Origin of the sequence: Halobacillus sp. SY10, from assembly GCF_045401165.1 — a bacterium.
GTDB lineage: Bacteria > Bacillota > Bacilli > Bacillales > Halobacillaceae > Halobacillus > Halobacillus aidingensis.
This window is the reverse complement of sequence record NZ_CP174345.1, coordinates 670,687-728,357: the sequence shown is the minus strand read 5'-3', so window position 1 is coordinate 728,357 and position 57,671 is coordinate 670,687. Positions and strand designations below refer to the sequence as shown.

General features: G+C 45.6%; 49 protein-coding genes and 1 pseudogene (2 of these 50 only partly in view). 11 read left to right on the top strand and 39 right to left on the bottom strand.

Annotation, left to right across the window (positions count from 1 at the left end):
- Window positions 1-982: the 3' portion of a S9 family peptidase gene (locus ACJA3J_RS03700; protein ID WP_406945562.1), read on the top strand. The gene continues 803 nt to the left of window position 1, outside the view; the window shows 982 of its 1,785 coding nt (coding positions 804-1,785); its start codon lies beyond the left edge, outside the window; the stop codon is at window positions 980-982.
- A 40-nt stretch (window positions 983-1,022) separates the two neighbouring features.
- On the opposite strand, the gene mmuM is transcribed toward ACJA3J_RS03700, so the two are convergent.
- Both mmuM and ACJA3J_RS03690 read right to left on the bottom strand, forming a co-directional pair.
- Window positions 1,023-1,961 (bottom strand): homocysteine S-methyltransferase, encoded by a 939-nt coding sequence (gene mmuM, locus ACJA3J_RS03695; protein ID WP_406946266.1) that lies wholly within the window; start codon window positions 1,959-1,961, stop codon window positions 1,023-1,025.
- Between the two features lie 38 nt (window positions 1,962-1,999).
- On the bottom strand, window positions 2,000-2,563 hold the full coding sequence (locus ACJA3J_RS03690; RefSeq protein WP_406945561.1) for a hypothetical protein: 564 nt from the start codon (window positions 2,561-2,563) through the stop codon (window positions 2,000-2,002).
- A 406-nt stretch (window positions 2,564-2,969) separates the two neighbouring features.
- On the opposite strand from ACJA3J_RS03690, the gene ACJA3J_RS03685 reads away from it, so the two are divergent.
- Entirely contained in the window at window positions 2,970-3,866 is an 897-nt protein-coding gene (locus ACJA3J_RS03685) for a DUF4352 domain-containing protein (RefSeq protein WP_406945560.1), read from the top strand.
- A 100-nt stretch (window positions 3,867-3,966) separates the two neighbouring features.
- On the opposite strand, the gene ACJA3J_RS03680 is transcribed toward ACJA3J_RS03685, so the two are convergent.
- From ACJA3J_RS03680 to ACJA3J_RS03670, 3 genes are all read right to left on the bottom strand, one after another.
- The gene (locus ACJA3J_RS03680; protein WP_406945559.1) at window positions 3,967-4,347 is read right to left on the bottom strand and encodes a DUF4870 domain-containing protein; all 381 of its coding nucleotides are present in this window, start codon (window positions 4,345-4,347) and stop codon (window positions 3,967-3,969) included.
- A 229-nt stretch (window positions 4,348-4,576) separates the two neighbouring features.
- Complete coding sequence (locus ACJA3J_RS03675) at window positions 4,577-5,191, bottom strand: sortase (RefSeq protein ID WP_406945558.1); 615 nt, start codon at window positions 5,189-5,191, stop codon at window positions 4,577-4,579.
- A gap of 343 nt (window positions 5,192-5,534) precedes the next feature.
- Window positions 5,535-7,736 carry an ATP-dependent helicase gene (locus ACJA3J_RS03670; RefSeq protein ID WP_406945557.1) on the bottom strand — a complete coding sequence of 734 codons (2,202 nt, stop codon included), beginning with the start codon at window positions 7,734-7,736 and terminating at the stop codon, window positions 5,535-5,537.
- Window positions 7,737-7,932: 196 nt separating this feature from the next.
- On the opposite strand from ACJA3J_RS03670, the gene ACJA3J_RS03665 reads away from it, so the two are divergent.
- A complete protein-coding gene (locus ACJA3J_RS03665) occupies window positions 7,933-8,106 on the top strand; it encodes a hypothetical protein (RefSeq protein ID WP_167356014.1) in 174 nt (57 codons plus the stop codon).
- 173 nt (window positions 8,107-8,279) lie between these two features.
- On the opposite strand, the gene ACJA3J_RS03660 is transcribed toward ACJA3J_RS03665, so the two are convergent.
- Window positions 8,280-8,777, bottom strand: a complete 498-nt coding sequence (locus ACJA3J_RS03660) for a hypothetical protein (protein WP_406945556.1) — start codon at window positions 8,775-8,777, stop codon at window positions 8,280-8,282.
- 127 nt (window positions 8,778-8,904) lie between these two features.
- Between ACJA3J_RS03660 and ACJA3J_RS03655 the strand changes: the two genes are divergently transcribed.
- On the top strand, window positions 8,905-10,071 hold the full coding sequence (locus tag ACJA3J_RS03655; protein WP_089651470.1) for a DUF4317 domain-containing protein: 1,167 nt from the start codon (window positions 8,905-8,907) through the stop codon (window positions 10,069-10,071).
- Between the two features lie 211 nt (window positions 10,072-10,282).
- Here ACJA3J_RS03655 and ACJA3J_RS03650 read toward each other — a convergent pair whose 3' ends face one another.
- Window positions 10,283-10,882 (bottom strand): class I SAM-dependent methyltransferase, encoded by a 600-nt coding sequence (locus ACJA3J_RS03650; RefSeq protein ID WP_406945555.1) that lies wholly within the window; start codon window positions 10,880-10,882, stop codon window positions 10,283-10,285.
- Between the two features lie 164 nt (window positions 10,883-11,046).
- On the opposite strand from ACJA3J_RS03650, the gene ACJA3J_RS03645 reads away from it, so the two are divergent.
- Entirely contained in the window at window positions 11,047-12,231 is a 1,185-nt protein-coding gene (locus ACJA3J_RS03645; RefSeq protein WP_115893113.1) for a sodium:proton antiporter, read from the top strand.
- Between the two features lie 11 nt (window positions 12,232-12,242).
- Here ACJA3J_RS03645 and ACJA3J_RS03640 read toward each other — a convergent pair.
- From ACJA3J_RS03640 to ACJA3J_RS03610, 7 genes and pseudogenes are all read right to left on the bottom strand, one after another.
- Window positions 12,243-13,950 (bottom strand): annotated as a pseudogene (locus ACJA3J_RS03640) (IS1182 family transposase).
- A gap of 173 nt (window positions 13,951-14,123) precedes the next feature.
- On the bottom strand, window positions 14,124-14,450 hold the full coding sequence (locus tag ACJA3J_RS03635; protein WP_406945554.1) for a four-helix bundle copper-binding protein: 327 nt from the start codon (window positions 14,448-14,450) through the stop codon (window positions 14,124-14,126).
- Window positions 14,451-14,525: 75 nt separating this feature from the next.
- A complete protein-coding gene (locus tag ACJA3J_RS03630) occupies window positions 14,526-15,194 on the bottom strand; it encodes a response regulator transcription factor (RefSeq protein WP_406945553.1) in 669 nt (222 codons plus the stop codon).
- Window positions 15,169-16,566: an ATP-binding protein gene (locus ACJA3J_RS03625; protein ID WP_406945552.1), complete on the bottom strand. Its 1,398-nt coding sequence runs from the start codon at window positions 16,564-16,566 to the stop codon at window positions 15,169-15,171. The genes ACJA3J_RS03630 and ACJA3J_RS03625 overlap by 26 nt, the downstream gene beginning before the upstream one ends.
- Before the next feature lie 83 nt (window positions 16,567-16,649).
- Window positions 16,650-18,677 carry a heavy metal translocating P-type ATPase gene (locus ACJA3J_RS03620; protein WP_406945551.1) on the bottom strand — a complete coding sequence of 676 codons (2,028 nt, stop codon included), beginning with the start codon at window positions 18,675-18,677 and terminating at the stop codon, window positions 16,650-16,652.
- Between the two features lie 23 nt (window positions 18,678-18,700).
- On the bottom strand, window positions 18,701-20,185 hold the full coding sequence (locus ACJA3J_RS03615; protein WP_406946265.1) for a multicopper oxidase family protein: 1,485 nt from the start codon (window positions 20,183-20,185) through the stop codon (window positions 18,701-18,703).
- Window positions 20,186-20,211: 26 nt separating this feature from the next.
- Complete coding sequence (locus tag ACJA3J_RS03610; RefSeq protein WP_167356017.1) at window positions 20,212-20,472, bottom strand: SHOCT domain-containing protein; 261 nt, start codon at window positions 20,470-20,472, stop codon at window positions 20,212-20,214.
- Between the two features lie 265 nt (window positions 20,473-20,737).
- Here ACJA3J_RS03610 and ACJA3J_RS03605 point away from each other — a divergent pair, with 265 nt between their 5' ends.
- A complete protein-coding gene (locus ACJA3J_RS03605; protein WP_406945550.1) occupies window positions 20,738-21,373 on the top strand; it encodes a YdhK family protein in 636 nt (211 codons plus the stop codon).
- A 233-nt stretch (window positions 21,374-21,606) separates the two neighbouring features.
- Here the strand turns inward: ACJA3J_RS03605 and ACJA3J_RS03600 are convergent, their stop codons facing one another.
- A complete protein-coding gene (locus tag ACJA3J_RS03600) occupies window positions 21,607-22,977 on the bottom strand; it encodes a hypothetical protein (RefSeq protein WP_406945549.1) in 1,371 nt (456 codons plus the stop codon).
- A 322-nt stretch (window positions 22,978-23,299) separates the two neighbouring features.
- On the opposite strand from ACJA3J_RS03600, the gene katG reads away from it, so the two are divergent.
- The 3 genes from katG to ACJA3J_RS03585 all read left to right on the top strand — a co-directional run bounded on the left by katG (window position 23,300) and on the right by ACJA3J_RS03585 (window position 27,130).
- Window positions 23,300-25,534, top strand: coding sequence for a catalase/peroxidase HPI (gene katG, locus ACJA3J_RS03595; RefSeq protein ID WP_089651483.1), 2,235 nt, complete (start codon window positions 23,300-23,302; stop codon window positions 25,532-25,534).
- Window positions 25,535-25,678: 144 nt separating this feature from the next.
- The gene (locus tag ACJA3J_RS03590; protein ID WP_406945548.1) at window positions 25,679-25,978 is read left to right on the top strand and encodes a hypothetical protein; all 300 of its coding nucleotides are present in this window, start codon (window positions 25,679-25,681) and stop codon (window positions 25,976-25,978) included.
- A 198-nt stretch (window positions 25,979-26,176) separates the two neighbouring features.
- Window positions 26,177-27,130 (top strand): calcium/sodium antiporter, encoded by a 954-nt coding sequence (locus ACJA3J_RS03585; protein ID WP_406945547.1) that lies wholly within the window; start codon window positions 26,177-26,179, stop codon window positions 27,128-27,130.
- Between the two features lie 794 nt (window positions 27,131-27,924).
- On the opposite strand, the gene ACJA3J_RS03580 is transcribed toward ACJA3J_RS03585, so the two are convergent.
- The 18 genes from ACJA3J_RS03580 to ACJA3J_RS03495 all read right to left on the bottom strand — a co-directional run bounded on the left by ACJA3J_RS03580 (window position 27,925) and on the right by ACJA3J_RS03495 (window position 50,747).
- Window positions 27,925-28,212: a YkvS family protein gene (locus tag ACJA3J_RS03580; RefSeq protein WP_406945546.1), complete on the bottom strand. Its 288-nt coding sequence runs from the start codon at window positions 28,210-28,212 to the stop codon at window positions 27,925-27,927.
- A gap of 301 nt (window positions 28,213-28,513) precedes the next feature.
- Window positions 28,514-28,714, bottom strand: a complete 201-nt coding sequence (locus tag ACJA3J_RS03575; protein WP_406945545.1) for a hypothetical protein — start codon at window positions 28,712-28,714, stop codon at window positions 28,514-28,516.
- 72 nt (window positions 28,715-28,786) lie between these two features.
- A complete protein-coding gene (locus ACJA3J_RS03570) occupies window positions 28,787-29,410 on the bottom strand; it encodes an RQC-minor-1 family DNA-binding protein (RefSeq protein ID WP_406945544.1) in 624 nt (207 codons plus the stop codon).
- A gap of 32 nt (window positions 29,411-29,442) precedes the next feature.
- Window positions 29,443-30,819 (bottom strand): 23S rRNA (uracil(1939)-C(5))-methyltransferase RlmD, encoded by a 1,377-nt coding sequence (rlmD, locus tag ACJA3J_RS03565; protein ID WP_406945543.1) that lies wholly within the window; start codon window positions 30,817-30,819, stop codon window positions 29,443-29,445.
- Between the two features lie 272 nt (window positions 30,820-31,091).
- A complete protein-coding gene (locus tag ACJA3J_RS03560) occupies window positions 31,092-32,012 on the bottom strand; it encodes a diacylglycerol kinase (RefSeq protein WP_406945542.1) in 921 nt (306 codons plus the stop codon).
- Window positions 32,013-32,167: 155 nt separating this feature from the next.
- Entirely contained in the window at window positions 32,168-33,598 is a 1,431-nt protein-coding gene (gene gatB / locus ACJA3J_RS03555; RefSeq protein ID WP_160913942.1) for an Asp-tRNA(Asn)/Glu-tRNA(Gln) amidotransferase subunit GatB, read from the bottom strand.
- Window positions 33,598-35,067 carry an Asp-tRNA(Asn)/Glu-tRNA(Gln) amidotransferase subunit GatA gene (gatA, locus tag ACJA3J_RS03550; protein WP_089651493.1) on the bottom strand — a complete coding sequence of 490 codons (1,470 nt, stop codon included), beginning with the start codon at window positions 35,065-35,067 and terminating at the stop codon, window positions 33,598-33,600. Before gatA ends, gatB begins: the two co-directional genes overlap by 1 nt.
- 12 nt (window positions 35,068-35,079) lie before the next feature.
- Entirely contained in the window at window positions 35,080-35,370 is a 291-nt protein-coding gene (gene gatC, locus ACJA3J_RS03545; protein ID WP_089651494.1) for an Asp-tRNA(Asn)/Glu-tRNA(Gln) amidotransferase subunit GatC, read from the bottom strand.
- A 496-nt stretch (window positions 35,371-35,866) separates the two neighbouring features.
- Window positions 35,867-37,378, bottom strand: a complete 1,512-nt coding sequence (gene putP, locus ACJA3J_RS03540) for a sodium/proline symporter PutP (protein WP_406945541.1) — start codon at window positions 37,376-37,378, stop codon at window positions 35,867-35,869.
- Window positions 37,379-37,873: 495 nt separating this feature from the next.
- Window positions 37,874-39,424, bottom strand: coding sequence for an L-glutamate gamma-semialdehyde dehydrogenase (gene pruA, locus ACJA3J_RS03535; RefSeq protein ID WP_406945540.1), 1,551 nt, complete (start codon window positions 39,422-39,424; stop codon window positions 37,874-37,876).
- A 958-nt stretch (window positions 39,425-40,382) separates the two neighbouring features.
- Complete coding sequence (locus ACJA3J_RS03530) at window positions 40,383-41,528, bottom strand: CamS family sex pheromone protein (RefSeq protein WP_406945539.1); 1,146 nt, start codon at window positions 41,526-41,528, stop codon at window positions 40,383-40,385.
- An 89-nt stretch (window positions 41,529-41,617) separates the two neighbouring features.
- Entirely contained in the window at window positions 41,618-43,618 is a 2,001-nt protein-coding gene (ligA, locus tag ACJA3J_RS03525) for an NAD-dependent DNA ligase LigA (RefSeq protein WP_406945538.1), read from the bottom strand.
- 14 nt (window positions 43,619-43,632) lie between these two features.
- Window positions 43,633-45,870 carry a DNA helicase PcrA gene (pcrA, locus tag ACJA3J_RS03520; protein ID WP_089651499.1) on the bottom strand — a complete coding sequence of 746 codons (2,238 nt, stop codon included), beginning with the start codon at window positions 45,868-45,870 and terminating at the stop codon, window positions 43,633-43,635.
- Window positions 45,867-46,577 (bottom strand): heptaprenylglyceryl phosphate synthase, encoded by a 711-nt coding sequence (locus ACJA3J_RS03515; protein WP_089651500.1) that lies wholly within the window; start codon window positions 46,575-46,577, stop codon window positions 45,867-45,869. The genes pcrA and ACJA3J_RS03515 overlap by 4 nt, the downstream gene beginning before the upstream one ends.
- Before the next feature lie 296 nt (window positions 46,578-46,873).
- The gene (locus tag ACJA3J_RS03510) at window positions 46,874-47,461 is read right to left on the bottom strand and encodes a YitT family protein (RefSeq protein ID WP_406946264.1); all 588 of its coding nucleotides are present in this window, start codon (window positions 47,459-47,461) and stop codon (window positions 46,874-46,876) included.
- Between the two features lie 129 nt (window positions 47,462-47,590).
- Entirely contained in the window at window positions 47,591-47,893 is a 303-nt protein-coding gene (locus tag ACJA3J_RS03505; protein WP_089651501.1) for a YerC/YecD family TrpR-related protein, read from the bottom strand.
- Between the two features lie 16 nt (window positions 47,894-47,909).
- Entirely contained in the window at window positions 47,910-48,974 is a 1,065-nt protein-coding gene (locus tag ACJA3J_RS03500) for a DUF3048 domain-containing protein (RefSeq protein WP_406945537.1), read from the bottom strand.
- 27 nt (window positions 48,975-49,001) lie between these two features.
- Window positions 49,002-50,747 (bottom strand): adenine deaminase C-terminal domain-containing protein, encoded by a 1,746-nt coding sequence (locus ACJA3J_RS03495; protein ID WP_406945536.1) that lies wholly within the window; start codon window positions 50,745-50,747, stop codon window positions 49,002-49,004.
- Between the two features lie 73 nt (window positions 50,748-50,820).
- On the opposite strand from ACJA3J_RS03495, the gene ACJA3J_RS03490 reads away from it, so the two are divergent.
- Together ACJA3J_RS03490 and ACJA3J_RS03485 are read left to right on the top strand one after the other, a co-directional pair.
- Entirely contained in the window at window positions 50,821-51,075 is a 255-nt protein-coding gene (locus ACJA3J_RS03490) for a DUF2892 domain-containing protein (protein WP_089651504.1), read from the top strand.
- 208 nt (window positions 51,076-51,283) lie between these two features.
- Window positions 51,284-51,400: an EYxxD motif small membrane protein gene (locus ACJA3J_RS03485; RefSeq protein ID WP_406945535.1), complete on the top strand. Its 117-nt coding sequence runs from the start codon at window positions 51,284-51,286 to the stop codon at window positions 51,398-51,400.
- Here ACJA3J_RS03485 and purD read toward each other — a convergent pair.
- The 6 genes in view from purD to purL are tightly spaced (at most 18 nt apart) and all read right to left on the bottom strand, a layout consistent with a single transcriptional unit that may run on beyond the window.
- The gene (gene purD, locus ACJA3J_RS03480; protein ID WP_089651505.1) at window positions 51,362-52,642 is read right to left on the bottom strand and encodes a phosphoribosylamine--glycine ligase; all 1,281 of its coding nucleotides are present in this window, start codon (window positions 52,640-52,642) and stop codon (window positions 51,362-51,364) included. The two genes, ACJA3J_RS03485 and purD, sit on opposite strands and share 39 nt — an antisense overlap.
- 18 nt (window positions 52,643-52,660) lie before the next feature.
- Entirely contained in the window at window positions 52,661-54,193 is a 1,533-nt protein-coding gene (purH, locus tag ACJA3J_RS03475) for a bifunctional phosphoribosylaminoimidazolecarboxamide formyltransferase/IMP cyclohydrolase (RefSeq protein ID WP_406945534.1), read from the bottom strand.
- Window positions 54,190-54,768, bottom strand: coding sequence for a phosphoribosylglycinamide formyltransferase (gene purN / locus ACJA3J_RS03470; RefSeq protein WP_406945533.1), 579 nt, complete (start codon window positions 54,766-54,768; stop codon window positions 54,190-54,192). The genes purH and purN overlap by 4 nt, the downstream gene beginning before the upstream one ends.
- A complete protein-coding gene (gene purM, locus ACJA3J_RS03465) occupies window positions 54,765-55,769 on the bottom strand; it encodes a phosphoribosylformylglycinamidine cyclo-ligase (RefSeq protein ID WP_406945532.1) in 1,005 nt (334 codons plus the stop codon). The genes purN and purM overlap by 4 nt, the downstream gene beginning before the upstream one ends.
- Before the next feature lie 12 nt (window positions 55,770-55,781).
- Window positions 55,782-57,194, bottom strand: coding sequence for an amidophosphoribosyltransferase (purF, locus tag ACJA3J_RS03460; RefSeq protein ID WP_406945531.1), 1,413 nt, complete (start codon window positions 57,192-57,194; stop codon window positions 55,782-55,784).
- On the bottom strand, window positions 57,170-57,671 hold the 3' end of the coding sequence (gene purL, locus ACJA3J_RS03455) for a phosphoribosylformylglycinamidine synthase subunit PurL (RefSeq protein ID WP_406945530.1). It continues 1,724 nt past the right edge of the window; 502 of the gene's 2,226 nt are visible here — the last part of the coding sequence; its start codon lies off the right edge, out of view; its stop codon occupies window positions 57,170-57,172. The genes purF and purL overlap by 25 nt, the downstream gene beginning before the upstream one ends.

Genomic DNA, 57,671 nt, shown 5'->3' with positions numbered 1-57,671 from the left:
TGATCAGCTTTACCGTTATAAGCTGGGCGAGAAGCAACTCGAAAATCTGGAGTCTCCCGTCAGTGTCATCGATCAATTAGTCATTGCTGATTCTGGAACGGTGTACCTTCGCGGTGACTCTGCGACGGTACCTGCTAATCTGTACAAACAGAGAGGAGGAGGTTGGGAATCGTTAACGAAATACGGCGTCCCAGGCGTGAATAAGGAGTATTTGACATCACCTGATTATGTCACCTATGAATCTTTTGACGGCTTAGAAATAGAAGCTTTATTGTACCGTCCAAAGCCTGAAAAAGATAATGGCCATATGATTTTTTGGCCTCACGGAGGCCCACAAGCTGCGGAACGCGCTTCCTTCCGCTCTCTCTTCCTGTTTCTCGTCCATGAAGGATACAGTCTTTTCGCTCCGAACTTCCGGGGCTCGACAGGATATGGACAGGCATTTGAAAAAATGATTGAGGGCGACTGGGGACATGCTCCTAGGCTCGATAACGTCGCCGGTCTCGACTGGTTGATCGATGAAGGGTACGCAACGAAAGATAGCATACTATTGATGGGCGGCAGCTACGGAGGCTATATGTCTCTCCTGCTTCATGGCAGACATCCGGACTATTTCAAAGCGGTCGTCGATATCTTCGGCCCCTGCAACCTGTTCAGTTTCATCAACTCCGTACCTGAACACTGGAAGCCAGCCATGGCCCAGTTGGTCGGTGACCCTGAAAAAGATAAAGAAAAGCTCGACGAAGACTCTCCGATCAACTACCTTGATACGATGACGAAGCCGATGCTCGTCATTCAGGGCGCAAAGGACCCTCGCGTAGTCAAAGCGGAATCCGATCAAGTCGTTGAAGCTTTAAAAGAGAAAGGAAGAGACGTGGAATACATTGTCCTGGAGGATGAAGGACATGGTTTTTCCAAGAAAGAAAACGAAATTCTCGTGTACAGGAAAGTACTAGAATTCTTTAACCGCCATATTCAATAGAAACAAAAAGAAGGGCTCAAATAAGCCCTTCTTTTTGTTTCTATCTTTTCATTTTCCACTTTTCTGCCAACACGCGAATGTGTTGGGGAGTCGTCCGGCAGCACCCGCCGATGAGCGAAGCACCTCTTTCAACCCATTGTTGGGATGCATCATCAAAATAGACTGAAGAACCTTCCCCATACCACGTGTTCGAGTCTGGGTCATACGTTTCGCCGGAGTTCGGATACATAAGCAATGGCTTGTCTGTATATTTTTTCAGGACCGCCACCGCCTCTGCCGCTATTTCCATTGGTGCACAGTTCACCCCGACTGAAGCGACTTGGTTGCTATCATTCAGCTCTTCAGCACACGTTCGAAGAGCCGTACCGTCGCTGATTTCTTTTCCATTTTTTAATGTAAACGACATCCAGGCATACGTCTCCGGAAACTCTAATAATAATGTAGCCAATACTCTCGCCTCTTGAAAAGAAGGGATCGTTTCCATTGCTAGGAGATCTGCTCCCGCCTCCACCAACGCCTTCATTCTGGGACGATGAAAATCAACCAACTGTTGATCGGTCACCCCATAATTCCCCTTGTATTCTGATCCGTCTGCAAGATAAGCGCCATATGGACCGATCGAAGCGGCCACTAACGGTTTCACATTGTTCCCAGAAGAACCTTCTTCCCAATATTCATCTCTGGCGCTCCTGGCAAGCTCAACCGTTTTCTTCATCAACGATAACGATTGCTCTTCGGAAAAGCCCCGTTCCGCAAAGCCGGGAATCGTCGCCTGGTAACTGGCGGTAATGGCACAATCCGCTCCCGCTTTGAAATATTCTTTATGTACTTCCTTGATGGCCTTCGGATTTTCCAGCAGCACTTTCGCTGACCATAACGGATCGTCCAAGTCACAGCCATAAGCTTCAAGTTCTGTCGCTAAAGCACCATCCAGAACCATGACAGAATTTTGTTGAAGAAATTTCTCAATGGGATTCATGTTCAACTTTTGCATCTTTCATTCCCCTTTCTAAAGACCTACCTTGCATATCTTTCCATAATCTCATAGAATGGATCCCATTCATCAGGAAAACCATTATCTCCTGACTTTACGATACTCCTTCCATCCCTGAGCAATTCTAAACTCCAGTGCGTTCCATCCATAATTGGAAATTCACTAGAATAACGAGATTTCCAGTTCAGTAGATTCACCGCTTGGATTTCAGCGATGATACGATCGACGGAGGTTTTCCTCAATTGCTTAACATTAACCTTTTCTCCCCCCACATTCCGGTGCCCCCATTTCATATCTCTTGTTTCGAAGTTGACTTCAACGAAAAACTCCCCTTCAAAGAACCCTCCTATGGAAAAGTTGATTCCTTTTATACGGGCATAAGCTGCCTCTATGGCTTCACGTTTATTCCAACGATATCCGCAATCGTTACAAGAATATTCAGGTCCATCAAACAGAACACAGCAACCGCCCAGCACGACCTTTCCTTCTTCTGCTTGTTGGTAAGCTTCATAGGTTGGTTCCCCATATAAAATGGTGGCTACCTTTTTCGAATGACACCTGGGGCATTGTTTATAAGTAATCGCCATCCGTATGACCTCACTTCTCTGATTCTCTTAATACTTCTTCGATACTGATAAAAGTATGAAATAGCTGTCCTGGTTTGGAAATTTCAATGCTTTCATTGATTAACTAAAGCCATACATCTATCTATTCCATATTTCAACATTCTTTATATTTAATCCTTTTCATTAACGAAAATAAAGTTTATACACAGCTTTAATCACTACTACTTAGAATATTGGGTGTTCATTCATTATTTACCATCACTCTAACCGGTAAAATAAACTAAATATATAACAATACCTTTATGTTTGTAACAAAAATGTTACAATATGTATCAGAGTATAATCAGTATGTTTTTGTTATCAGGTCAAAGATACTAGCAATTATTCACACTTATACTTATATATTTATGAGGGGAGTAGTATTACAATGAAGAAACTATTATCTTTCATTTTCGTTTTGACTATTACTACATTGGCTGCTTGCGCTTCGGATGAAGAAGCAAAAACAGTCGATGAACCTAAAGAAAACGAAACCAAGGAAGAAAAAGACCAAACAACTAAAGAAGAAGGCACAGGTTTAGAAGTGTTGGAAGAAAAAGGCGCGGAAGGTATGACAGAAGAAGACTGGGAACAAGTAGACCTCTCGGAGGCCCAATTCAAAAAGCTACTGGTCACATTAACTGAACCAAATGAAGAAGGTGAAATTACACTCAGTGAGGCCAAGATGTCTGATGAACAAACAATCATTCTCACACTAAACAATTCAGACGGTGAAACAATGGAAAATGCCATGTTGGCACCAATTCTAGACGCTTATTTGAGAGAGATGTACAAACACTCTGACTTTTACAATGATGAAGAACCAACCATTATTGTCGAGGATTTATCCGGATTTAAAGTAATGAACAATGACGAACCCATTGATTTTGAAGAAGGGCAAACATCTAGCAGTCTGGGAACATTCGATATGGGTGAAAAAGTGGATGTAAACGGAACAGTGATTACACTTAAAGAAGCTTCTTATACAGATGAACGAAATGACATGACAGACAAACAACCAGAAGAAGTGCTACAAATTGATCTGAAAGTACAAAATTCAAACGATGAGTCCCTTTTCTTTAGTGGTGGAGATTTTGACGTCTATGACGAAGAAGGAACTCAAATGGAAACTTACCCTTTAGATACTCTAATGACTGAATTAAAGCCTGGAAAAAACACTTCCGGACAAGCCTTTTATGGAGTTAGCGGCAAAGGACCATATGAAGTGTACTACACAGATATGATGACTGATATCGAGGCTAAATGGATCATTGAAATAGAATAAATAAGAAAAGACCATCTCTATGTGTGGATACAACATAGGGATGGTCTTTTGTGTTAACAAAAAGAAAAAATGCGTTTTCCCAAAATTTAAACCCTTACAGTTACTTTGACATCTTCGCAAGTTGCTCTTCCGCCATTTTTCCCGTCACCGGTAAATGATACCTCTCCCCCTGATACGCTTTTACCATCAACAAAATCCATAACACCAAAGAAACTGGAGCCATCAATAAGCTGACAAAAAGTCCGATAATCGGAATGAAATTGACAACAAATCCAAAAACAAAAAAGAAACCAAATAAGATTACGGACTGCATGGCATGAAAACGAATGAACTCATTTTCCTTTTCAATGAGAAGGAAAACGATGCCGCTGATAAAGCCGAGCAAGTAGGCAAGCAGACCTCCGACATTTTCCTCTAACCCTGTAGAAGATTTTTTCTCTTCCTCACTGCCTGAAGTTTTCGTTTTTGATTCTTGATCCACCTTCCACCCTCATTTCAAAATAGTTTTTCAACCTAGTACATATGCCCCCTTCCTTTTTACTAATACATATCCGTTTGATTAAAGAGTATGACCAGGATGGCATTAAAACTTCGGTTGATTTCAAAGCATACTTTAATTTTAAGGAGAGGATTCACGCACCAATCTCTTTTTCCTCACACATAACAAACTAAAAAACCCCTCCTTTCTTCACAAAAGGAGAGGTCTGTCATTATTTTATCTCTTGCTGCTTCACTAAATCTGCTTGTACGATAAAACGCTCAGGTGCAGAACCGATAAAGTCGAACGGATAACAGGTGGTCAATGTCAACGTAGGAGATGATTTGGGGACAAGGACCGATGTATCTTCCGCGTCCGTGACCCAGATTTTATTGATTTGGTATTCATACTCGATGTTGTTTTCCGTCAAGTAGATAAAATCCCCTTCCACTAAACCATCAAGCCCTACGAAAGTCGTCTCCCTGTGACCGGCGAGTGCGGTGTGGCCACCTTCGGATGGAGATGTCGTAAACGACGTATCATACATTCCGATTCCTTTTTCTAACGTGTCTGGATCAGAACCGTAATACACAGGGTACTTTTTCCCAAGTTTCGGAATCGTCAACTCTTCCATCCCTTCACCGGTTTCATACGTTTCAGCAGAAACATGGTCCACGGTGTAGGAAGAGTCACCTGGATTTTTAGAAACCGAATAGCTTTGGCGCAGCTCCGTCTGTAATTCTGGGTCATAGGAAACGACCTGACTTTGCATCCACCATTGGTAACCGTTCCATAAAACCATCAAGAGTCCCAGTGTTATGAAGGTGATGCTAAGCTTTCGGATCATCAGACTTCATCTCCTTTGCGTTCAAGTGAAGGATTAGATTTTCTTCTTCTGAACAATAGAAACGCGCCATCCCGACTACGAACGTTCATGCAAAATACCGACCGGGTAAGAGGGACTAGTTTCCGCGAGTGGGGCACATTTTTCATCACTTCGGGAAAAGATTTAACTTCTATGATCTATGTTATAGTTTTTTTATTAAGTGAACGATAAGCAGAGGTGAAAGAGGTGTAAAAGAATGTTAATGTGACGGTTAAAGAAAGAAAGTTTCCAATTAAGTTCCTGATAAAATGTTAAAAAAAGATGCCTCGATCCTATGGACCTGGCACCTTCTGGGTGGGTTCTATTAACGTTTCATACCTTCTGTACTCTTACTCAACAATCCATTGTCTAAACAAACCTCTAACAACAGTTCTTTGTAACCTGCTTCTACAAATTGGATGCCGATCTGGTCGGTATCATATTCCTTGATGACACCGGGACCGAACTTCCGATGAATGATGGGTTTTCCAATCTCCACCTCATCCATTTGGAGCAGGTTTTCATCTGATAAATCAGGAGCTTGACGCTTCCGTTTTCTCAGCTTCTCTCCTTCCGGCTGAAGAATCCTCCTCACATTCATCAAAAAAATCGATTCTGTCACGCGTTCACTGCCTTTGTAGTTGTACGTCAACAACTCAAGGTTTGTCCTTGCGCGTGTCATTCCAACATAGAAAAGACGGACGGCTTCCTCCATTGGTCCAGCTTCCTTATTTCGATACGTTTCCATATCATCCTTCGACGGAATGACGCCATTAACGAGGTCGATCATGTACACTTTGTCATATTCAAGACCTTTAGCACTATGGAACGTTGTCAGCGTAAGAGCACTTTTGTTTTTATTGTACTTAGATGTTTGAAGAAGCTTCTCCAACTCCTTTAAACGATCTGCGAAACCTTTCAGTGAGCCTAATCCCTCGGCAATTTTTTCAAGGGTGTTTAAAATGTTCATCAGGTGTTCGGCATTGAAGCCGAATTTATCGGACATCTTTTGGAGCGCATGATCGTAACCAAGCTTTTCCCTGATCGTGCGGATCGCTTGGGCGGGCTCCATTTCGTTGATGTCTTTGAACAGCTTTTTTGCCTTTTTGATGTTCTTCGATTGATAGTCAGGCAGGTCCCTTTCCAAAAGCCGATCGAAAACGGACGCTTGGCTATTTTTCTTTTTCAAAAAGAAAATCTGTTTTTTCGAAATATAAGCATTGAACTTAGTATGAATCCGCTCGAGAATATCGACACGGCGATCATTGTAGGAGAACCGCATAAAGTTCAGGATATCCTCTACGACCCAGTGTTTGAAAAACTTCGGATCGATGTCTTTCATATAAAAATCAATGCCGGATTTATCGAGCTGATCAGCGATCGGTACAGCCGATGCGTTGTTGCGGTAGAGAACAGCCACTTCTTCTCCCGGTCCTCTATTTTTCAGTTGTTCCGTGAGATACTTCAACTGCTTTTCATAGTTGCTCAAGTTTTTGATCTCGATTGGAGTGTGCGCCTCATTTTCAGTGAACATTTCTTTTGCATACCGCTTTTTATTGCGTTTGATGAACTGGTTGGATACCTTCACAATGTCCTGTGATGAGCGGTAATTCTGGGACATCGTCAAAACGGTTCCGTTCGGATACGTTTCTTCAAAGTCCAAGAGTTTGTCGACATCCGAACCGCGCCACATGAAAATCGACTGATCATCATCCGCTACGACACAAAGGTTGTTCTGTGGTTTTGCCAACAATTCAACGATTTCATGCTGAACCAGCGAGTTATCCTGACTTTCATCTGTCAAAATGTATTCAAACTGCTGCTGATACTTGGATAGGATTGCTGCATCGTCCAATAAGATTTCATGGCAATACGTGAGCATATCATCAAAATCAAGCAACAATTTAAACGGATCCTTTTTCTTAAATGCTTCATACGATTGGTAGATGGACGATGCCTGTTTCACCTGACAAGGCACCCGGTCGAGCTCTTTCCCTTCAATCATACGGTTCTTCACAAAACTGATGTACCTCATCAGCTCGTCCATCTCATCATCCGTCATCTGCACACCATTCGCATCTTCATATAACTTTTTCAAAATAAACTTCTTATGAAGAGGAACCTCTGGCCCGTCCCAGCCTTTTTTCAATTCTTCATCACTTATATTTCCTTCAATCAGCTGGAAGTGTTGACCATTCTTCCGTAATGATTCACGGACCACTTTGTAGGCGAAACTGTGGATGGTGGAAAAGTGGACCTTTTCATTCGTCAGACCGGAAAAGAAACGATCGAAACGTTCTGACATATCCCGTGCTGACGCTTTACTGAACGTGACCGCCATGATTCGGTCAGGGTCAACGTTTTTCTCGAGGATCAAATAACCGATCTTCATATTCAGTGTCGTCGTTTTCCCTGAACCCGGTGACGCAAGCAAAAGCAACGGCCCGTCCGTGTGCACCACCGCCTGTTGCTGAACATCGTTCAAAAGGACACCCGTCTCTTGTTCCATCCGCTCAAAAAAATCCATACCTGTCCTCCTCCTTTCCGATCAACATACAACGAAAAAATAGATGGAAGAAGGCACACACGCTTCTTCCATCTATTTTTTCAACTTCACTTATTATACATTGGATTTCTTATCGTTTCTAGATGAATTTCACCACTTCCTTACATGAGAAATACAATTCCGTTTCATAATAAAAAGGAGACGGAGGTGAACAATCATGGCGAAAAGAACAAAGAAACACGATGCTGAGCAAAAGAACAAAAAGGGATTTGACCCGAAAAAAGCCGATACTGAATTTTCTCAGGAATTCGGCAGCGCAGCAGCTAACGAAGCTCACAAACAAGAAGCCCAAAAAGCGCGCAAATCCAAAAAAGCAAAACAAGATAACTAACACAAAAAGGGTTCCTTCATTAAGGAACCCTTCTCCTTTTCCGCTATTCCCTTAGCTCCCTTTTGTTGAAGACTCAGTTTCGAGACTTCTGTTGAGTGGATGGGGCTGCGGGGAATGACTCGCTTTCTGGGAGCTTTGTGAGCCTCCTTTAGTCATCAACGTTTTTAAGATCCTTAAAACAAGAAAAACAGACTAAAAAATAACACCAATGTCCAAAAGTAAGATAGGTGTACGGTTCGTTCTGGTGACTGCTCGAACCGTTTTCTTTTGTGCTCAAAAGAAAAAATAAACAAAAAGATTAAGAATAGAAAATAGGACAGGAAAACATAGAAAAGAGAACGCACCTGTTCGATCCACCCTCCTATGGGGCCTATCGTTCCTCCCAGTAAAAACAAGACGATAGAAGTACCTCCGATGAACATGCATATGGAGGGCATATACGTCCAAATGGACTGTTGGAATTTATGTCCTTTTTTCGCTTCAAACAGAAATAGTATGTAAAAACAAGTGATGAAGAGGATGAGGACCAAAAACGTTATCAGCGGAGAATACACAGCTCCCTCTCCTCTCGTGATTTCCACTCCTATATGACCAAGAAGGGTAGACTCGAGGATCCACATAATTAAAGCCATTCCAATGAATACGAAAATTTGATAGATGGACCATTTCATAACTTCACCTCCTTTGCCTTTACGTAAAACACCGCTACTTTGTTTCAATTTCTGGGTTGTTTACATTTTCTCTATGTTAAAATAAGAGAACCAGAAAAGGAATGACCAATTTAGGAGTGAACGATGGATGGACAAAAAAGACATTGCCGGCATCCGCAGGCAGCTCAAAGTGGACAATGACCTATTGAAAATCAAAAATATTTTCAACGTCTATATCATGAAAGAAACGACAGAAATTTATCATCATCAGAGCCAGCCATTTGAAATGCTCGATAAAGATCAGCAAGAGCTTTATATGAACAATTTCAAAAAGCTTCTCACCGGGCAGCTCGATGAAAAACTGTTCGAACTGAAGTTTCAGCGTGAAGCCGAAGATAACAGCCAGCTGATTTTACATAAAGGTCTTCTAAGTAACCATGTGGACGACTGGAAGGAACAAATGCTTCAAATGACAGAAAAAATCATCCGCGATCATCCCTATGAAAAGGATGTTGTCATCTCCTTCATCCGCGCTGAATATATGAAGCCTACGAGACGCCGCAGCGAAGAATCAGAGGAAAGCAGTCGCGACGCCGTTTATTCGAACCCGTTCATCCTCTGCAGCATCAATAAAACAGAAGATCCGAAAAAAGAAATTCAGTTCGACTATATTGAGAAAGAATTCAAATATAAAATTGAAGTCGATCCTGTCATCGATTTGAAAAACCCGATGACAGGCTTTCTTTTCCCAGGAATTACAGACGGTGCTTCGGATGTAAACCACATCCTCTACTCTGCCGGAAAAGCGAACGAACCTGACTACCGTTTCATTGAAGACGTGTTAAACGGGGAAGAAATCATGACGGCTAAAGAGGATAAAGCCATTTTCGAAGAAGTCATCCGTGACGTCGTCGGGGACCAATTGAGCCCTTCCACCCTTGCCAACGTCTACGGGGAAATCAACCGTACCGTCGAAGAAAACGAAGACGATACTCCCCCGAAACTCGACTACAGAGATGTCGAACGCGTATTGAAATCGAGCGGCGAACAGGTCGATTCAGAGAAAGTGAAACACGCATTTGCTCAAATTACCGATAATGAAGGCTATGAGCTGAAAGCAAGCAGTATCGTACCAAAATACAATTCGAAGTCGATAAAAATCAATACGAAAATCGCCAATATATCGATCAGCCCCCAGGACCTTCAGTATGTCAGACAGGTCAATTACAAAGGGAAACGCTGCATTATGATTGAAGTGGAAGAAGATGCCGAGGTTGATGGATTTAAAATGCTGCCGGAGGCTTTTGGAGAATAAGCGGCAAGCGACGGCACCTAGAGTCAAAAAGAAATCCCTGCTCCCCTTTCAGAATGGGGAGCAGGGACTTTCACGAGTCTTGGTTGATATTTTTCATTTTTGATTGATATTTTTGAATTATTATTGATATATTCGATTTTCAATTGATATCTCACAACTTTAATTGATATCCGTAATCTACCCACTTTCAGTTGTGGCAGGGCTCGTTTCCTCATACTCGAATGAATGCCTGAATCACATGACCGACACCTGTATGCCGTTCTCCTTCAGTCCGGTCCGCTTCACCATAGTAAAAATGCAGGCATTTGTACTCACTGATCCAGTGCAGAACATTTTCAGGCGAATATAGCATACGTTTATCTTTCGGACCTCCGGTACCATAGGCAAGCTGGTCCTCAGAATAGACTTCAAAGAAGACAACCCCTCCAGGTTTTACCGACCGTATCATCTGCTCAATAAGAAACGATTGACTCTCTTTCGGCACATGACCGAAGACCATAACCGCTGCATCAAACTGGGCAGCTTCCATTTCTTTTTTCGTCAAATCCGCCTGAACAGTATCTATATGAACGCCCTCTTCTTCTGCCAACTGTTCAGCTTTGGTCAGCCCTTCATCCGATTGATCGAATACCGTTACCTGATGCCCCTGTTTCGCCAGGTGGACAGCATTTCTTCCTTCCCCCTCCGCGAAACAACCTACGTATCGGGCTTCTTTCAACTGTTCAGTCATTTCCACTACGAACGTATTCGCTTGTTTCCCGTACACATACGTTTCTTTTGAAAAGCTCTCATTCCAAAACTCTTTAGACACTCCATATACCCCCTTTTGTATATTGCTTTTATCATAAGCATAGCACGGGTTCACTTTCTTATGCGAAAAAAGCAGCTTGATATCATATAGATTATATAAAAGAAGTTTCATTATTTCTTCCAAAGGATAATGGCAAACCATACATAGAAAAAGGAGGTTCGACCATGTCCATCACACAAGGAATCCTACTATTGTTCATCGGTTTTTTCATCTTCACACTCGATAAAAAGCAGGAAAACCTTCCTGTACCAACGGTTCTCGTCTTTATTGGAATCGCATTATCTTTCATCCCTTATTTTTCTTCCATCGAAGTGACAGAGCATATGATTTATCATGTGTTTCTCCCTGCTCTATTATTTGTGTCCGCCTACCGTTTCCCGGCGGAACAGTTCAAAAAGCATATGGGCTTTATCCTTTTTCTAGCTACTGCCGGGCTTCTGTTGACGGTCGGAATTTTAGGAGCACTTGTTTATATTGTCAGTGGACCTTTTATCTCCCTCTCTCTCATCGGTGCTTTATTGCTCGCTTCCATCCTAACGCCAACGGATCCGGTTTCCGTTGTATCGATCTTAAAAAACTCTACAGGCGATGAAAAGATAGCAGATGTGGTAGAGGGGGAATCCCTTCTGAATGACGGGACGAGTATCGTGATGTTTTCTGTGCTTCTGGGCATTTATACGAGCAGTGAAGATTTCTCTCTCTTCTCATTTACGAGCGAGTTTTTAGTCGTTTCCTTAGGTGGGGCTTGCTTGGGTACCGTGTTCGGCTGGTTGATGAGTAAAGGGGTTCATTACACCCACAACAAAGAATATCAGGTGATGCTAAGTATCGTTGTGGCCTATGGAATATTCAACCTGGCGGAAGCCATTGGAGTATCAGGGGTTCTCGCAACAGTATCGGCTGGTCTTATGCTCTCCTTTGAATACGGTCGAACCATAAAGGAAGAACATTTCAAAGAGTCATTGGACGGTTTTTGGGGCATCGTAGAGATTTCGCTGCTTTCTCTATTATTCCTACTGATCGGTATTAAGGCCGCTCCCTATTTGAGCACACCTGTCTGGGGATTTGCTTTTCTCGTCTTCCTGCTATCGATGATCGTCCGGTTCCTCATCATTGCAGGCAGTACAACCCTTTTCCCCCATTGGCGGAAAGAAATTTCCTGGCGTGAATCAACGGTGATCTCATGGTCCGGCCTTAAAGGAACAATGTCCGTGTTTCTTATTTTAAGTTTTCAAGTTCAGCAGACGGGTGGACATGAATTGTTTCTATCATTAGCTTTTGCGACGGTATTGATTTCTCTCGTCATCCAAAGCCTCGGGGTCTATCCGCTTTCAAAGAAATTGCTATAGTCTCTCCTTCATTAAGGCACAAAAGCATTCTCTACAAAAATAAAAACGAGGCTGGGACATAACCAGTCGAAAACGTAAAAAAGGGTTCCGGTCATCGAATTTTGATGACCGGAACCCTTTTTTACTGAGTTTATCTTATCATTGGTTAGACGGTTTCCGTTTCTGGCCGTGTACTTTCTCAAGTTCACGGCCAGGAAGGCAAATCCTAATTCATTTTCCACACACTCTTTGCCCCTCACGGACATTCGAGTGAAACGCAAATTAGCCTTCAAAAATCCAAAAACTGGCTCTACGTCTACCTTACGTTTTCCGTAGATTTCACCCGTTTTCTCGTCTGAAAGCTTCTCCTTCACGCTATTCTTTTGTTGCTCCCACTTCTCGTTGTAATAGACCTTTCGATTATTCCCCTCTTTAGCCTTTGTGCACTGGGAACGGAGAGGACAACCTGTACAATCTTCGCATTCGTACACCTTGAACTCGCGTTGATAACCATTTCGATCGGTTTTCTGAGATCGATGACGGAACGAGACCCTTCTACCGTTTGGACAAATAAAGGCATCATCTTCTTCGTTATAGGTCCAATTGGCCGAGTGAAATTCATCTTTCTGAAATCTCTTCGTCTTCTCTTTGCGGTACGAATTATATGTAATAAGCGCTTCTCGTTTACGGTTCTCCAGGACATCTTCATAATTTTCTTCACTGCCATATCCACCATCGGCGACGATGTATGGGGGCAGTTCAAAGAAGTCTTCTTCGATACGATCAAGGAAGGGACGGAACGTGCGCATATCTGTAGGGTTTGGAAAAATATCATAGGCGAGAGCGTACTGACCTTCCGTCGCAATTTGGATATTATAGCCGGCTTTTAATTGCCCGTTTTTCATATAGTCATCTTTCATTCGCATAAACGTCGCATCATGATCGGTCTTGGAGTAACCATTCCGTTCACCGAAAATTTCCATATCCCGTTCATACTTCTGCTTGCGAGCCACAAAATCGCTGAACTGTTTGTGAGCCTGTTTTGGCTCTTTGCGTTCCGAACGCACTTGTTTTCGTTCGCTTACGTCTTCACTTTCTTCGATTGTCTGAGTCATTTCTTCTACTTTGTCTTCCAGCGTTTCCGCTATGTCGGAGAGCTCTTGAACCGTCAATTCCTCAGGGTTTTCCCGCTGAATTTCCGGTATGATTTCCTTTTCGACTAACGTACAGGCGGTTGGACTTCTCGATGAGGCTTGCACTGTAGTTTTCGACAGCCTTGCGCCACACAAAGGTAAATTTATTGGCGTTCGCTTCAATCTTGGTTCCATCAATAAAGATCGCTTCCTCATCAATGATATTCTCTTGAACGAGTCGGCAACGAAACTGGACGAAGCCTTGGCGAAGGATTTTTTTGACGGACGGGTGGACGCGGAAACGATTGATGGTGCGATAGCTGGGTTCATACCCTTGGGCTAACCACATCATGCGAACACTATCCTTAAGAAGAGCTTCAATTTTCCTACCAGAGAACACCGATTGCGTGTAGGCACATAAAACAATCTTCATCATCATACGAGGATGATAAGCGGGGCATCCCGTATCACGCATGAAACCTGAGAAATCCTCATCCGGAATACTTTCCACCAATTCATGGACCGAATAGGCGATGTCATTTTCCTGAAGTTTCATTTCAACGTCCATGGGCAAAACCACTTGATTCATGTTATAATTTTTAAACATAAGAGCACCTCCGAGGTTATTGTGTAGGAACTTTAATTTTATCAGAGTGTGCTCTTATTTTTAATTGAAATGAAAAAAGACAACATAAATTGAGGAGCCCTGCGAACCAAATTGGTTCGCAGGGCTCCTTTTTGTTTCAGAGGCTGAGTTTTGTCCCAGCCTCGTTTTTTAGGTTACGCAATCTTTCTACAAGCATCGGCACACTCTTGGCAAGCTTTCGCGCATGCTTGACAATGGTCATGATCATGCTTCGCGCATTCTTTACCGCAATCATCACAAATTTTCGCACATACAGATGCTAGTTCCGCCACATAAGGAGTACCTCTCGTGATCGCTGCTTCTAAGTATCCACAAATACCTGCACACTCACGATCCAAACGAATACACTCAGCCATCATTTTCACGTCTTCTTCTTTGAGACAAGCATCATAGCAATGGTTGCATGCCTCCATACATTCATGTAAAACCTTCAGCGTTTCCTGATACTGCTGGTGAGCCATAAATAATTCCTCCTTATCATTTTGATCTTACATTGTTATAATACCCAGTACCCGTATAAGTAAACGTGTTTTTTACTAATTTATCCATTTATATCCGACACCCCACACCGTTTTCAAGTGGTCATTAATTGGAAAACCTGAGCGCCGGATTTTCTCACGGATGTGACGGACATGGGAATCAATCGTTCTTCCGTCAGTATCTGATTGGATGCCCCACACGAGATCGAGCAGATCATTCCTATCATAGACATGGTTTGGACGTCTGAGCAGCAGTCCTAAGAGTTGGAACTCTTTCGGAGTCAACGGGATTTCCTCGCTCCCAAAGTGTAATTCATAGGTATCACTATTCCACTCCAAGCCATTTATTTCGATAGAGGATTGTGGATGTTCTCTCCGCAATAATGCTTCTATACGGGCGATCAGGATCTCTTCATCGAACGGCTTGGTTATGTAGTCATCCGCTCCTGTTTTCAAACCTTGAATGACGTCTTCCTTCTGATCTTTGGCTGTCAGCATAATGATTGGAACCTTACTGAATGTACGTATTCTCCGGCACGTTTCCATTCCATCCATATCCTTCATCATAATATCCAGAAGCACAAGGTCGTAAGAATAAGTCCGTAACTCTTCCAACCCTTCTGCCCCGCTCCTTACTTTGTGAACCTCATATCCGTGAGGTACCAAATACAGTTCTAATAAGTCCAACATTCGCTTTTCATCATCGACTAAGAGTATTCTTTTCATAGTTATCTTCCTTTGGCCAAGTGATCGAGATGGTCAATCCCTCATCATTGAAAGCTTTCACGACTCCCCCATGCATTTCAATGATTTCGCGCACAATGGAAAGGCCTAGTCCCGTTCCTCCGATTTCTCTGGATCTCGCCTTATCTACACGATATAACCGTTCGAATAAGGATGGTAGAGCGTCCTCGGGGACACCGGGCCCGTCATCAGATATCTTGATGGTCACGTGCTGTTTTTCGCTTTCCGCTGTAATCATTATCTTTGTTTCTGCTCCTCCATAACGAAGAGCATTATCCACGATGTTATGAATGACCTGTTTCAATCGCATAGGGTCCGCATAAATCATTGTTTTTGAAGGAACATCCACGAACAACTGGGCTTTCTTTTCCTCTAAGACGGGTCGCAGATGATCCTTTACTTCCATGAGAACCAAGGAGAGATCAACGAATTGAGGTTCAATAACAAACGAATTTTCATCCATTTTTGCTAGTTGAAAAAGTTGCTGAACCATGTCCGTCAAATGAGTGGCTTCCTCTTTAATGATGTTCAAATAGTGATCTTTATCTTCGGAGGGTGTCTTCTTTTTTGACGCAACATCTGCATAGCCTTTGACATAAGTTAGAGGTGTCCTCAGTTCATGAGCGATCGCAGATAAAAAGTCGTGACGCTCTTTTTTTATTCGTTCGAGATCTTCAGATAATCGGTTGATCGAAGAGGCAAGAACCCCCAGTTCATCATTCGGATGTTCATCCAGATACTCCTCCACTTTTCCGGTACTTAAGTTCTCTGTCACTTCTTTCATTCGAATAAGGGGACGGGTAATAAACTTGGATAGAGCGACAACAATCAGGATCGTAACCAAGATAAGGACGACCATAACGAGGAGAAACTGGCGTGTTAGATGACCAATGATGCTGCGAATCACTTCAGAAGGAGAAAACATGAACACATTTCCTATATGTTCATTCCCCACGATGATTGGGGAGACTGTGGCCACGTATGGCTCTGTTCTCCATTCATCCTCAATGACCCGCTCTTTCTCTTCTCCCTTTCCGTCAATCGCTTCATAAAACACATCCGGGTAAGGCTTCTCATTAAACGATTCCGATAAGATGTTTCCATCCCCATCTGTAATGATGACCTCCGTAACAGCTTCCGATTCCATCAAGGCTACGTGAGCGAGAGTAGATTCATCAAAATAAATTTCTAACACATCACGGTGACCTGCACCACGCGTCAACAGCCCCTCCATCACTTCATTGATTCGATGGGAAGAAACGGTTGTATATAATACCGCAAAAAGCAAAAGTTCGATTAAAATCATAGAAATTAAGAAAAGCAATCCTAATTTGATTGATATTTTATTCCTCATATAACCTCTCATTTTTAAAGGGGGAAACCTATTTATTTCAATACTACCCTCTATTTGTGCAGAATCTGTGCAGGAAACTGAAGTCAGGAAGCTTTAAGAAGTTTTGCGTTAATTGCCACAATCACTGTGCTCAGACTCATGAGAACAGCTCCCACAGCAGGACTTAACACGATGCCTACAGGAGCAAGTACACCAGCGGCCAGCGGAATGGAAAAGATGTTGTACCCTGCTGCCCACCATAAGTTCTGGACCATTTTCTTATACGTGTTTTTGGATAAGGCTACGATGGATACGATATCTCTTGGGTTGCTCTTCACTAGTACAATATCCGCCGTTTCCACCGCAACATCGGTTCCGCTTCCAATAGCAATTCCTACATCGGCAGTTGCGAGAGCCGGTGCATCATTGATTCCGTCCCCGGTCATCGCTACCCTCCTGCCTTCTGCCTGTACTTTTTTCACTTGATCCGCTTTGTGATCCGGCATGACTTCAGCATACACTTCATCAATGCCGATTTGTTCAGCCACCCAGTCAGCCACTCTTTGGTGATCCCCTGTGAGCATGATCGAGTGGATCCCTCTCTCTTTTAATTCAGAAACGGCTTGCTTCGCCGAATCCCGGACCATATCAGCTAATGCAACCATACCAATATAGTTGTCATCCACGAGGACAAACACGACCGTTTTCCCTTCTTCCGATAAGCGGCTGAACGTGTCCTGATCATAATCGTGGTCGTGCTCTTTCATATAACCCGGGCTCATGACTTTCACTTCTTTTCCATCCACGGTTGCCTTCAATCCCTTTCCGGTGACAGAATCAAAGTCTTCCACCTTCCCAAGGGAGATTCCCCGGTCTTCTGCTTCCGCTAGAATACCTTGAGCCAATGGGTGTTCAGAGTTCTGTTCCGCACTTGCTGCCCAGTAGAGAAGGTTCTTTTCATCGTCTTCTTCTGGAATAAGGTCAGTTACGCCGAACTCCCCTTTTGTCAGTGTCCCTGTTTTATCAAAAATAACGGCATCCACGTTACGTGCATTTTCGAACTGTGTCCGGTTCCTTATAAGGAGCCCCTGTTTTGCAGAGAGTGAAGTGGAAACTGCGACAACCAGAGGTGCTGCCAATCCTAAGGCGTGAGGACATGTGATGACCATGACAGTGACCATACGTTCTAAGGCTACATCCAATGAAAAACCTAAGGCGAGCCACACTACAAACGTTGTGATCCCCGCTCCCAGAGCCAGGTAGAACAACCATTTAGCCGCACGATTAGCGAAATCCTGTGCTTTGGATTTTGAGTTTTGTGCTTCTTCCACAAGTGTGATGACTTGCGATAAATAGGTGTCATCTCCTAACTTTTCTACCTCCAGCGTGAGACTTCCTTCTTTATTAATGGAACCGCCGATCACTTCTTCTCCCGCTTCTTTCTCTACCGGCACCGACTCACCAGTCAGCATGGATTCATCAATCGCTGACTTTCCATCTATAATTTTCCCATCGACCGGAATTTTCTCTCCCGGCTTCACGAGTACACGATCATTCTCTTTCAGTTCATGGACGGGCACATCTTCGACTTGGTCGTCCTCTGTCAGGCGGTGGGCCTCACTCGGCATCAGTTTTACCAATTCCTGTAGAGCATTAGAAGCCCCCATCACGGACTTCATCTCAATCCAGTGACCCAGGAGCATAATATCGATCAAAGTAGCCAATTCCCAAAAGAAATTTCTTCCCGACCATCCGAATACGACGAGGGAACTGTAGGCATAAGCCACGAATATGGCGAGTCCGATCAGAGTCATCATCCCGGGATTTTTATTTTTCAATTCATCGAGGGCCCCTGTTAAGAACGGCCACCCTCCGTAGAAGAAAACGAAGGTAGCTAAACCAAATAAAACATATTGATCAAACGGGAATGTGAAGCTGAATCCCAAAAGCTCTTGAATCATAGGTGAAAGGACCAGAATAGGTATTGAAATAATTAATGATATATAAAACCTTCGTTTGAAATCATCGATCATCGCTCCGTGATCATGACCTTCGTGAGAATGATCATGGCCCTCATGAGACTCTTCATGATGATGTTCTTTATGTTTTTCATGAGAATGTTCTTCACTCATCTTTTAAACCTCCGTTTCTATTATTAAGGCTGATTCGTCTGATTCAGCTCGAAGGGTGAAAAAACACTTGTATAATCCACAATGGTTACCATGCCACGATCTGCGTGATTATTATCATGACAATGGAACAACCATTCCCCTTTATTGTCCGCTTCGAAATAAATCGTATACGATTCTCCAGGTTTCACGTTAATCAGATCTTTCACGACCGCTCCTCCATCTTCTGCTTCTACTTGAAAACGATGGCCGTGCAAATGCATAGGGTGATTCAATCGTCCTTCATTGGTGATATCCACTCTCACAATATCTCCTTTTTCCACTTGTTCTGGCGGTGTATCAGGAAAAACACGGTCATTAATCTGCCACGTCATCCCTTCTCCCATATTCATCCCCATACTAAGGTCCATATTGTACGACACGTCCACATCCGGTACGGTCTCAAAAAGCAAATCCTTACTCGCATGAGAAGTACCTTTACTGGTCGCAGCGTCTTCTGCCTTTACTTGTAAATTCTCCCCATCTGAATCCGAAGAGAGAACAAGGATCTGCATATCTTGTGAGTTTTCAACCGAGGGCGTTTCCCCGATGATTTCACCTTCCTCCCCCTTCGTGTATAAGACATCGATTCGTTCACCAGGAGCGATTTCCAACACGTTTCTTTCCCCTGAATTTTGCACAGGCTCCGCATCGACAGCGAGCATTTCCATGGACCCTTCAGGAAAAACGAGTCGGTGAAGCTGGTATCCGGCATTGACGAAGCGAAGCCGTGCTGTTTCTCCTTCTTCCATTCTCAAAGGATCGATCGCATCTCCCGCTTTGCCGTTCACTGTAAATGTATCGTACATTTCTTTCGTATCTGCTTCACCATCTCCCTGCATCGAACCCATCATCATTCCACCCATATTCGTCCAGTTCTCACGGTCCTGGTTGACCGCCCATTCGTCTAAGATGAAAACCTCATCATGTTCCGGTTTCTCCCCTTTTCCCTCAACAACAAGCGGCCCATATAACCCCTTGTCTACTTGGAGAGAACTATGTTGATGTGAATGATACCAATACGTTCCTGCGTCTTCTGCTATGAATTCATAGGTAAAGGACTCCCCAGGCTCTACAGCATCCTGCGTCACACCCGGAACTCCATCCATCCGATTGGGAAGAATAACCCCATGCCAATGAATGGTAACAGGAACTTCCAATTCATTGTGCAGTTCCACTTGAACAAAATCGCCCTGTTGAACACGTAAAGCCTCACCAGGGACCGTTCCATTATAGGTCCAGGCATTGACGGATTCCCCCGTTTGTATTTCCCAATCTGTTTCTTTCGCCGTTAGCTCAAATTGTTTTGTAGGCCGGCTGCCGGCCTCAATCGGTTGAATGTCCAGAATACTTTGTCCTTGTTCACTACTGTTTATCTCCCCTGCGCTCTTCTCCTGCATAAATGGAGATTGAAAGAACACCCAGACTCCTACAGCAATGAGCGCTATAATCATGAATGATCCAAACCACATCCGTTTCACCACTTCTACCTCCCACATCACTCATCCAATTTCTTCTTCAAACGATCATATTCTTCTTCTGTGATCTCCCCACTTGCTAAGCGTTTCTTCAACACATCTTTTGAACTCGATTCTCCTCGCTCCTTATCATTAAAAGAACGTTCTTTTGCATTTGGTTTCATCATCCATCTGGCTATAAGAAAAATAGCGATGATAAGAATCAAAAAAATCAAACCAAAGCTAAAAAATCCTCCGAAAAAGCTGTTCCCCATTCCGTTACCATCCATCATTCCACCCATCATCATTCCTCCTTTTCTATAGTACCTATACCACGTAGTGTATATAAACAACACACGTAGGATATTCCTTAATCAAAGTAGCGTTTATTGTCTATCCCCACCAATTGTGCAGAATTTATGGATTTTTTATAGACTTTTTCTTCAACCTGTTCTTTTACCCTCTATCCTTGGAATCATTTTTCTCTGCCTCAAGTATTGATCTTTTTCTTAATGGGAAGAATTTGATATATTGTTGTTCACTACCAATGGAAAGGAAGGGATTCGCATGAAAAAACGTTACGGGATTTTTCTATTGTTAAGTTTGATTCTTCTCTTGAGCGCGTGTGGAAATGAAGAAAATCAGGGCAATGAAGAAAGTAATAAAGAAGCAGCCAATGAAGAGGAAATAAACCAAGATGATAGCAGCCAGGAAAACATGGACGATGATCATTCTATGGAAGAAGGGCACAGCCATGATATGTCCAGTGATGGTGAAATTCCAGATGGATTAGAAGAGGCCGATAACCCTGCATTCAATGAAGGCGACCAAGTGATCATCGAGGCCGAACATGCTGAAGGTGATGAGCCAATGATGAAAGGGGCGGAAGCTACGGTCACAGGAGCTTTCAATACGACTGCTTATGCCGTATCCTTCACCCCTACTTCAGGCGGAGAACCTGTGACAGATCACAAATGGGTCATACACGAAGAGCTTGAAGAACCTGGAGACGCTCCCCTTGAAGAAGGAACGGAAGTGACGCTTAACGCTGATCATATGGAAGGCATGGAAGGGGCAGCAGCGACCATTGATTCAGTGGAACAAACCACTGTTTACATGCTTGACTTTACAACCGTTAATGGCGATCAGGAAGTCACAGACCACAAATGGGTGACAGAATCCGAACTGCGTTCACCTGAATAATGATGAACCTTTTCCATACCTTATTTTCAATTATGCAAACAAGCGCTGATCAAGATAATCAGCGCTTTTATTTTTTGTGATTCCTTCCTGATTGTTGGTCGTAGGGCCTGTTTCTCGTTCGCTAAGGATCAAACCAGCTTCCCAAAGAGTAGAGTTGGCACATAAAAATCTGGACAAAAAAAGATTGATAGAATTTCTACATTCTATCAATCCTTATTATCTGATCTATGAATTTAATAAACCAACAGCGTGAGTAAGGAAATACCTATTCCTAAGAAACCGAGCAAAATACTGTACGGGAGGTTTCTAAGTACGATTTGATACGGATTCATCCGTAAAGCCACAGAAGTAATGGTTACAATCAATCCATAAGGGGCGGATGGTACTGTCGCAATCGCACAGGCAGACAGAAGGATCGTCAGCGTCACCTCCGGGAAAGTTCCAATCAACAGTTCACTAACCCCACCGAAGATTCCCATCGTTGCCAGCGGATGGACTCCTAACAGCGTCATCACAAGGAAAGCGGCCTGGATGAAGAGCATAATGAGAAGCGGACTTCCTTCAAGCGCGATAAGCGGATCCTGCAAATATTTCAAGTATGGCGAAGCGTTCAACGTTTCCGTCAAAAAAGAAAGGGCGAGCAGGAGAACGATAAAGTTGCTCAAGTGGTTCGTTTTCCATTTCCATGTCGGCCAGCCGATCTGCAGGAAACTTCTTTTCCGCTTCACGAGCACAGCCCATGTGAAAGCGAAAGGGAAGATCGATACGGTCACAGCAAAAAGGAAGTCCAGCTGAACGACGTTTCCTAAGAATACGACCACCGCTAAAAACAGGACGAGCGCGACAACGAACTGGACCAGTTTTTTTCGGCTTTTCCCGGTCCCTTTTTCTAATGAAGGTGCTTCGATCCGGTGTTTACGGAACATCATTTTACCAATGAATGAATCCATCGAAATCCCAAGAACCGCGATCAACAGCATCCATGGCAGAACCTCTAAATAGTTCGCCCCGGTAATGAAAATCGAGGTCGCAAGCAGGATCTCAAGCGGGCTCCATAATAAAGCAAGCGAATACCCCCGCAGTGTCGCCATTAAAATAAAACTGTTCTTCACTTTCGTTTTTACATCTTTCAACTGTTCCTTCAGCAAGTCCTGCGAGATGGTGGCAGAAGACAAGTTCAGGAAAGCGGCCAAGGATACCATGGTCACTTCGCTACGGACATACAAGGAACCAAGTCCATTAGCATTGCTTCCTAATAAGGATTGCAGGAGCTTGTTATACCTTCCCGCTTTCACGACACTATTCATCCATGGAAGCATGGATAATAGGAAGAGGAGTCCAATGTTTCCGGCAAAGAACGAAGGAATCTCCTGGAATGTCGTATCACTCGAGAAAAAGAAAAACGCTCCAGCAACTAAAAGCACCATCCCTAAGATCTTAAACACGCGATCCGCACGAGGGAAACTGATCGCCAGCATGACGATTCCTAGAATTCCTATGATGGTATATAAGGTAGAGTTGCTCCAAAACACGTGAACAACATTCAAGGCAAAGACGAACGAATAAAATATGTATAAGTAGTTGGATAAGTGACGCACAATCATTCCCCTATCTCATCGGCTGATTTTCTATGTTTGCTCGGGAGCATCGTTTACTAGAATCAATGATTTCATGCTATACACAATGGGAATATTTTTCAATGAATTTGTATTGATTTCTTCCCTCTCCCTTTCTACCAATAGCCCCCTCCTGCTTCATAGACATTATGAATCTACTAAAATATGATTCACTACATTCTGCTATTAATGAAATAAAATTTTTTCTAGTAAAACGGAGGGTTCTTCCTTTCAAACTTCACCCTTTTTTATTATAATTATAATCTAAGACCGATTATAATTTTTTCACAAATATAGGAGGGTATCATTCATGGACAAAAATGAAATGCATGACAGCCAAGCTGGTAAGTGTCCCGTATCCCACGAAAAAACAAAGGAAGAAAGTGCCGTAACAACAACGAAGGTCGGCACAACGAACAAAGACTGGTGGCCCAACCAGCTGAACCTGCACATTTTACGTCAGCATGATAAAAAATCGAACCCAATGGGGGAAGACTTCGATTATGAAGAGGAATTCAACAAGCTCGACTATTACGCCCTTAAGCAGGATCTTCATGAGCTGATGACAGACAGTCAGGACTGGTGGCCGGCAGACTACGGACATTATGGTCCCCTTTTCATCCGTATGTCGTGGCACGCAGCCGGTACGTATCGTACAGGAGATGGACGCGGTGGTGGAGCAACTGGTACCCAGCGTTTTGCACCATTGAACAGCTGGCCGGATAACGCAAACCTTGATAAAGCCCGTCGCCTACTATGGCCGATCAAACAAAAATATGGCAATAAAATTTCATGGGCAGACCTGCTCGTACTTACTGGAAACGTCGCGCTTGAGTCCATGGGCTTGAAGACCTTTGGCTTTGGCGCAGGACGTGAAGACGTATGGCATCCAGAAGAAGATGTCTATTGGGGAAATGAAAAAGAATGGCTCGGCGACAACCGTTACTCCGGTGACCGTGAACTCGAAAACCCGCTCGCTGCCGTACAAATGGGACTGATCTATGTAAACCCTGAAGGTCCTAATGGCGAACCGGATCCTCTTGCGAGTGCTCGTGACATCCGCGAAACTTTCGCCCGTATGGGAATGAATGACGAAGAGACGGTCGCGCTTGTCGCAGGTGGTCACACATTCGGTAAAGCTCACGGTGCCGGTGACCCTGATCAAGTCGGTGCTTCTCCGGAAGCGGCTGACATTGAAGATCAAGGCTTAGGCTGGATGAGCTCTCACGGTAGCGGAAAAGGCCGCGACACGATTACGAGTGGTGTTGATGGTGCATGGACAGCGAATCCGACCGTTTGGGACAACGGCTACTATGATCTTTTGTTCGGATACGAATGGGAGCTGACGAAAAGTGCAGCTGGTGCGAACCAGTGGGCTCCGGTCAATCCTAAAAAAGAAGACATGGCTCCAGATGCAGAAGATTCATCTGTAAAAGTTCCTACCTTTATGACAACAGCTGACATGGCTCTGCGTATGGACCCTGATTACGAAAAGATTTCCCGTCGTTTCCATCAAAATCCGGATGAATTTGCCGATACCTTTGCACGTGCATGGTTTAAGCTTCTTCACCGTGACATGGGACCAAAAGCAAGATACCTTGGACCAGAAGTGCCAGAGGAAGATTTGATCTGGCAGGATCCAATTCCTACGGTTAATTATGAGTTGACGGACGCTGAAGTGGAAGAGTTGAAAGAAAAAATCCTCGATTCCGGACTTTCAGTGAGCGAACTTGTGAAAACGGCATGGGCTGCAGCGAGCACATACCGTGGATCGGACATGCGTGGTGGCGCGAACGGTGCCCGCATCCGCCTTGCTCCGCAAAAAGACTGGGAAGTAAACGAACCACAGCAACTTTCCAAAGTGCTTGCCGTTTACGAAGGTATTCAGAAACAGTTCGATAAAGAAGTCAGCCTTGCGGATCTCATTGTCCTTGGCGGTAGCGCAGCTGTAGAAAAAGCGGCCAAAGATGCTGGTGTCGAAGTAACTGTTCCATTCGTCTCCGGACGCGGCGATGCCACGCAAGAACAAACGGACGAAGAAAGTTTCGAAGTCCTCGAGCCGATGGCTGATGGATTCCGTAACTATGAGAAGAAGAGATATACGTTGAGCCCAGAGGAACTGCTTGTCGACAAAGCACAACTTCTCGGACTCTCTGCTCCGGAAATGACTGTGCTCGTCGGTGGTATGCGCGTACTTGGTGCCAACTACAAAGACACAGACTACGGCGTATTCACAGACAATGTCGGTACACTGACCAACGACTTTTTCGTGAACCTTCTTGATATGGGCATCGAGTGGAAGCCGAGTGATTACAACGAATACGAAGGACGCGACCGCCAAACAGGCGAGCTTGTAAGAAAAGCGACACGCGTCGACCTCGTCTTCGGTTCCAACTCTGTCCTGCGTGCGCTTGGTGAAGTGTATGCACAGGAAGACAACAAAGAGAAATTTGTCCATGACTTTGTTGCGGCATGGGTGAAAGTGATGAACGCGGATCGTTTTGATTTGAAGAAGAAGAAAGATTTGGCTTATCATAACGCGTAAGTAAGAAACAGGAGGCACCTAGCCTCCTGTTTTTTTCGTCATGCGCATCTAAGAAAAATAAAATATCTGATATCATAGTAGGAAGAAACTGTTGCAAGTAGATAATAAAGAAACCGTCCCACGCTTACAAAGGAGGCATGCTAAGTGGATCGAAGCCGTGAAGAAGAAGTGATTCGTAATTATCAAAAAGGCGAAAAAATGATGATTTTGCTTTTTGCCCAGTGGTGCATCAACCACGACCTGGATCCTGTAGCCATTTATAAAGAGGCCTATCCCTATCAGGAGAAAAATAAAGAACTGGTCGATGCCCTGGAGCTGACCGTCCCAAAAAAGGAGTCGGATTACATTGATTCTGAGACTCTGCTTGAAGTGCTGTCTCTGTATGGAAATGATGACCTCGCTTTTGTTGTTTCTGATTTAACCAGCCGTAAAAATTTGAAGTAAGTGAGCGCGAAATGAAAAGGCTCAGCTTATCATAACGCAAAAAGCACCTTACCGTGATACCCCTTCCATTCGGTAAGGGCCTTTATTTCGCGTGTCTTATGTTTGTCGTACGATCCTGCTCCGTTAATGCTTTTTAACCGCAGCGAATCAGGGTACGGTAAAACTAGCAAAAAATACAAAGGAGTCTGAGAGGCTATTATGGCATACGTTTTATTGATTGTCGGTTTCGGTTTATTAATCAAAGGAGCCGATTTATTCGTTGATGGGTCTTCCAACATTGCCAGGCTACTCCGTGTACCTCCTATTTTAATAGGGTTAACGATTGTAGCTTTCGGCACAAGCTCTCCCGAGGCGACAGTCAGCATCATCGCAGCTTTACAAGGAAATGCTGAAATTTCACTGGGAAATGTTGTAGGCAGCAATATTTTTAATGTCACTTTAGTTGTAGGGATAGCCGCCTTCCTATATCCATTAATGGTAGAGAACGAAACAACGAAAAAAGAAATCCCATTTGTATTGCTAGCTAGTGGAGCATTACTCGTACTTATTAGTGATACGGAGCTACAAGGTCTAAGTAAAAACTTGCTTACACGTAGTGATGGCATCATCTTCTTATTGTTTTTGTCTATTTTTATGTACTATGTGATTGAAGTAGGAATGAAAAGTAGAAAAGAACCGACACATGAGACCATCCCTCCTAATATAAAGTGGGGGAAGAACAGTCTTTTGACGCTGGCAGGTTTAATAGCTATTATTTTTGGCGGAGACCTGGTGGTAGATAGCGGCACAGAAATCGCCTATAACCTTGGGATGAGTAAAACTTTAGTGGGATTAACCATCATTGCGATTGGTACATCGCTTCCTGAACTCGTAACCTCTATATCCGCAGCATTGAAGAAAGAAAGTGGAATTGCATTAGGGAATGTAGTGGGAAGCAACATCTTCAATATTTTATTTGTTCTGGGGGCTTCCGCTGTCATATCACCTTTATCCGTAAATGGAAAGATCTTTATCGATGTGATGATTATGATCATACTGAGCTTATTATTGCTTCTTTTCTCAAGGACCCATTATAAAATCGGAAAATCAGAGGGTTTCATCCTTGTGGCCATGTATATCATTTATCTAGTTTACATTATTTTGAGAAACTGAGATCTCCAGTGGTTATTAAAGGGAAAATCACTTTCGCCGCCGAAATTCTAAAATGAGAAAGCTCTGGCACTAAAGCAGTGCCAGAGCTTAAATAAACAACTTAGGTGACCCAACCATGTCAGAATCATCCTTGATCCTACACATTTTTAAATTCCAGACTTTCTCGTAAGGACAATTCCACGGAGAATTCGTTTCCTTATCCGGTTAAGTCCAATTTTCCTTCCCCTTCTTCTTCCTTAACTTCACAAGAAGAGAGAAAGCACCAGCTAAGGAAAAGCTTTTTTCTTCCCTTACTCCACCCTCGATCTAACTTCAATTGAAGTTCGTCTTACAAAGACTTTCCCGCCACCTACCATCTGTAGACAGCCGTATCACCTGCCCCTTTCAAGACTGTTTTTTCATCTTTATGAAACGGATGAACATTCTTTCATCGGCGGTAATTTTCGTTCGTTTGGAAACGAACTCGCGATGGTTGAGCCACCTAAGTTGTTTATTTATTTTTGTTATCTTCTTTACACTCTTATTATATCATCATTTCTTGATTTCAACGAAGTCAGTCGTGTCAACTCTGTAAACGTTTTCTTAAAAATAAAATTACCTGCTTTCCGATTTGCGATCATCGAAACTCCTAATCCCCCCTCACTTAAAAACACCGTAGCTTAATTAACCCAACAGCTCCTAAGTGATACTTTTCCAAACCATTCAACGTCTACTTCCCCCCGCTTAACCACGCTTAAAAAAGAGCACCACCCTCGATAAGGGTGATACTCTTATATATATTACTATTGTTGAACTTACACGTCGCGACGTTTTTTAATGCTGTAGTTTGTATGAGCAACAACGGTTTTTTCGAAATCTAAATTGCGCTCGTGGAAGTCATCCATAATAGTCATATCGCAAACAACGGAGTTTTGTAAATTAACAGAAGTTACAACAGCTTCAAACTGTTGGCCGTCATTTTGGAAAGTTATGATATCGCCTACAGTTGCTTTGTCCTCTTCTTTTACTTTCTGTTCTTCTTCTGAGTTTTTCTTTTCAAACGCAGCATCAACTAAATTTTTGCTTATATTTTCATCAGCCATGAGAAATTCCCCTTCCTAGTGAGTGAATGTAAGTAGTTTTTGTAGTTTCGATTTCGTTTGTCTCAAGATTCTGGCCAAGGGTTTCCTTATCTATACCCTTAATCAAGTGCCCTCATTCTCCTTAGAGTATTACTCTCTCACGATCCTTTTTTATAAGAATGAGACAACGCTTCCTATATAAAGTTACCCTGCACTTCAAAGAATATAACATGTAAAAAAACAGGCCGGTTGTTGTGTTTGTGTAGTTACCTCCCCAAACACAACAACCGGTCTCTTATAGGCTTATGAATTTACTTTTACTTCATTCATCCATCTCCACTACTCTCGCTACACTTTGGCCGCAGTTTTTGCATTTCCCTTCCAACATTATACCTACGGGATGATCGACAATTATGAAGTCTGTAATGGTGACCGCACCCTTACAATTAGTACAAAAAACGTTTCCAATGAGCTTCTTTCTGAAATCTTCTGGTATTGATAACCATTTTCTATTTGCTTCCATTGCTAACTCTCCTTTTAATATCACCGATCTACAGTGTTTAGAAGAAACACGCGAATCCTGATGGAAGCCCCTTTACCTGAAAATCTCGTACTCCGGATAGCCTTCTAATGCTTTTTGAATTCTTTCCTCTCTATCTCTTAACACCGAACCATCGAAAGATTCTTTTTCTTCCAGTACTCTAATCGTTTTCCGAATGGCGGCCCGGACTTTTTTGTAATCGACCTCCTCCCATAATTGCAGATAAGGAATAAAAGCTTTGTTTCCGGATTCTTTGATTTTCTCAAGCATAAGGAGTATCATCTGCCTCTCCCGATCTCTGAGATAAGTCATATCAGGTTTTTCTTTCCCTTTTTCAATCCACTCTTCCCATTCATGAACCAGTTTGTCCGCATATTGATACGATTGAATCAGCCACCCTCGATCTGTGAAAACGATCAAGGGAAGCTTCCCGAATTTTTGGAGCTCTAAGAAATCACGCTTAATCATCCAATTGATTTTCTTTGTGACGTCCTCAAGTTTCTCATTTTTATAAAACCCATAACCAGGGCTTTCATCTAAATTGAACTCCAACAACTTCTTTTCCTTTGACCCCTTCAGGATCTTGGTGAGTTGTGACCTACCTCCTCTACCAATAATCCAATCTGCTGTATCGAGGATGGTCTTGATTTCTTTATGAGTTAATGGAGTCGGCGCCATTGGATGTACACCTCCGAATCATTGAATACTTATTACTTCTTCTCCAACCACGTCACACACTCTACATGACTCGTCTGCGGGAACATATCAACAGGCTGAACTTCCTTCGTCTCATACTCGCCATCCTCTAGAATACGCAAGTCACGAGCAAGTGTCGAAGGATTACAGGATACATAAACAATCCGCTCCGGTTCCATATCCAGCATCGCCTTCAACAGCTCTTCGTCACAACCTTTACGTGGAGGATCGACGACAATCACATCCGGACGCAGCCCTTGGTTACGCCACCAAGGCATAAGCTCTTCCGCTTGTCCCACATAGAATTCTGCGTTGTCCATTTTGTTCAAACGCGCATTTTTCTTCGCATCTGTTACAGCTTCAGGAACAATTTCTACTCCGTACACTTTCTTCGCTTTTTGAGCGAGGAACAAGGAAATAGTTCCAATACCACAGTATGCATCAATGACGGTTTCCCCGCCTCTTAGGTCGGCATAGTTGAGCGCTTGGTCATAGAGTTTCTTCGTCTGGGTCGGGTTGACCTGGTAGAACGATTTCGGGGAGATCATGAATTGTATATCGCCGATGGTGTCATAAATGTACTCATCGCCCCAGATGATGTTCGTTTCTTTTCCAAGGATGACGTTCGTTTTCGCACTGTTCACGTTATGGACGATCGATTTCACGTTTGGAAAAGCATCACGGATCTCATCGATCATTTTGTCTTTGTGCGGAAGCTTTTTCGTTTTTGTGACGAGCACAATCATGATGTCTTTCGTATTCTGACCGGTACGGACCATGATGTGTCTCAGTACGCCGCGATGGGTCTGTTCATCGTAGGCATCGATTCCGTGTTTGGTTGCGATGCGGCGGACGGTTTCGACCATGCGATCGTTCATTTCGTCCTGGATCAGGCATGTGTCCATGTCGATGATGTTGTGGCTTCGTTTCTGATAGAAGCCTGTCATCAGTTCGCCGTCTTCTTTCTGCCCGACAGGAATCTGGACTTTGTTTCGGTAACGCCACGGGTCCTCCATACCGACTGTCGGGTGGACAGGGACATGCTCGAGATGTCCGATTTTCTTCATGTTGTCTTTCACTTGCTTCTGTTTCATATCGAGCTGCATTTGATAACTCATATGTTGAAGCTGACAGCCGCCGCACTGGTAGAAAACATCACATGGCGGCTCAACACGGTCTTCACTTGCTTCTGTCACTTTCACCAGCTTGCCAAAGCCGAAGTTCTTTTTCACTTTGACGACTTTGACTTCGGCCTTTTCACCAGGAAGGCCATGTGGTACGAAAAGTGGATAGCCATCGACTTTCCCTACCCCATTGCCTTCGTGGGTCAAATCTTCAAAGCTCAGTTCAATCGTCTCGTTCTTTTGTACCGGCGGTTTCGGTTTCGCCATTGTTCATCCGTCCTTTATCGCTTTCTATATCTATATACTCTACACGTAGTTTATCATATCATTTAGTGCTTAGTCGCCCTGGTAGCTGCGACAAGCATAAGAACAACGGAACTGAAAAGTGATCTCCCTTTTCAGAGCCGGTGTACTTATGACCTCGAGCAGCTGGGCGACGCAGCCGGATATCCATAAGTGTGAAGTCGCCCCGACGGGCTAGAGTACTGCCTACAAACAAAACAAAAGAACGCCACTGTCTCACACAGCAGCGCTCCCCATTATTCTTCTTCGTCAGCTTCTTCTTCTTTGAATATATCTTCTGGGACAAAAAAGTCCAGATGTCTGTATAAATTGACAAATTCCCCGGGCAATAATCCACCGAATTCCCCGTCAATATTCAACTGCATCTTTTCATCTGTCTTCACTTTCACACGGCTTGCGGTCGTGTGTATGAATTTCGGATGGTTTAAGTGGTTGCCCTGAATAGCGAGTGTCGCCAAGCGGACGAATTCTGCGATGTTCATTTTTTCAATGATCATCAGATCAAAAAGCCCGTCATCCATTCGGGCGGATGGAGCCAGTTTTTCAAGGCCGCCTACAGAGTTGGTGTTACTGACGAGGAAAAGCATGATCTCGCCTTCATACCATTTGCCGTCATACTCCATCTCGACGTAGGTCGGACGGATTGATGGCAGCATTTCGATGCCTTTTAAGTAGTAAGCGAGCTGACCAATCATCGTCTTCAGCTTACTTGGTACTTCATAAGAGATTTCTGTTATTTTACCGCCACCGGCGATATTCATGAAATATTGGTCGTTGACACGGCCGATATCGAGCGGATGGCTGTAGCCTTCCAGGATGATATCCACCGCTTTATGAATGTTTCTAGGCACGTGTAAGGCACGGGCAAAATCGTTCGTTGTCCCGACTGGAATGATGCCGACTTTCGGTTTGTGTGGTTTTTCGGCAAGTCCGTTGATCACTTCATTGATGGTTCCGTCTCCCCCTGCAGCGACAACAAGATCGAATTCACGATCGACGGCGTATTCCGCTGCTTTGACGGCGTCACCAGCACATGTTGTGGCATGAGTGGAGGTTTCGTAACCGGACTGTTCGAACCGTTGCAGAATGTCCGGGAGAACCTTGCGTATGACTTCTCTTCCAGAGGTCGGGTTATATATAATTCGGGCACGTTTCATCGTGTATGACCCCCTTTTCTATCCAAGCATGTTCCATTCTACATCATAGCGCTTTTTCCTGGATTTGCAAACCATTTCTATAGTATATGATGGCAAGCCCTAAACCATACGAAAGCACGCACCAGCAAGTGCGTGCTTCCTTATCATTCAAGCGCTTAGCGCTTTTCCATTTCTGCAAGGATGATCTTGTTGACCATCGGTGGGTTCGCTTGTCCTTTGGTTTCTTTCATCACCTGACCGACAAGGAATCCAAGGGCTTTGTCTTTTCCGTTCTTGAAGTCTTCGATGGACTGCGGGTTGTTGTCCATAATGCCGACGACGATTTCCGTCAGCTGTCCTTCGTCGGAAATCTGTACAAGTCCTTTGTCCTTAACGATCTTCTCAGGATCGCCGCCTTTTTCTACAAGCTCTGTGAAGACTTTCTTCGCGATCTTGGAACTGATCGTTCCGTCTTCGATCAACTGGATCATCTTCGCAAGAGAAGCCGGAGTAAGCTCAAGCTCATGAAGTTCTTTATAGTGCTTGTTCATGTAAGCAGAAACTTCACCCATCAACCAGTTGGATGCCTGCTTGATGTCCGCTCCTTCGGCAATTGTTTCTTCGAAGAAATCGGAAAGCTCTTTGTTGTTTGTCAGAACCATTGCATCATACTCCGGAAGTTTCAGTTCTTCGATGTAACGCTTCTTACGAGCATCTGGAAGCTCAGGAATTTCGGCACGGATGCGTTCTTTCCAAGCTTCATCGATGTGTAGTGGTACTAGATCCGGCTCTGGGAAGTAACGGTAGTCGTCAGAACCTTCTTTGACACGCATCAGAATCGTTTCTTTCGTCTGCTCATCGTAACGACGAGTCTCCTGAAGGATTTCTCCACCGGAAAGCAATTCTTTCTGCTGACGCTTCTCTTCAAATTCCAGTCCTTTTTGTACAAAGGAGAAGGAGTTCAAGTTCTTAAGCTCTGTCTTCGTACCGAACTCTTCCTGACCGATCGGGCGGATGGAAAGGTTGGCGTCACATCTTAGTGAACCTTCTTCCATTTTACAGTCGGAAACGCCTGTGTACTGGATAATGTTTTTCAATGCTTCCAAGTACGCATACGCTTCTTTCGGTGAACGGATGTCCGGCTCAGATACGATCTCAACAAGCGGCGTTCCTTGACGGTTATAGTCGACAAGGGAGTATCCGTCATCGCTGTGTGTCAGCTTACCAGCATCTTCTTCCATGTGAAGACGCGTAATGCCGATACGCTTCTTCTTGCCATCGACTTCGATATCGATGTAGCCATTCTCACCGATCGGTTTATCAAACTGGGAGATTTGATAAGCTTTCGGGTTGTCCGGATAGAAGTAGTTTTTACGGTCGAACTTCGTGTCTGTCGCGATGTCACAGTTCAATGCCATGGATGCTTTCATCGCAAAGTTGACGGCTTCTTCGTTCAACACCGGCAGAACTCCTGGGTACCCAAGATCGATCGGGTTTACGTTCGTATTTGGATCATCTCCGAACATGTTCGGAGACGGGCTGAAGATTTTCGAGTCTGTTTTCAATTCTACGTGGACTTCAAGTCCGATAATCGTTTCAAAGTTCATTAGCGCGCACCTCCAAGGGACGGGCGTTGTTTATGATAATCAGTCGCCTGTTCGAAGGCATGAGCGGCACGGTAAACGGTACCTTCATCGAAGTGTTTTCCGATGATCTGAAGGCCGATCGGAAGACCGTCTCCAGAGAAACCGCATGGGATAGAGATTCCTGGTACGCCTGCAAGGTTAACCGGAATCGTCAAAATATCGTTTGCGTACATCGTCATTGGATCATCGACTTTGTCCCCTACTTTGAAGGCAGGTGTCGGTGTTGTCGGCCCGATGATGACATCGTAGTCTTCGAACACTTTTTCAAAATCGTTCTTGATCAATGTACGAACTTGCTGGGCTTTCTTGTAGTACGCATCGTAGTACCCGGAGCTTAGTGCAAAGGTTCCAAGCATGATCCGGCGCTTCACTTCGTCACCGAAACCTTCGGCGCGGGAACGCATGAACATATCAAGCATGTTTTTCGCATCTTCCGCACGCTTACCGTAACGGACACCGTCGAAACGGGCCAGGTTCGCAGATGCTTCAGAGGACGAAATCAGGTAGTACGTGGATAGCGCGTACTTGGAGTGAGGAAGAGAAACTTCTTCCCAAGTCGCACCCATTTTTTCGTATTCTTTAAGAGCAGCTTTGACTGCTTCTTTTACTTCTTCAGAAACCCCTTCAGAAAGGTACTCTTTCGGCACACCGATCTTCATGCCTTTCACATCACCAGTCAGAGACTCGGTGTATTTCGGCACTTCGACGTTCGCAGAAGTAGAGTCCATCTTGTCATGACCAGCGATCGTTTCAAGCAAGAACGCGTTGTCCTCGACGCTGCGAGTGATCGGTCCGATCTGATCAAGAGAAGAGGCAAATGCGATCAATCCGAAACGGGAAACACGACCGTATGTCGGTTTCAATCCGACCACACCACAATAAGCAGCTGGCTGACGGATAGAACCACCTGTATCAGAACCGAGGGAGTAAGGAACTTCTCCTGCGGCTACAGCTGCTGCAGAACCACCACTGGATCCGCCTGGAACGTAATCGGTATTCCAAGGGTTACGAGCCGCTGCATAGCTTGAGTTTTCGTTGGAAGAACCCATCGCGAATTCATCCATGTTCAATTTTCCGATGGTGACGGACTTGGCGTCATTCAGTTTGTTGACAACCGTCGCGTCATACAAAGGATCATCGAGGTTAGACAGAATCTGGCTTCCTGCTGTCGTACGCAGTCCTTTTGTTACGATGTTGTCTTTCACACCAATTGGTAGACCAAAGAGCTTCGCATCGTCGTTGCCGCGCTCCTGATCAAGTTCTGCCGCCTGCTTTTTCGCTGCTTCTTTGTTCAAAGTAATGAACGCCTGAACTTCTTCGTCCACTTCTTCAATTCGATTATAAGATTCCTCCACTAAGTCCGTGACAGAAATCTCTTTGTTATGTAGCTTCTCTTGAAGCTCACGTAATGTGTAGTCAAATAAAGACATCGTCGAACCTCCTTATTCCAATACGGATGGCACTTTGAACTGTCCATCCTGCTTGTCTGGTGCATTTTTCAGTGCATCATCCTGAGAAATCCATTTCTTCGGCTCGTCCTTACGCATGACGTTCTTCAAATCAAGAACGTGGGTCGTAGGCTCGACGCCTGTTGTATCTAGTTCATTCAACTGTTCAGCATACGTGATGATGTCATCAAGCTGCTTTGTGAATGTCGTTGCTTCTTCTTCCGTGATCGCAAGGCGCGCGAGATTCGCGACGTGCTTCACTTCCTCTTTGCTAATTCTGGACATAATGCGACCTCCATTTCGATCTCACATAATATATGATCATACCAAATATCAGAATCCATTTTCAACGTACGGATACACCTTTCTTATCTTAACACATCAAAAGGACGCTGTCTTACCGTGAAAGCTCCCTTATTTGGAAGGGTTAGTTTCTAGACTTTAGTAAGTGGATTTGGTGGGTTGGGAAAGAGGGATTCCCGAAACTCGCTGTATGATTGGATAGCTTCCTGACTGGAAGAACTGTGAATGTAGCGTTTGCTGAAGTGTAATTCTTCGGATTCAATAAAACGCTGATTAGCCACATAACGATTTAGAAAAAGTCATCTAAAATAGATTGATTAAGAAGGAGCTAGGCGAAACCCGGCAGGAAAGCGAGCCTAGCTCCACAACACTGACCCTATAAACGACTATAACCATATTTCCACCATTGCCTTTTATCCCCTTATTAAAAGAAAAAATTCCCGGCCATAAGACCGGGAATTTTGTAGTGAAGAACTTTTTACAATTTCGTAACTTTATCAAATTCTTCAGCAATATCTTTCGGTGGTTGACCAGCAAGGCTGACAAGAATAGCAACAAGTCCACCAAGGATGAAACCAGGTACGATTTCATAAAGGTCGAAGATTCCGCCACTCAAGAAGTCTGCCCATACAACAACGGTAACCGCACCGACGATGATTCCGGCTAGCGCACCATTACGCGTGATACCTTTCCAGAATAGGGACAAGATGATAACGGGACCGAATGCGGCACCGAAACCTGCCCAAGCGTAAGATACAAGACCAAGAACGGTACTGTCCGGGTTACCTGCAAGAAGCACGGCGATCAAGGCGATACCGGCTACGGCAGCACGACCAACCCATACCAATTCTTTTTCACTAGCGTTCTGGCGGAACAGTGCTTTGTAGAAGTCCTCTGCTAGTGCAGAAGAAGATACAAGCAACTGAGAATCAATGGTACTCATGATGGCAGAAAGGATCGCTGCTAGTAAGATACCTGCAATGACTGGGTGGAACAGAATTTGGGAGAACGTGATGAAAATCTTCTCTGAGTCGACAAGCATCTGGATGCCGCCTTCTGTCATCACTTCTGCGTTAAATGTAGAAAGATCCGCTACATCCGCAGTGTTGATGTACGCAAGTCCGAATAGACCTGTGAAGATCGCACCGTATAGACCTAGAACCATCCAGCCGATACCGATCAAGCGTGCTTTCGGAACGTCCTTAGGAGAACGTAGGGCCATAAAACGTACAAGGATGTGCGGCTGACCGAAGTAACCAAGTCCCCAAGCAAGGGAAGATAGAATCGCAAGGGCACCGACACCTTGAACCATGTTCAAGTGAGATGGATCAATTTGGGCTACTGCGTCTGTTGCAGCATTCCAACCACCAAGTTCAGTAATCGCAACAATTGGTACAGCGATCAAAGCAAAGAACATCAAGATACCTTGAACAAAGTCTGTCCAACTTACGGCTAGGAAACCACCTAAGAAAGTGTAAGAAATAGTAACAATTGCACCTAACCATAGAGCTTGTGTATAACTCAATGCAAAGGAAGCTTCAAACAGCTTCGCACCGGCAACCATACCGGAAGATGTATAGAAGGTGAAGAATAAAAGAATGACAGCTGCAGAAATGACACGTAACACGTGGGAGTGATCACGGAAGCGGTTCTCAAGATAGTCTGGAACAGTAATCGAGTCATTTGCAATCTCCGTGAAGACACGAAGTCGGCGTGCGACGAACTGCCAGTTTAAGTATGCACCAATAGCGAGACCGACACCGATCCAAGCTGCGGACAATCCTCCAGCATAAATCGCGCCAGGCAAACCTAGTAGCAACCAACCACTCATGTCGGATGCACCGGCAGATAGTGCGGCAACTCCTGGACCTAAACGACGACCACCTAAGACGTAGTCAGATAAATCACTTGTAAGACGATATGCAGCAAAACCGATTCCCAGCATACCGATTAAATAGACAATAAACGTTATTAACGTAGCAGTACTCATGTTTTGTTATTCGCTCCTCTCAGTGAATAGTGTAATGATAGATAGAATAATTAAAATTGGCATTGGTACAAATAACCAGAACCATGTTGCTCCAGCGATGGTTGCTGATGTTGCAGTAGCGAGTTCAAACACATTTCCACCTCCCAAATGTTGGTTTATACAATCCTATGCAAATCGTACCGACGCATGGTTCTTAAGTCGTATTGACTTAAAAAAACCAAACACAGGTACAACTATATCATATAACTTTTGTAAGAACATTGCAAAAATTGTGTTAATGGGTCGTAATTGCATTTTTATTCGTTAATTTAGTATAAAAATACACATATGTGACATTTTTATGATATTCATTCACAAAATTTATTTTTAAAAATTTTAGAGCCCATAAAAAAATGGGGAAATGTTCCCTTTTCCCGACAGCGTTAGTATGTTCCATTTTTCATAAAAAAATCCCTTTCCACATACATGTGGATGAGGGATTTTTTGGTCGTTCTATTACAACATTTCAGATGTTGTTTTGCCTTGCATATGATGAATAAGATAATCAGGTCCACCGGCCTTCGAATCGGTTCCGGACATATTGAATCCACCGAACGGATGATAGCCTACAATGGCTGCTGTACATCCACGGTTGAAGTACAGGTTACCGACATGGAAATCTTCGCGTGCTTTTTCGATATGCTCGCGATTGTTGGAAATGACTGCCCCAGTCAAGCCATATTCGGTATTGTTAGCGAATTCGATCGCTTCATCGAATGATTTCGCCTTCGTGAAACCTACAACTGGACCGAAGATCTCCTCCTGCATAAGGCGGGCTTCCGGGTCAAGGTCAGCAAAAACAGTCGGTGCGACGAACCAGCCTTTACTGTCGTCTCCTTTTCCGCCTGTCATCAGTCTTCCTTCTTCCTTACCGATTTCGATATAACTCATGATCTTGTCATAAGCGCCCTGATCGATGACCGGCCCCATATAGTTGCTGTTATCGGTTGGATCGCCATAGTTCACTTGTTCCTTCGTCTTCTGAACGACTCGATCCAGCAGCTCATCATACACATCTTCATGAGCAATGACACGGGAACAGGCGGAGCATTTTTGTCCAGAGAAACCGAAGGCCGAGTACGTAATCGCATCAGCAGCAAGCTCCAGGTCAGAATCACTGTCGACGACGATCGTATCTTTCCCACCCATTTCAATAATGGTACGCTTCAACCACTTTTGACCATCGTGGACTTTTGCGGCACGTTCGAACAAACGGGTACCGACTTCACGAGAGCCTGTAAAGCTGATAAAACGCGTCCGAGGGTGATCGACAAGATAGTCGCCGACTTCTTTTCCGCTTCCCGGGATATAGTTGATGACCCCTTTCGGCAGTCCTGCTTCTTCTAACACTTCCATCATTTTGTAAGCGATGATCGGAGTTGCACTCGCCGGCTTCAGAAGAACCGTATTGCCGGATACCATAGCGGCAACCGTCGTTCCGCACATGATGGCAAAAAGGAAGTTCCATGGGGAAATGACAACCCCTACCCCAAGCGGAATGTAATGAAACCGGTTATTTTCTATCGGACGGGAATTGATTTCCACGCCTTTATCAATTTCAAGCATTTGTCGCCCATAATACTCCATGAAGTCGATCGCTTCTGCTGTATCCGCATCTGCCTCTTTCCATGGTTTCCCGCCTTCTTTCACGAGGTGTGCCGTGAACTCATGCTTACGACGACGAACGATTGCCGCAGCGCGGAAGAGGATATCTGCACGGAACTTCGCTTTCGTCTTTCTCCACCAGTCAAACGTCTCGTCTGCCACCTGGTGAGCTTTCTCAGCCAAGTCCTGATTCGCCTTCGACACATAGCCGATGACTTCCTTCTTGTTGGCCGGATTGACGACCTCGATCTTGTCATCCGTCATGATCCGCTCCCCGCCGATGATCAGAGGGTACTCTTTTCCAAGGTCCGCTTCTACCTGCTTGATTGCCGCCTGCAGAGCTTTCCGATTTTCTTCCACTGTGAAATCAGTAAATGGTTCGTGTTTGTAAGGGACTACCATAAAAAAACCGCCTCCTTGAAAAGTAAAATGGGTGACGCTATGTAATAGTTTGAAAATTACCACATTAAGCGTTTCCATAACTATTCTATCGTAACGGTGAATCTAGTTCAATCGATTGAGACTGATTTCATCGGAAATATCCGACTGTGCACAACTGTGGCCAAAAATTTTCTAATATAATCGGATTTGCTCGATATATTTCTACTTTTGTCGAAATTTAATCATTACACTAACCACTTCTCTTATAAGAACGTTTCCGATTGTGGAAGACTCAGTTTCGATATGTTTTCGGGATTCGTTTGCCATAATGGGAGTCAGGGGTGCCTGGGAAGCTACTCGTCTAGCTCCATCGCCCAGACACTCGCGTCATAAGCAGAACAGCAAAGGAATGAAAAAACACATCCCTTTGCTGTTCTGCTTATGCCAGTCGTGTCTACCAGGGTGATTCCGCATTTGAACACTTTCCTGTGGAGGAGCGCCGAGCTTCCTCGGACTGCGTCCTGCGGGATCTCGCCTATCTCCTTCTCCCACTGGAGTCTCGCGCTTCCCAACCAACCCATTCGATATAGGGGAGAAACGAACCACTGTAGCAAGTTGGATTCCCTGCCACTATCCAACTGTTAGAAGTATAAAGCGCTCTGTATCAAGCTTTTACGTTCTGTGGAGAGGTTTATATGATCCACTTTCATCGATCATACAAGCTGATTTTTTAGAAGTGGTTTCGAGAATTTCCCACGGCAAAGGGGCGAAGGGGAATGGCGAGACTCCTGCGGGGAAAAAGTGCAGGGTGAGACCCCACAGGACGCAGTCCGAGGAGGCTCACCGCGCTCCCGCGGAAAGCGAGTTATTCCCCGCAGCCCCTATCCTCTCAACTAAAGTCTCGAAATCCACTCTTAAACAATCCTGCCATTTTCTTTAATAACAAAGACCACATGGAGTGGGCCATGTGGTCTTTGTGTCATTCGTAAACATGAACGAAAGGTTCCTGCTCGCCGGCTTTTTTGACGATCAGACTTTCCGGTTCATCCATGCTGTGGATATTCACTTGGACATTATAATGATCTGCAAACATTTCGTTTACAAGACTGTACACATATTGTGTAAAACCGACAACTTCCGATTCAGATTGGAACTGGATCGGAATTTCAATCGACACTTCGCGAAGTTCGTTATTCACGTAAAATCCATTGGCGATCATACCTACAAAGTTCGGGAAGTAGTCGGATACTTCTTTTCTGAAGTCCGTAAAGATCTGTGAGTCATCGAAGTGATCCTCTTCTCCTTCATTGGAAGGAAACAGGACGTGCTTTTCATCAATGTTATCCCAACCATTAATGGTAAGGTCGGACCCTTTGACATACGTTTTACTTAAAAACTTGCCTGGAACTTTCGAGCTCGCTTCCTCTTCTTCATATAGGGCAAAAACAACCGGAACATTGTTAAGCTCTTCTCTCTCCCGAATCCGCTTCAAAATTTCCCCGGCATATTCTTTCCCTTTTTGAAGAAGCTCCTCAGTTGAATGGTCTACAGAGAGGCTTTGGCCCTCAGTCGTGAAGTTGTAGACGGTTCTCAATGAAATTCCGATGGTCACTCCGCTTAGCTCTACCTTATTTTCATCTTGTCTAACTAAGTAATTCTGCTCGATGATATTCGATATATAGCGTGGACTTTCTCGAAACTCTTCTTCGCTCGCTTCATCTTCGTTAAGCTCCGGATTTAAGCCATCTTCATTTCCTGAACTCTCCCGGCCTAACCACTGGAGCAGCGTATCCCCTTCGAAGTATTGACCTGGCTGGAAAAAATACTTGTCCGGATCGAAGTATTCTTTGGAATGACGGCGGAGGCCACTTTCGAATTCATCGATGTCCATCCGGTTCCCCATCTGGTTCGTCGTCACGGCTCGTGCGGTTGAAACCTTCGGACTGCTTTCTGTCAGGATCATCCGATAATCCTTTTCCGACATATTGTAGTTCGGGATGATGGCGGATTGATTATTTTTTTCATCTTTCGTTTCCTGTATGACTTCTTCTCTGTTGTCAAAAACGGGCGTACACGCGCTTACGACGAGCAATGAACTAAGCAACAGTGCGTGCATCTTCCTCATGCTTTCCACTCCCTTAATGAGACCAGCCGGAGCGTCTTTGTTCAATCACGCTCCGGCTCCTCTTGTATAACCATAAAACGTTTGATCAATCAGGATAGAGCGTTTTTGAACTGCTCTTCATCCCAAATTTCAATCCCCAAATCTGATGCTTTCGTGTACTTGGAACCGGCGTCTTCGCCAGCGATGAGAAGGTCGGTTTTCTTACTGACACTTCCTGTCACTTTACCGCCAAGTTCCTCGATCATTTTCTTCATTTCCGAACGGCTGTATTCTTCCATTTTCCCTGTAAGGACCACAGTCTTATCATTGAAAGGAGAATCGATCGGCTGATCGCTCTTCTTAGCGCCCTTATACTCCATGTTGAGACCGAGCTGCTTCAATTCTTCCAATAATTGTATGACCTGGTCTTCATCAAAATAGCTGGCAATCGATTCGGCCATTTTGCTGCCGATCTCAGGAATGGCCTCAAGAGCAGCGGCATCTGCTTCGATGAGATCGTCCATATGTTCAAAGTGCTGGGCAAGCGTACTTGCCGCTTTCGAACCGACATAACGCACGCCTAGTCCGAACAGCAGTCGCTCAAGGGAATTTTCTTTTGAAGATTCAATCGCGTTCAAAAGGTTCTCAACCGATTTTTCGCCCATACGGTCAAGCTGCAGCAGCTCTTCACGATCGAGCTTATACAAGTCCGCAATTGTATGGATCAAGTTTTCCTGAAACAGTTGCGCAATCACTTTTTCTCCAAGACCTTCGATATCCATCGCGTTCCTTGAAACGAAGTGGATTAAGCCTTCCCGCAATTGGGCCGGGCAGTTCGGGTTCACACAGCGTAGGGCGACTTCTTCATCGAGACGGACGAGCTGGCTGCCACATTCCGGGCATTCTTCCGGCATGCGGTACGGCTCTTCCTCTCCTGTCCGCTGGTCTTCAACGACACGGACGACTTCCGGGATGATGTCTCCCGCTTTTTTGATGACGACCGTATCTCCGATGCGGATGTCTTTTTCAATAATCAAATCTTCATTGTGCAAGGATGCTCGCTGGACCGTGGTTCCCGCGACCTTGACAGGATCAAGAATGGCTGTCGGTGTCACGGCTCCTGTTCGGCCAACACTGAGTTCGATGTCTTTCAGCTTCGTGATCGCTTCTTCGGCTGGGAACTTATAGGCCGTCGCCCAACGCGGACTCTTCGCTGTAAAACCGAGGTCTTCCTGTTGATCAAGGCTGTCCACTTTGATGACGATGCCGTCAATCTCGTAATCAAGATCAGCGCGGTGTTCAACCCAGCTATTGACATAGTCGATAACCTCTTCGATATCGTTACACTTTTTCCACTCCGGATTTGTTTTCAATCCAAGCTCTTTCATTTTCTCCAGGCGTTCACTGTGGGCTTCGGTCGGGTCGTTCTCCCAGACGCCGATGCCGTATAAGAAAATATCGAGATTTCGCTTGGCAGCGATTTTTGGGTCGAGCTGTCTTAAAGAACCCGCAGCTGCGTTACGAGGATTGGCAAAAGGTTCTTCCCCGTTTGATTCCTTTGCTTCATTCAATGCCATGAAAGATTTCTTCGGCATATAGGCTTCGCCGCGAACTTCGACGGTCATCGGCTCTTTCAAACGAAGCGGGATATTGCGGATGGTACGCAGGTTTTTCGTAATGTCTTCCCCTGTCGTTCCATCTCCACGGGTCGCTCCCCGCACGAAAATGCCATCTTCAAATTTTAGAGAAACCGCAAGGCCATCGATTTTCAGTTCGCACACGTAATTGACCTCTGCATCAGTGCCATTTTTCACGCGACGGTCGAAGTCACGCAGTTCTTCATCGTTAAAAGCATTTCCAAGGCTGAGCATCGGGATGTCGTGCTGTACTTTTACAAAAGCATCGAGAGGTTTTCCGCCGACCCGCTGGGAAGGCGAATCCGGCGTCTGCAAATCCGGATATTCTTCTTCAAGCTTGATCAGTTCCTGCATCTTTTTATCATATTCATAGTCCGAAACACTTGGAGCATCGAGCGTGTGGTATTCATAGCTATACTGCTCGAGATTCTGTCTGAGTGTTTCGATCTTTTGCTTAGCTTCCGTTGCGTTCATATCCATCCACTTCCTTACGCTTTCGTAATCGGAGCAAAACGGGCAAGCAGGCGCTTAATGCCTGTTGGTGCTGGGAAGGCGATATCGAGTTCCATCGCATCTCCTTCACCCTGCACTTTGACGACCGTGCCTTCGCCCCACTTTTTGTGCTGCGCTTTGTCCCCAGGCTGCCAGCCGATCTTCTCTCCACCTGACGAAGCTTTTTTCTCAGGCTTCTTCGCGGCACGTTTTTTCGGAGCTGCTTGAGGCTTCGTACCGAAAGGCGTGCTTTCACGTTTTTTATTGAAAAATGGCAGTTCTTCTTTCTCTTCTTTTCCTTCGATCAGCTCTTGCGGAATTTCATGAATGAAACGGCTGATTGGATTCATGTTCGTCCGGCCGTAGAGCGTACGCATTTTTGCATGAGAAATGAACAGCTCTTTTTCCGCACGAGTGATTCCGACATAGGCGAGACGGCGTTCTTCTTCCATTTCCTCTTCATCCATAAGCGCACGGCTGTGTGGGAAGACGTTCTCTTCCATACCGATCAGGAAGACGACCGGGAATTCCAGTCCCTTCGCTGAGTGCAGTGTCATCAACGTAACCGTATCGTCACTACTAGGGTCTTCATTCATAGAATCAATATCCGCAATCAAAGCGAGATCCGTCAAGAAAGCGACGAGTGTCTTATCTTCTGCATACTCTTCGAAATTCTTTGTAACGGATTTAAATTCTTCGATGTTCTCTAGACGGCTTTGCGCTTCGATGCTTTTCTCGTTCATGAGCATCTCTTCATAGCCAGTTTTGTCTATGACTTCCTGGACCATATCGGTCGCAGAAAGGAATTCCTGCTGCTCCGCCCAGTTTTGGATCATCTTACGAAAACTCATGATCGCTTTCGCTGCTTTGGCGCTGACGCCGACAAAGTCAACTTCGGCTGCAGCTTCGTATAGGGAAATGTCGTGATCTGCCGCGTAGGCAAGCATTTTATCCATACTCGTTTTTCCGACACCACGCTTCGGTTCATTGACGACACGCTGGAAGCTGAGATCGTCGTTCGGGTTGGCAATAAGACGGAGATAGGCAAGCAGGTCCTTGATCTCTTTACGATCATAGAACTTCGTGCCTCCTATCATCTGGTACGGGATGCCTGCTTTGACGAACGTTTCCTCAATCGTACGGGATTGGGCGTTCGTACGGTACAAGATCGCAACATCCTGATAGCGGAACTTTCCTTGGCGGACGAGGTCTTCAATTTTATCTGTGACAAAAAGACCTTCCTCACGTTCGGTTCCTGCCTGCTTGTAATGGATCTTCTCTCCACCTTTATTGTCCGTCCAAAGACGCTTCGGCTTACGGCCACTGTTCTTATCAATGACATTATTGGCAGCATCCAAGATCAATTCTGTGGAGCGGTAGTTCTGCTCAAGTAGAATCGTCCGTGCTTTCGGGTAATCACTTTCAAAGTTCAGGATGTTTTGAATATCCGCTCCGCGCCACGCATAAATCGACTGGTCGGAATCTCCGACGACGCAAAGGTTCTGGTATCGGCTCGCCAAATGTTTAACGAGTTGATATTGGGCATGGTTCGTATCCTGATACTCATCGACATGAATGTACTGGAAGCGGCGCTGATAGGATTCAAGCACTTCGGGCACTTCGTCGAATAGTCTCAGAGTCTGCATGATCAAGTCGTCGAAATCGAGTGACTGATTTTTGCGGAGCTTCTTTTGATAGCCTTTATAAATTTGAGCGATCTGTTCTTCATGCATGTTGTTCGCTTTTCTTTCATAATCCTCCGCGGTCATCAGTTCGTTCTTCGAATTACTGATCGCACCGAGCATCGCACGTGGGTCCCATTTTTTCGGGTCGAGATTGATTTCTTTCAGCACTTGTTTAATGACAGAAAGCTGATCGCTCGAATCCAAGATGGAAAAGTTGCGGTCATAACCGATCCGGTCGATGTCACGTCTCAGAATCCGTACACACATCGAGTGGAACGTGGACATCCAGATTTTTTCTCCGTCTTTGCCGACAAGAGATTCGACACGCTCTTTCATTTCGCGTGCCGCTTTATTGGTAAACGTAATCGCTAATATATTCCGTGGCGCAACATCTTTTTCACTAAGTAGATAGGCGATGCGGTGAGTCAGTACTCGTGTTTTACCACTCCCGGCACCTGCCATGATGAGCAGCGGGCCTTCTGTGTGGGTCACCGCTTCTCGTTGTTCTGTATTCAAGCCTTGAATCAATGCGTTCAATGCCTGTGTCATGAGGGTCCACCATCCTTCATCTTCATTGATTTAACGGCTTCGACCGTTTTAAGAGCAACCTCTAGGTTATCATAAATCACATCGCCGACAACGATGACATCTGCATAAGCGGCCATTTCTGACGCCTGTTCTTCCGAAGTAATGCCTCCGCCGTAGACGAGAGATGTATTTTTTAATTCACGAGCCACGTCTTTGACCAAGCCGGGGTTCCCGTACGTTCCGCTGTATTCCATGTAGAAAACGGGCAGACGGAAGATGTGTTCAGCCATCCGGGCATAGGCTAGGACATCTTCATAATCCGGAAGCGAGCAATCGGTCCGTTTGAACACCTTCGCTTCAGGGTTGAGTACACAATACCCTTCGGGCAGCATGTCCTCCCATTCGATCACATCTGCATATTCTTTGATCGCCTGGTGCTGCACATCGATCATCCACTTCTTATCGCCACTATTCAGGACAAGAGGGATGAAATAAGCATCAAACCCAAGCGTTATCGCTTCAATATCCGACACTTCAAGCACGAAACTGATATCGTACGCCTCAATGCGTTCCTGCAAATCCATGACGTTCTCGAACGTAATGCCGTCTGTACCGCCGACAATAATCGCATCTGTTCCTGATGTACATATCTTCTTCAATTCTGCGTCTGTAATCGTCTTATTCGGATCAAGCTTGAACACATGATCCCACTCGCTTATATTGTACATTTCCGTCCTCCAAAACAACAGTTATCCATCTACCCATTATAGCAAATTTTCATCCCCGGGTTGAGGGGCACAACCAAACAATTCTATGACCTTTGTGAGAGGGGTTGCGGGAGTTTGATTTGGTAATATATGTATGACCTGGTACACCATAAATTGTAAACACACAAAAGCCCGATCTCTCTTCCCAAAAAGAGAGTCGGGCCTGTGTAGTGCTTCTGGAAAATTATTGGAGACCAGGTCATACAATTATTACCAAACTAAATCATCAAAGACGATGTCATACATATATTACCAGGTCACGAAGGTTGCTCAGGTAGGAGGCGGGTGGATGTGAAGGTCATGGTGACGAGTCCGACGCTTAGGATGGTGATGGCGGAGAGCATGAGTGTCTCGAGCGAAAACAGATAGCCACTGGCACCGATGACAACGGCGTCTATCGCGAGGATGACGAAGCCGACATTGACTTTGCACCAATCGGCGATCATTTGGGCGAGCAGGTCGGTGCCCCCCGTACTTGTATGCACGCGGAGCATCAACCCGATTCCTCCGCCAACGAGCGCTCCTCCAATGATGGAACTGAGCGCTGGATCGAGCGGCAAATGATGGGCGCGCAACCCTTGGAGAACGTCAATGGAAAAAGAAGAAATTAACAGCCCGTGCAGACTGTTGTAGAAATACGTACGGTAATAGAACCAGGCGAGCGTAAAGATCGGAATGCTGAAGCAGATAATCGTCAGCCCCACCTCAAGCCCCCATATGTAATTGGCGATCATCCCGATCCCGATGATGCCTCCATCTAAAACATGATCCGGAATCAGGAAAAAGTTGATGCCGAGTGAAAGTATCATACTGCCGAGAATGATCATGGCGCCTTTTTTCAACATCGTTTTCATCGGACAGCTCCCCTTCCATAGTACTAGCCTATGCCTGTCCGTTTTTTCTTAGAATCATGAAGTGTTTCACCAGCGCCAACAAAAAAAGACTGCCTATCAATAAAGGCAGCCTCTCATAAACTATTCGGTTTGTTTCGCTTGCACACGGTCAAGCGCTTGTGTATAAGCGTCATTGCCATAATTCAAGCAGCGTTTCACACGGGAGATCGTCGCCGTGGATGCACCTGTTTCGGTTTCAATTTTATGATAAGTGAAGCCTTCACGCAGCATGCGCGCTACTTCCAATCGCTGAGCGAGTGACTGCACTTCATTCATCGTTGCGAGATCATCAAAGAATTCATAGCATTCTTCTACACTTTGCAAAGATAAAACCGCTTCGAACAGTTGATCGAGCGTTTTTCCTCTCAATTTATCGATCTGCATGCCTTTTCCCTCCTTACTACGATTCTACTGCAGCGTTTCCTGGAATGATGTTCACCCAAGTCTTCCCTGGTGTAAATGCCAGTGGGCTGCCGTCTTTATAGGGAAGCAATCGTCCATCGACGTTCTTCCACTCTACTTCTTTCATTTGTCCTTTTTGTAAAAGATACCCGTACCCGCCTGAAGTGAGATCAATCGCGCGACGACCGGCGTTATCAATAATCCGGTGGTCTGCTTCTATGATCCAGACATTTTCTACAGCCACCCGTTCTTCATTCAAACGGTCGGTGGTCGGCTCTCCATCACTGGAACGTAAAAACTGCTCTTTCGCAGCATCATAAGTAAAACTTACATTCGTCCGACTGCCATAAGTAATCTGGACGCCATCCACGGGTGTTCCTTCAAACGAACCTTCTTCAGCAAACGGTAGTGCTTCAGGTTCTCCTGATTCATCATAGCCTTTGTTCGCAACCGCCTGCTCGACTCCCTCTGTCAAAAGATAAGAGTTATGAGGAGCTGCACGATCCGAGGACCGTTCGAATAACCAGCCGTTGTTATCATACATCGCTCCATCCAGATAATCGACACCGCTATTGGCTACTTTCTGATTGATTGCCGCCGACGCACCGTGATACGTATAAAGCGCATCAAAGCCATCAGCGATTTCGAAATAGTATGGACGTGCACTTCTTACCGGACCTATTGTATCAGGAATGTCACTATGGAACAAAGCAAGGAAGCGTGTGATCTGCCCCTCTGCCAAAACTTCATAGACGATGTCAGCCTGACTCAAGCCTGATTGAGGTCTTGCTTTCGGATGGTTGTTCACCATGACGGACAAGGCACGGTGGTCTGCTTTTTCAGCCGTCGCTTCCCCCGTCAGTGGAAATGTTTCTGTGTGGGCTTGTTCGGTTTCTTCCTTTTCATCAACGGTCACGTTCTCTTCTGTCTCTATTTGTTCTTCGACCGCTGTTTCTTTCTCTTTCGTTTCTTCAGGTTGTGCAGCCCCTGCTTCCTCATTACAAGCGCTGAGAAAAAGGACGGCAAGCAAGCTGAAGAATGTAAGCTTTCTCAATGACAGCACTTCCTTATCTGTATTCCCTCTCTTATTTTAACGCATTATCGAAGGAAAGAGTACCTCTTTCTTTTTCACATCCATGATGCCAAGCGGTGTGATGCGAATGAATGGCAGATGCATGGATGACAAAAAGAGAAGCGTGTAAACGGGATCATTGAACGTAAAGCCATGCTTCAGCAGGCATTCTTTCAATTTCGCTTCTTCCTCCATGAGCTCTCTCATCGGCAGATCGGCCATCACCCCGCCAAGAGACAATGGCAGTTCAAAAAGGATTTCTCCTTCATTGACGAGCACAATCCCCCCACCGATTTCCTTCATGCGCTGAAAGGCCTTTTTCATATCTTTACGTGACTTTCCTGTCAATATGATATCCCCAGTATTGCTGTACGAGCTGACAAGGCCACCTAATGTCTGCGTAAAACCTTTCAGCAGTGTATTGACCATCCATTCGCCTTCACGGTCCATCAGCATGAGGTAGGATTCTTTATTTTCATCGCTCAATCGGTCGGTGGAAATGTCCGTATCGATGGCATAAGGTTTCATGATGACATCGTTCACCATCTCAAGACCGATCGGCATGGAAAACTGCATATCTGCATCGGTCACTTCCCAATCGAGATCGAGCGGCTTCACGCCATTTTTTTCCCACTGGATTGGTGTCTCTTTTTTCAAAACCTCACCATCACGTTTCGTCCATTCACCTTTTGCAATGACGGAGTGAGGCATCGGGTCTTTCGGGTCTGATAAAAAGTTCAGGTGAGCGACGCGCCCGGCGTTCAAGCTTCCTACACGATTTTCAATTCCGAAATGACGGGCCGCCTGATACGTCGCCATCATGTACGCATCAATTTCCGGCACGCCGGCATCCAATGCAATTTGGATACATGGATTGATCAGTCCTTCACGATAAAATCCAGGCGTGGATCCATCGGTCGTGTACATCATATGGTCGAAGTGAGTATGCCCTTGTTCCAGAAGCCCTTGTAAAATTTCCGGAAGATCCGGGCGGATGGACGAGTAGCGTAACCCTGTCTGATAACCGATTTCCAATCGTTTCAGAACATCGTCAGCACTCATCGATTCATGCTCTGAATCCATTCCGAGCAGGCGCATTTTCACAAGCGTCTGTTCAGAAGCGCCAGGCAGGTGGGCTTCCAAAGGCTTCCTTGAACGTTTGGTTTCCTGCATAAAGTGTAAAATCTGCTCGTCCCCATGATGAAGGACATCCGGCCATGCCGTCAGCTCTCCACCCTGGATGACCGCATCGTGAGCGATCCATTCAGGGATTTGCGAATCAAAGGCAAAACGGTCTTCATCTCGAAGCACGGACTGCGGGTCAAAGCGCGCCCACCAGTACATGGTTGCAGGTAAATCCATGAACTCTTCCAATAAAGAAAACGCTTTCTCTTTTTCTGTTAAAAAAAGCCACATCAAGTTATCGTTGACGAGCGTCGTGGTCCCTGTCTCTGCCGCATATTCTGCAAAGCTCTGGGGATTATATAACTGAAATGGGTGGGCATGCGGTTCAACATAGCCAGGCACAATATAACTGTCTGTGCCATCAATGATTTCCGTACCTTCTGTATGGGAAGGAAGCTTTTGGCCGGTATAAATGATGCGATCATTATACAACCAAATATGGCCATGCATCCATTTCTTTAAGTAAACATTCAAGTAAGTTGTATTTTTGATTAACTTCGTCGGCGCCGTTTTTCCATCAATGACGGCTGCATGTTCACGCAGCTGACGGTTCCGCCAACGAAAGCGTGTTTCGTTCATGGAGCGTACCTCCCTGAGATCATTATGTACTATCGTAACACAGGAACTTCCATTCTGGTAAGGAGGAAGCACAATGAAACCGAATATCGGTATCATCAACAGTATGGTCCGCATCACCGCAGGTCTTAGTATGCTGACCTATTTGACGATCCGCGGTGCACGTAAAGAGTGCGATTCTTCCCACCCGCTTCTAATCATGTTGTCTGCATTGAAGGTTGCGGAAGGAATTGTACGTTTCTGCCCGTTGACAGCCGTTTATGAGGAAATGTCTACAGAAAAAGACGGCATTGAGCAAAGCTGGCAGCAAAATATTCCGCAGGACCAATAAACGCGGAGGTGTACGGCATGTTTCTGCCGATGATTTTCCTGTTCCGTCGATATATTAAAAATTTGGCCGATAAAAATAAAGTTTAGCCGATATATCCGGATTTTGGTCGATATCTTCAATTTTCAATTGATATATACGACTTCCCATTGATATATATCACAATCACTAACAAAAAAAGAGCGGGCTGCCCCGCTCTTTCTTCAAAAGGATGAAACATATGGATTTTATGGAGTACTTTACAGACGTCGGTTTCGTCATCGTCACCGTCATCGGCTCGATAGCCGCTTTATTCTACGTCGGCATGCGAAGCCGCCGAAGAGACTGATGTACGTCCGATATCTCTTCGAAAGAAAAAGTCCCTCTGATTCTCAAATGGACGGAGCGATTGATACGTACGATCCAGCGCTTGCGCCAAGTCTTCTCCTTTGTTCCCAATCAAAAGGACGCGCCCGCCGCTGGATACATACTTCCCGCTTTCCCAAGCTGTCCCTGCATGGACGACAAAACCATCATCCGCTTTAAGCTCAGGTAACGGACGCCCCTTTTCATATGGACCAGGATAGCCCGCGGAAGCGACCACAACACCTGCACAAACTTCCTCTGACCATTTCAATCCAGGATCTTTCCCATCCAGTACATCGTTCACCACTTGCACGAGGTCATTTTCTAACAAAGGTAAAACGACCTGCGTTTCCGGATCACCGAATCGCGCATTGAATTCAATCACCTTCGGCCCCTCTGAAGTTTCGATCAAGCCTGCATATAAAATCCCTGTAAACGGGCGGCCTTCTTCCACCATCGCTGCCGCTACCGGCTTCACAATCTCCTCGACAGCAAAGGCGTACGAAGAATTATTCAATGCTTGCACAGGAGCGAAGGCGCCCATTCCGCCTGTATTCGGACCTTGATCTCCATCGAATGCGCGCTTATGGTCTTTCGCAGGAATCATCGGATAGACATTCGAACCATTCACAAACGCCATGAGCGAGAATTCTTCGCCTGCCAAAAATTCCTCCACGACAATTTCACGGCTCGCATCGCCGAACTGGCCATTTTCAAGCATGTCTTCCGCTGCTGACAACGCCTCGTCCACGGTTTCAGCCACGACGACCCCTTTTCCTGCCGCCAGTCCGTCCGCCTTCACGACAATCGGCGCACCTTTTTCCCTAATGTAAGATTGAGCCGCTTCCACATTGGAAAAAGCTTCGTATCCAGCCGTCGGAATCTCGTATTTGTGCATCAGCTGTTTAGCAAAATGCTTGCTTCCTTCGATCAGAGCGGCCGCTTTGGTCGGACCGAACACCGGCAGAGCCGCTTCTTGGAAAGCATCCACCAATCCATCAAGCAAAGGGTTCTCAGGGCCTACCACGGTCAGGCCCACATTGTTCTCCCGGGCAAAAGCAACCAGACCGTCAAAATCCTGCTCACTCATATCGATGCATTCAGCAATTTTACTCATCCCTGCATTTCCAGGGGCAGCGAAAATACGATCTACCTGATCACTTTCTGCGAACTTTTGTACAAGGCTGTGTTCCCGGCCACCTCGACCGACGACCAATACGTTCATAAGACTCCACCCTTTCGATTAATGTTTGAAGTGACGCATTTTTGTAAAGACCATCGCGATGCCATGTTTGTTACAGGCATCAATGGAATCTTGATCACGCTTGGAACCGCCAGGCTGGATGATCGCTGTCACACCCGCTTCCGCTGCGGCTTCCACAGTATCCGGCATCGGGAAAAAGGCGTCGGACGCCATGATGCTGCCTTCTGCTTTCTCACCTGCCTGCTCAAAAGCGATTTTCGCTGCACCGACACGGTTCATCTGTCCTGCACCGACACCGAGCGTGCGGTCCCCTTTCGCTACGACGATCGCGTTCGACTTCACGTGTTTGACGACTTTCCAACCAAGCTTCAAATCTTCAAGCTCCTGTTCAGACGGCTCACGTTCTGTTGCCACTTCAAGCTCGACATCATCGAGAGACCCTTCATCCGCATCCTGGACAAGCAGCCCGCCATTGACGGTCACGAGCTTATGAGCCGGACGGTCGGCTTTCTTCATGTCCACTTTCAACAGGCGGAGGTTCTTCTTCGTTGTCAGAATATCAAGCGCTTCTTGACTGAAGGACGGAGCGATGATGATCTCAAGGAAAATCTCTTTCAGCTTCGCAGCTGTATCGGCATCGACTTCTCTATTCAAGGCAACGATTCCACCGAAGATGGAAACAGGATCACCTTCATACGCTTTTACATAAGCGTCATGCAAGTTCTCACCAACTCCGACACCGCATGGATTCATGTGTTTGACCGCGACAGCAGCCGGCTGGTTGAACTCAAGCACCACTTCAAGAGCCGCGTTGGCATCCTGAATGTTGTTATAGGAAAGCTCTTTTCCGTTCAGCTGTTCCGCTTCAGCGAGCGACGTGCCATCGAAGTTCGCTTTCTTATAAAAAGCCGCGTCCTGGTGCGGGTTTTCTCCGTAGCGTAAGGATTGTACTTTTTCATAAGTGACGGAATACGTCTCTGGAAATGGCTCTTCTGTCAAACCGGAAAAGTATTCCGCAATCATCGCATCGTAATTGGCGGTATGACGGAACACTTTGGCCGCAAGCTTACGGCGGGCCTCATAAGAAAGTGCATCGTTCTTGAGTCCTTCAACGACCTCATCGTAATCGACAGGATCAACGACGACCGCGACGTCTTCAAAACTCTTCGCAGCCGAGCGCAGCATCGTCGGCCCACCAATATCGATGTTCTCAATCGCATCTGCTTCCGTAACGCCTTCTTTCGCGATTGTCTCTTTGAACGGGTACAAGTTCACAGCGACAAGATCGATCGTCTCGATGTTCAGTTCCTCGAGCTGCTTCATATGCTCTTCATTCGAGCGCTTTGCGAGTAACCCACCATGGACCGAAGGATGAAGCGTCTTCACACGTCCGTCCATGATTTCCGGAAATTCAGTGACCTCGGAAATGGATTTCACCGGAACTCCTGCTTCTGCAATGGCTCGTTTCGTGCCACCTGTAGAAATAAGCTCATAGTCTAGTTCGTGAAGTTTCTTTGCAAAATCAGTCAATCCTTGTTTGTTGGATACGCTCAGTAGGGCACGTTTTTTCATTGAGATTCCTCCTTGATGAATAATGATTGAATCACTTGTGGGTAGAGGCGATGTTCGACCGCCTGGATTTTGTCTTTTACATCATCCGCTGTGTCGTTTTCTTCAATAACGATGGCTTCCTGGGCGATGATCGGTCCTGTATCCATACCGTCATCGACATAATGGACCGTTACGCCAGTCACTTTCACTTTTTTCTCCAACGCCTGACCGATGGCATCTTTCCCCGGGAACGCCGGCAGCAGGGACGGGTGGATGTTGACGATGCGGCGCTCATACGGCTTCAATAATGTCGGCCCGATCAGCCGCATATATCCAGCAAGCACGATGAATTCAATCCCTCGCTGCCGGCAGTCATCGAGCACCGCCTGCTCATAGGCGGCTTTGTCTGCAAAACTTTTCGCCCGGTAAACGACGGTATCGATTTCATGCTTCTGAGCCTTTTCGATGACAGGGGCCCCGATGCGGTCACAGACGAGCAGGGCGATGTTCGCTTCGAGCTCTCCGGATTCCACTTTGCTGACGATTGCATCGAAATTCGAACCGGTGCCGGAGGCGAAGACAGCGATGTTGATCATATTCCCTGCACTCCTTCCTCGTTCGTCACTTTTCCGATGACGACCGCATCATCACAAGCTCCGAACGCGGCGTTTACATCAGAAGGATCAAGCACGACGACCATGCCGATGCCCATGTTGAACACACCGAACATCTCCTCATTGCTGATCGATCCTTTTTCCTGTAAAAAGCGGAACACTTCCGGCACCTGCCAACTGTCGGTGTCGATTTCACACCCAAGTCCTTCCGGCAGTGTGCGTGGAAGGTTTTCGTAAAAGCCTCCCCCTGTAATGTGCGCGATGCCTTTGATGGTGGTGTTTTTCTTCAGCGCTTGAATCTCAGGAACATAAATCCGCGTTGGTGTCAGCAGGACGTCTCCAAGTGTGCGGGTCCAGCCCGCAGGTACCGTATCGAGGTCCAGGTCTGCGATGAGTTTCCTGACAAGAGAAAAGCCGTTCGAATGGACGCCGGAGGAAGGAAGGCCGACTAAGACATCTCCTTCTTTGATTTCAGCACCTGTAATGATCTGCTCTTTATCCGCCATTCCAACAACAAAGCCGGCGAGGTCGTATTCATCCGCCTCATACATGCCTGGCATTTCTGCCGTTTCGCCACCGACTAGGGCAGCCCCGGACTGTTCGCAGCCATCTGAAATTCCTTTGACGATCTGCTCAATCCGGGCAGGGTCATTTTTTCCACAGGCGATGTAATCCAAAAAAAGAAGCGGATCTGCGCCTTGGGCAACGATATCGTTGACACACATCGCGACAACATCTACGCCGATGGTATCATGCTGATCCATCTCAAACGCCAGCTTAAGCTTCGTTCCGACTCCGTCTGTGCCTGTCACAAGGACAGGTTGTTGATAGCTCATGCCGCTGAGGTCAAACAATCCAGCGAAAGAACCGAGTCCTCCCAGCACTTCCGGACGCATCGTACGGGCGACATGCTTTTTCATCCGCTCGACCGCTTCGTAACCAGCTTCGACATCGACGCCTGCCTGTTTATACGATTGACTCATCTCGCTTCCCTCCTATGCCTTTTCATATGGATGCATCGTGTTCGGATAAATTTCTGTCGGGTAATTGCCGGTAAAACACGCCATACAACCGCCGTGTCTCAGCGACTCTTCTCCTTGATATATACTGTCATTCAATCCTTGAACTGATAGAAAAGCGAGACTGTCAGCGCCGATTTGCTCTTCGATTTCCTCGACGGAATTGTTCGCGGCGATCAATTCTCCACTGTTTGAAGTATCAATGCCGTAATAGCACGGGTTTTTAATCGGTGGAGACGCAATCCGCACGTGAACTTCCTTCGCTCCCGCTTCCTTCAACATCTTCACAATTCGGCGGCTCGTCGTACCCCTCACGATCGAATCATCGACCATGACCACTTTTTTCCCTTCGACAATCCCTCGGACAGCAGAGAGCTTCATTTTCACACCTTGTTCACGTAGCTCTTGAGACGGCTGTATAAATGTCCGGCCGACATAGCGGTTTTTGATTAACCCGAGCTCATACGGAATCCCGGAAGCTTCCGCATAACCGATGGCTGCAGAAATACTTGAGTCCGGAACACCTGTCACAACATCCGCATCAATCGGAGCTTCTTCCGCCAGCGATTTCCCCATCCGTTTACGGGAAGCGTGGACATTTTTTCCGTCAAGATTGCTGTCAGGTCTTGAAAAGTACACATATTCCATCGAGCAGAGCGTGCGCTGAATCGGAGCGGAGAACCGTTTGGATTCCACTCCCTCATCTGATATGATCAAGAGCTCACCAGGATCGATTTCCCTATCATACTCGGCACCGACAACATCGAAGGCACATGTTTCTGAAGAGACGATCCATGATTCTCCCAGATGACCAAGGCTGAGTGGACGCAACCCGCGCGGGTCATTGGCGACAAACATGCGGTCCTCAGTCATGACGAGAAACGCATACGCGCCTTTGATCATCGACAGAGCCTCCATGATGGCCTGCTCGAGAGGCAGATGGCGGGCACGTTTGATTAAATGGGCAACCACTTCAGTATCCGAGGTCGTCTGCAAAATGCTTCCCTGCGCCTCCAGCTGGTTTTTCAACGCCTGGGCGTTCACAAGGTTTCCATTATGCGCAAGTGCAAGTCCCCCTGTTTGGGAGCGGAAGAGAAGCGGCTGGATATTTTCATAGCCGCCGTCCCCTGCCGTTGCGTAGCGCACGTGACCGATCGAAGCATGACCACTCAAGTCATCGAGCTGATTTTCTGAAAAAACTTCATTGATGAGGCCGTGCCCTTTAGCAAGTTTCAGCTGTTCTCCGTCTGTTGTAACAATTCCGGCTCCCTCCTGACCGCGGTGTTGGAGGGCATGGAGACCGTAATACGTCAGCTGGGCCGAGTCCTGATGGCCCCAGACGCCGAAAATGCCGCATTCTTCGTTCAAACCTTTGATTTCACCAAGCATCCGATCGCTCCTTTCCACGCTTCTTTCAGCACTGATGTCTTTTCTTCCAGAACGACGCCTTCCTGCTTGATTCTATACACCCCGTTCTCCGTCACGGTTCCGATCAAACGGGCGTCCGTGACACTCTGTTCGAATGCACCCTTTTGCTCCGGCGCTACGGTGACGATGAAGCGCGACTGCGATTCTGCAAACAACGCTGTGACCGGTTCGCCTTCTAGCGTCACCTCACATCCGAACTCGTTTTCAAAAAGCTTTTCGGCAAGGGCAACAGATAGACCACCTTCTGATACGTCATGAGCAGAGACGACAAGTCCTGCGCGAATCGCTGTCAGAAGCTGTTTTTGACGGTTATACTCGATCTTTAAATCCAGCGACGGGGCTTTTCCAAAATGCTTCCCTTCAAGCATGCCCTGCAGTTCACTGCCTCCGAATTCTGCATTCGTTTCCCCAATTACATAGATGAGGTCGCCAGCATGT

Excerpts from the sequence above, each read along its gene's own strand:
- ACJA3J_RS03620 (WP_406945551.1), bottom strand. The coding sequence starts at position 18,677 with ATGAGTGAAGAACATTCTCATGAAAAACATAAAGAACATCATCATGAA.
- ACJA3J_RS03570 (WP_406945544.1), bottom strand. The coding sequence starts at position 29,410 with ATGGCGCCGACTCCATTAACTCATAAAGAAATCAAGACCATCCTCGAT.
- ACJA3J_RS03610 (WP_167356017.1), bottom strand. The coding sequence starts at position 20,472 with ATGGGTGGAATGATGGATGGTAACGGAATGGGGAACAGCTTTTTCGGA.
- ACJA3J_RS03560 (WP_406945542.1), bottom strand. The coding sequence starts at position 32,012 with ATGAAACGTGCCCGAATTATATATAACCCGACCTCTGGAAGAGAAGTC.
- purN (WP_406945533.1), bottom strand. The coding sequence starts at position 54,768 with ATGATCAACATCGCTGTCTTCGCCTCCGGCACCGGTTCGAATTTCGAT.
- mmuM (WP_406946266.1), bottom strand. The coding sequence starts at position 1,961 with ATGAATCCCATTGAGAAATTTCTTCAACAAAATTCTGTCATGGTTCTG.
- ACJA3J_RS03615 (WP_406946265.1), bottom strand. The coding sequence starts at position 20,185 with ATGTGGTTTGGATCATTCATGATTATAGCGCTCATTGCTGTAGGAGTC.
- purH (WP_406945534.1), bottom strand. The coding sequence starts at position 54,193 with ATGAAAAAACGTGCCCTACTGAGCGTATCCAACAAACAAGGATTGACT.
- ACJA3J_RS03665 (WP_167356014.1), top strand. The coding sequence starts at position 7,933 with ATGGCGAAAAGAACAAAGAAACACGATGCTGAGCAAAAGAACAAAAAG.
- ACJA3J_RS03605 (WP_406945550.1), top strand. The coding sequence starts at position 20,738 with ATGAAAAAACGTTACGGGATTTTTCTATTGTTAAGTTTGATTCTTCTC.
- ACJA3J_RS03600 (WP_406945549.1), bottom strand. The coding sequence starts at position 22,977 with ATGATTGTGCGTCACTTATCCAACTACTTATACATATTTTATTCGTTC.
- ACJA3J_RS03515 (WP_089651500.1), bottom strand. The coding sequence starts at position 46,577 with ATGTACAATATAAGCGAGTGGGATCATGTGTTCAAGCTTGATCCGAAT.
- ACJA3J_RS03670 (WP_406945557.1), bottom strand. The coding sequence starts at position 7,736 with ATGGATTTTTTTGAGCGGATGGAACAAGAGACGGGTGTCCTTTTGAAC.
- ACJA3J_RS03490 (WP_089651504.1), top strand. The coding sequence starts at position 50,821 with ATGAAACCGAATATCGGTATCATCAACAGTATGGTCCGCATCACCGCA.
- pruA (WP_406945540.1), bottom strand. The coding sequence starts at position 39,424 with ATGGTAGTCCCTTACAAACACGAACCATTTACTGATTTCACAGTGGAA.
- ACJA3J_RS03630 (WP_406945553.1), bottom strand. The coding sequence starts at position 15,194 with ATGAAAAGAATACTCTTAGTCGATGATGAAAAGCGAATGTTGGACTTA.
- ACJA3J_RS03690 (WP_406945561.1), bottom strand. The coding sequence starts at position 2,563 with ATGGCGATTACTTATAAACAATGCCCCAGGTGTCATTCGAAAAAGGTA.
- ACJA3J_RS03635 (WP_406945554.1), bottom strand. The coding sequence starts at position 14,450 with ATGGCTCACCAGCAGTATCAGGAAACGCTGAAGGTTTTACATGAATGT.
- ACJA3J_RS03625 (WP_406945552.1), bottom strand. The coding sequence starts at position 16,566 with ATGAGGAATAAAATATCAATCAAATTAGGATTGCTTTTCTTAATTTCT.
- rlmD (WP_406945543.1), bottom strand. The coding sequence starts at position 30,819 with ATGGCGAAACCGAAACCGCCGGTACAAAAGAACGAGACGATTGAACTG.
- ACJA3J_RS03530 (WP_406945539.1), bottom strand. The coding sequence starts at position 41,528 with ATGAGGAAGATGCACGCACTGTTGCTTAGTTCATTGCTCGTCGTAAGC.
- gatC (WP_089651494.1), bottom strand. The coding sequence starts at position 35,370 with ATGTCCAGAATTAGCAAAGAGGAAGTGAAGCACGTCGCGAATCTCGCG.
- gatB (WP_160913942.1), bottom strand. The coding sequence starts at position 33,598 with ATGAACTTTGAAACGATTATCGGACTTGAAGTCCACGTAGAATTGAAA.
- ACJA3J_RS03580 (WP_406945546.1), bottom strand. The coding sequence starts at position 28,212 with ATGGCTGATGAAAATATAAGCAAAAATTTAGTTGATGCTGCGTTTGAA.
- putP (WP_406945541.1), bottom strand. The coding sequence starts at position 37,378 with ATGAGTACTGCTACGTTAATAACGTTTATTGTCTATTTAATCGGTATG.
- ACJA3J_RS03660 (WP_406945556.1), bottom strand. The coding sequence starts at position 8,777 with ATGAAATGGTCCATCTATCAAATTTTCGTATTCATTGGAATGGCTTTA.
- ACJA3J_RS03575 (WP_406945545.1), bottom strand. The coding sequence starts at position 28,714 with ATGGAAGCAAATAGAAAATGGTTATCAATACCAGAAGATTTCAGAAAG.
- katG (WP_089651483.1), top strand. The coding sequence starts at position 23,300 with ATGGACAAAAATGAAATGCATGACAGCCAAGCTGGTAAGTGTCCCGTA.
- ACJA3J_RS03510 (WP_406946264.1), bottom strand. The coding sequence starts at position 47,461 with ATGTTGAAAAAAGGCGCCATGATCATTCTCGGCAGTATGATACTTTCA.
- pcrA (WP_089651499.1), bottom strand. The coding sequence starts at position 45,870 with ATGACACAGGCATTGAACGCATTGATTCAAGGCTTGAATACAGAACAA.
- ACJA3J_RS03585 (WP_406945547.1), top strand. The coding sequence starts at position 26,177 with ATGGCATACGTTTTATTGATTGTCGGTTTCGGTTTATTAATCAAAGGA.
- ACJA3J_RS03675 (WP_406945558.1), bottom strand. The coding sequence starts at position 5,191 with ATGATCCGAAAGCTTAGCATCACCTTCATAACACTGGGACTCTTGATG.
- ACJA3J_RS03495 (WP_406945536.1), bottom strand. The coding sequence starts at position 50,747 with ATGAACGAAACACGCTTTCGTTGGCGGAACCGTCAGCTGCGTGAACAT.
- gatA (WP_089651493.1), bottom strand. The coding sequence starts at position 35,067 with ATGTCTTTATTTGACTACACATTACGTGAGCTTCAAGAGAAGCTACAT.
- purF (WP_406945531.1), bottom strand. The coding sequence starts at position 57,194 with ATGCTTGGTGAAATCAAAGGTTTGAACGAAGAATGCGGCATTTTCGGC.
- ligA (WP_406945538.1), bottom strand. The coding sequence starts at position 43,618 with ATGAACGCAACGGAAGCTAAGCAAAAGATCGAAACACTCAGACAGAAT.
- ACJA3J_RS03645 (WP_115893113.1), top strand. The coding sequence starts at position 11,047 with ATGTCCATCACACAAGGAATCCTACTATTGTTCATCGGTTTTTTCATC.
- ACJA3J_RS03485 (WP_406945535.1), top strand. The coding sequence starts at position 51,284 with ATGAAACATATGGATTTTATGGAGTACTTTACAGACGTCGGTTTCGTC.
- purD (WP_089651505.1), bottom strand. The coding sequence starts at position 52,642 with ATGAACGTATTGGTCGTCGGTCGAGGTGGCCGGGAACACAGCCTTGTA.
- ACJA3J_RS03655 (WP_089651470.1), top strand. The coding sequence starts at position 8,905 with ATGGACAAAAAAGACATTGCCGGCATCCGCAGGCAGCTCAAAGTGGAC.
- ACJA3J_RS03505 (WP_089651501.1), bottom strand. The coding sequence starts at position 47,893 with ATGCAGATCGATAAATTGAGAGGAAAAACGCTCGATCAACTGTTCGAA.
- ACJA3J_RS03685 (WP_406945560.1), top strand. The coding sequence starts at position 2,970 with ATGAAGAAACTATTATCTTTCATTTTCGTTTTGACTATTACTACATTG.
- purM (WP_406945532.1), bottom strand. The coding sequence starts at position 55,769 with ATGAGTCAATCGTATAAACAGGCAGGCGTCGATGTCGAAGCTGGTTAC.